This window comes from Neobacillus sp. S1227 (assembly GCF_055385255.1).
Genome location: NZ_AP038276.1, coordinates 3,158,014 through 3,215,684, shown reverse-complemented (window position 1 = coordinate 3,215,684; position 57,671 = coordinate 3,158,014). Strand labels below are relative to the sequence as shown.

Here is a 57,671-nt window from a genome sequence, read left to right as displayed (position 1 = left end):
ACAGGCAGTGGAAATTCCGTATTATTTGAAGGTGTTGGTACTCCGGTACTGGGGGAAAATGGAGAACCAGAATACTTTATTGTGGTTGGAAGAGATATAACCGAAAAAAGGATAAAAGAAGAAAAGCTCTCAAAGGCTGAAAAACTATCTGTTGTTGGTCAACTTGCAGCAGGAGTAGCACATGAGGTTAGAAACCCTCTAACGTCAATAAAAGGATTTATCAAGCTTCTTGAACAAGAGAGCAGCAACAAAGAATATTTTGAAATCATTTTTAGAGAATTTGAACAAATTGAGGGAATTCTAAAAGAATTTTTAACTCTTGCAAAACCACAGGAGATACAGTTGAAAAAGGTTAATATTCAAACTATTTTTAAAGACGTTACAATATTACTTAAGCCCGAAGCCAATTTGAGAAACGTAGTGATTTTACAAGAATTTCAACCAAATCTTCCACAAGTTTTGTGCGATATGAAACAAGTTAAACAAGTTTTCATTAATATAATAAAAAATAGCATTGAAGCAATTCCTAATGGAGGATTTGTGAAGATTGAGGGTTCTGTAGAAGATGGAAATCTCCTAATCAAAATAATTGATAATGGAATTGGTATAAATAAAGAACGTATTAAACGGTTAGGTGAGCCGTACTACAGCAATAAAGAAAAAGGTACGGGTCTGGGCTTAATGTTATGTTATAAAATTGTTCGGCAGCATAATGGGAGCATAATAGTAAAAAGTAAGGAAAACCATGGTACAACGGTTGAAGTTAGGTTACCAATAAATACATCACAATAAATGTGCCTAATCGATTTAAAAATATCAAGGCAATTTGGAACTGGGATAGTCGAAATAAAACCCATTTGCAAAAGGTAAACACTGACAAGGTGTATTAAGTATTAGAATATTACAAGCCTATCATTTGCCATGTAAAGTATCGGAACATATTTAAGGCAAGTGTTTTAGACGCCTTTTACTATCCAAAAGTTGATGGGAAAAGATGTCCAGAATCTGCTAGATACTTGAATAAAAAATATTTAAAAACCAACACTAAATTGAATAACTTCGGAAAGGCTGTGTTTTTATTGAATCAAGAAACAAAAGTTGCTAATGAACTCCAAAAAATGATGACCTGGAACCTAGTTCCTGTATCAGTTCAAGAAGATATAAATGAGATTTGCGACAGTTTAATGAATGGATCTGTAACACTATATGATTTGGAAAATCGAGATCCCTATGTGGTAGAAATCATTCATAAAGCAATGAATCAAGCAGGAAAAGAACACAAATCAAATTTCGGGAAATGAACCGGTGAGCCCTAAATCAAGAAGAAAAAATGAATAATTTTGAATGAACTAATACTTCTCTAATTAGATCAATGTTGATAGACACATAAAAATAAATATAAAATGGATTGGCTCAAATCCAACCCCAACCCCTTAACATTACCATTACTGCTTATATTGGAGCTCTTCTTGTTCCATTTGTTTAATACCGGGCTCAATACTGTCAATTATAGCTTTAGATTGTTGTGCAGCATTTTGGTATAGTTGCTTATTTTCAATCTGTAAAGAAAGCTTGCTTGTACACTTTTTAACCCTCTAAAGTTTGGTTTACTTGAGTTGCAACAGTCATCTTATCTAGAGATATTTTCTTAAACACATCCAATATTAATAATATAGTTGTTCAAAAAAGCCCTTAGATTTAAATGATCTAAGGGCTTTTCGTATGCATTTAAAGGGATACAGCAAATTTTTACGGCTACACCGACGAAAAAAGGTACCTTGCTCCATTTAACCTGTGGGAAAGAGAGCATTACAATAAATCTTCTCCAATAATAATCTAAGAAAGAATCATTAAGTCTCGTCCAAACTGTTCTGTAAGAATAATGCTAATTTGACTGTTTTAAAAAACTCACCCAACTTCTTACTTTAATTGGAGTAGAGGAAAGTGGTTCCATCTAAAGTATATTCCTAAAAATCATTGGGAAGTTTAGTAAAGAATGTGAGCACTGCGCGCAGCGTTTAAATTTTTTAAGAAAGATGGGAAATTTATTGTTAAAGCTGAAAGAATTATATTCAGACCTTCAAAACCAAACTGAAAAAGCAATAAAAGAAATAGAAAATTCTGATCACCCGATTGCGATTTTACTTCTAACTATTTTGAGAGAGCAACTGGAAATGATTAAAAAGCTAATGCAAGAGCTTTCAAATGATGGGGCCGAACTAAAGAACATGACAGAATTTCTGACCATTATTTATCATGATAATGAAATAGCCAACCCTACATTTCGAGCATGGAAAAGAGCGGTTGAATGGATGCGTCTTCCATACCTGGAATCAGTGAGAAATTTGGAGCCTTTGTTCCAGGAAATTAAGACCAACCTTGAACACGCAGCTGCCGAATTGGAAAGGATTTACGGGGCTAAGCAAACGAAGTATATCATTCCTTCTTTTTACATATCTGCCCTTCGCTAACAGCAACATCTTTTTTTCTCACAACTACTATCCAAGGAGGAAGATCAATGTCCTGGGAAACTGAAAGAACCGATATAAATGTGTACAGCCAGGGAGATATTGATAAGTGGGTGTACAGTACTTGTAATATATGCTCAATCGGCTGCGGCTGCTATATAGCTGTGAAAGATGAGAAGATAGTTGGAATCAAGGGGAACAGTGCACATCCCATTAACAGAGGCAGACTTGGCCCCAAAGGGGAAAATCAGTGGTATGCCAATAACAGTCCCGACCGTTTGTTAACTCCCATGATCCGTGATTCTTCCGGAAAGTTGGTCCCTGCAACATGGGATGAGGCGATGAATTTAATGGTAAAAAAAGCGACTGATTCTCTAAAACAGAGAGGGTCAAATAGCATAGCCATCTATTCAACCGGACAAGGTTTCTTGGAGGATTACTATACAATCGCAAAAATCGGCAGGGCTGGCTTGCAAACTCATTTACTAGATGCAAATACCCGGCTTTGTACAGCTACCACCGAATTTTGCTTACTACAATCATTTGGTGCAGATGGCAGCCCTGCTTCCTTTGATGATGTAGACGAAACTGAAACGCTAATGTTGTTTGGACACAATGTAGCTGAAACGGGTACAGTGCTGTTTGAACGGATAATGAACCGTAAGAAAAAAACAGGAAAACCGTTCATTATCACTGTTGATCCTAGAAGAACACTGACAGCAAAGGCCGCGGATATCCATCTTCAGCTTTATCCTGGAACAAATGTGGCTCTTTTAAACGGAATCCTTCATTTGATTTTAAAAAATGGCTGGGTTGATCAAAACTTTATTGATAATCATACAATTGGGTTTCAAGAAATGGAGGAATCCGTAAAAAATTGGACCCCGGAGAAAACGTCTGAAGTAACGGGGGTACCTATCGACTTAATCCTGCTTGTGGCAGCACAGCTTGGGAAAACTCCATCACTAATCACCACCACTCTGCAAGGAATCTATCAAAGCGCTGATGCGACAACAGCTTGTGTCGCCATCAATAATTTGCATTTGATTAGAGGGTTAATTGGCAAGCCAGGCTGCGGACCATTCCATATGGCAGGACAGCCAAGCTCATCCTCCAACCGGACAGCAGGCGGAGTGGGAACTTTTCCGGCACAGCGGAATTCGTCCAATCCGTCACATATACAAGAGATGGCAAGGCTATGGAATGTAGATGAAGCAAAACTTCCGGTGGGACCGGAAAAGGGTATTGAGGAACAAATTGATATGATGGAAATGGGCCAAATCGGCTTCTTTTGGAATATCGGCACCAATCCCATGGTTTCTCTTCCGAATAGACGGCGGGCCAAAGCAGCATTTGAAAAAACATTCGTTGTAGTTCAGGACCCTTTTTTAACTGAGACAGCGACCGTTGCGGATGTTGTTCTGCCAACTGCTTTATGGGGGGAAAAAGAGGGAGTAATGGAGAATACAGATCGAACGATAAATTTATTAAGAAAAGCCGTAAACCCTCCGGAAGGAGTAAGAACTGATTTTGAAATTTTGTTAGATTTTGCAAAACGGATGGGCTTAAAGGATCGTGATGGAAATCCGTTAATTGCTTACACAACAACAGAAGAATGCTTTGAAGAGTGGAAAAATGTCTCTCGTGGCCGTCCTTGTGATATGACCGGGATAACTTACGATAAGTTAGAAAAGTATAATGGCCTTCGCTGGCCTGTAAATGAAGAGCATCCTGAAGGTATAACTAGACTATATACTGATTTTAAATTTCCTACAGAAACAGAATATACCCAGAGTTTTACGAAACATCAATTTACAGGACGGCCTTTAACAAAAAAAGAATATGAAAGGAAAAATCCAAATGGCCGGGCCATCCTTTATCCAATCACCTATTTGCCGCCTGCTGAGCAGCCAACAAAAGAGTATCCAATGTGGCTGACAACAGGACGACTTGTTTGGCATTGGCATACCAGGACAAAGACGGCTCGATCACCTCTTTTGCATGTAGCTGCTCCCCAAGGATATGTGGAAATCAATGAGGCAGATGCAGAGTTACTTTCTCTTCTTCCTGGAGAACTTATACGTATCTCGTCCCCACGTGGATGGATTGAGGTTCCTGCAAGAATTGGAAATGTGGTACAAAAAGGACTAGTATTTGTTCCATTTCATTTTGGCAGTTGGGAGAGACGGGAAGCTGCAAATGAGTTAACAGCTGATTTTACAGACCCACTATCCAAACAGCCAACATTTAAGCAATCAGCATGTAAAATCGAAAAGTTGCGGACCCAGCATATTGTTACTGAAGAAGATACTTTACAATCGCTTGCTAATCAATATGGCATTTCTGCTGATAATTTACAAAAAGCCAATGCATTAATTTCACCCTATGATATTCAAATTGGGAAGATACTTGAGATACCAGCATCAACCCTAAATGTACCAATACCACCGTATTTACCAGAGTGCAAGGATGGCTCGTTTTAAAAAAGGGATTTTTATCTTTGTGAATAAAAAAGAACTTCTATGTAAGATTTTTAACAGGTTTACTTGTGAGGTGCAATAAGGTAAATCACAACCCTAACCACATAGGAAATCATATAACCTTTCACAACACAAATCACAGTATATTGTACAGTCCATAAGGCTTTGAGATAAAAATATCTCTAAGCCTTATTTTCTTTATTGGACTAAAGCAACCGTAAGTGTACAAGTTCATTAGACAGTGTTTGATAAGTAAGGGAAGAAATTTCCCTTAATTAGCAATTAAGATCAAGAATAACTTAAATAGGCGAAGAAATTTCCCCTATTGACTCAAAAAACTTCAGAATTGGGGATTTTGCTTTGTTTAAGCGAAAAACCTTCCCTTATTTACGCCGAAATGAGCCCTATTCTCCATTTAGCGGAAAAATTTCCGCTTATTTTATTACCACTAGTTACTCAATTAAGGATAAGACTTCTTATGTTTCAATGCGTTGGGGGAGTTTAAAAATTCACACACCCTCCAATACCTTGTGAATTAGAAAATGATAAGCAATTAAAATTCTCTAAAATGGTGATAAATCAATAAAAATCGCACTGTGAATCATATTGTGAATTCAAGTGTGTTTTGCTGTGTGGTTTTAAATGATTGCACCTCTAAAGTGAACCCGTTGAAATATTTTTCCCTTTTTATTTCTTCCCGGGGTTCTAATTTAATTTTCAAAAAAGCCCTCAGATTAGAATCGTCTGAGGGCTTATGGAATGTTATTTTCAAAATAAAAGTTAATTGCTATAACAGCGGAAAAAGAAGGCGGGCCCCTTGCTGCAATAACCGCTGTGAAGGCGAGCGTTGCAATAAATCATCCATTTGCAACGGGACAGAATCACAAAGGTCTTGCTCAAACTGTTCTGTAAGATCTATCGCCACATCTTTACTGTAAAAAAATTCACTCACTTCGTAATTCAAACGAAAACTTCTCATATCGTAGTTTGCTGCTCCCACTTCTGCTACTTCCCCATCGATAACCATCGTCTTCGCATGAAGCATTCCTTTGTTATATAAGTAGATTTGTACGCCTGCTTCCAATAACTCTCCATAATAAGTAAAGCTTGCACGCTCTACCATTTTTTGATTTACTTGACGAGGAACCAGCAATCTTATCCGTACTCCACGTTGCACAGCCGTCTTAAGCCCCATTATAATATCCTGATCTGGTACAAAGTAGGGTGTGGTGATATCAACAGTCTTTGTGGCTTGTGTTAACCCTATAAAGTACGCTTGCCTAATAAAAGGTGTAGGAATACTTGGATTACCTTCTACTGTCTGAACATAGGCTTGGTGCATTTTCTCATTAGTCGGAACTTTATTCGTCTTTGTTCGTTCAACAGTTCCCAACTCTGTGCTCCATTCTGTCATCATGGTAAATGGTTTTGACCTGCTGGTTTTAGGAATGATTAAGGAACCCTCCTTTGCTGTTATTGTTTTCATTCCAGATTTCCCCTTTATGTATTCAGGTGAGGCAATCTTCCAATGGTTCTCGAAAACCATTTTCAAATCAGCTGAAGCTTCACCAACTATTTTTACATGAGTGTCACGCCAGTAGCCTACATTTGGCTTTAATCCAGTATATTCTTCCCCAATATTAATCCCACCGGTAAAAGCTTCTTTGCCGTCGATTAGGGCAATCTTACAATGATCCCGGTTATTCAATGTTGAAAATATCCAAGGGGGACGTAAAGGAAAAATAGTCCGACATTCTATTCCAGCATCCATCATCCGAAAAACCTGATTTTTGGATATTTTCCTGCTTCCCCAACCGTCTCTTATAAACCGAATATGTACACCTTTCAATGACTGTTCAATCAGTAAGTCCGTAATGCACCTGCCGATTTCGTCGTCTCTATATATGTAATATTCAAGGTCAATCGTTTTTTTGGCGTTCTGTATAGATTCAATAAGTTTTTCATAAGTATTCATCCCATTTATAAGCACTTGTACTTGACCAGACTTTAATGCACTCCCGGTTAAATGTTTCAATGCTTTCGCTATTTGCTGAGCTGAGTTACCAAAGGAATCTGGAAGTATTTCTGATTCAGAAGAAATAAAAGCTGGCCTTTTACTTCGATTCATACGTATCGGATTTGATGTAATAAGATAGAGCACAAAACCAATTACAGGGAAGATAAAACTAATGAATATCCAATTTAAAGCCACTGCTGGTCGCCTTACCTCGCGAACCGCCATAATCATCATAAAAACAGTATTTAATAAGTAGAGTCCAAAAATCCATACCAATATAAAGACCCTCCTTTCTCTTTTAAAATGTACAAATGGTAACCCGTTTATAAGTATCTTTAAAATTTAGTTGCATAAGGAAAAAGTTGTAACGGGTCGCTAGAATCTTGGAAAAATAGCAAAGTCCCACTTAAGGAATACAGTATCCCCTAAAGGCTAATATAATTAAGTGATTAAGTAATAGTAATATTTTCTATAGAGGTGGTTAAAATAAGCACTCGTCATGAAAATATTGAGAAAGTCCGATTGTTGGAAGACAAGTTATTTGCGATGGATGCAACGGGGTGGTTGGAGTATGAGTTTTTAACATGGAAATGGTGGCTGTTGTTGTCCTTCTTCATTTCACCATGGATTTGTCGATAGATAATCACAAAGAAACGAAAATTAAAAGATGACATTATTAAATAAGCGAAAAAATAAAAAAAATATCCGGCAAAATGCCGGATGAATAGAGGTAGCTGACTACAACTTCAAATTAAAACTAAAAGAATTTACTAGGCATTAAGAAATCGTAAAGAGTATGTCAATTTTAGATGTGAAATGTTATGAGTTTTTCCATAACCTTATATTCCTTCTTTTATATACGAGATGGTTTTAGTTAGAAATTCATCCTGAGCAAAATAAATTTCTTTGGTTTGTTCCTGTTGCTTTTCTTCGAATACTTCTTCAATAACCTTTAATAATAATTGTTCATCCATTTAAAATCACCTCAATTATAGATTATCTTTTTCAATTTCTTAATAGGGTATCCTTAGCTGTAACAATTTCTTGAATATATCCTTTAGCTTAAAAACGATTATTATTTATAATTATCCATTTTGTTATCATTTCCTTCTAATTTAATGAACTTTCTTAATTTTTAATCAAATAAGTAGGGCCTATTTGCTTAGTGCACTAACGGGCAGGTTAGTGCACTAAGGTGGGATGATAAAGAAGTCTGAATTCTTAACATACAATCCATAAAGTAATTACCTCTTTTTAAAAATAATGTTTTGTCCAAACGATTTCTGATATTTTTCATATATTAAAATTATTGAAATGAGTTTGGAGGTTATTAATGTTAAGAAGTAATGAAAAAATGGAATGCCATTTTCATAGGGGTAAAAATCAAAATATCCAAACGAATGAATTGAGAACACATAAACATAAATTTGTTCCTAGATGCCGAGAGTTTGCATATGTAGTGAATTCTGGTACCCCTGAAGTTCCCGGTAATACTGTTTCCGTCATTGATACGGCAAAAGATAAAGTGATTGATACAATTAAAGTAGGAAATATGCCTACAGGTGTGGCAATAACCCCAAATGGAAAGAGAGTTTATATTGTAAATAATTTGGATTTTACCGTCTCTGTTATTAATACTGCTACTAACAAAGTGATTGATACAATTACAGTTGGAGAAACTCCGATAGCAGTTGATATTACTCCAGATGGTAAAAGGGCTTATGTTGGAAATGGAGCAGAAATAACACAAAATTCTACAGTTTCCGTTATCGATACGAGTAGCAATATGGTTATTAGTGTCATTCCAGTGGAATTTTTCCCCTTTGGAATAGCTATTGGCAATACTCCATTTGGAACTAGGGCTTATGTTTCAATTACTCCAGAGAGTATTGTCTCAGTCTTCGATGCGAACCCCAATTCTCCTACTTATAATACGATAATTGCTAACATTAAAGTAGGGGCAGCTCCTATTGATGTAGCCATAACTCCAGACGGAACAACAGTTTATGTAACCAATGCAGGTGATAATACCGTTTCAGCAATAGATACAGGAACCAACTTGGTTACGAATATCCCTGTAGGTACTGGACCTGCTGGAGTAGGTATTGGAAATACACCATTTGGAATGAGGGCATTTGTAACCAATTCAGACGGAGATACAATATCCGTTATAGACGCTGATCCGAATTCTCCTACTTTTAATCAAGTAGTCGATACAATTAAGCAAAGAGTTGGAGACTCACCAAGTGATGCAGCGTTTACAGCAGATGGAAGAAAAGGTTATGTCCCGAATAACTTTGATAACACCGTTTCAGTCATCGATACCTCATCTAATAAAATCATCAAAACCATAAAAGTGGGGAATGTGCCTAATACAGTGGCTGTTGGACGAGTTTGCAGATTAGTTGATGATGAAAGCAGTGATGAGAGTAGTGAACAACATCACCATCATCCACCTCATTAAGAAAGCCGTGACGAGAGTAGCAATTAATTTTTGAAAGTCAGATAGACAGTTTTCTTAGTTAAAAAGGAAAGGTCTTATTGTTTTGGATAGATAATCCTTATTGAAGTAACGGGTGCAAGAGTTAAAGATGGAGATCGCTGAGGCGATCCTTTTTTATTGTTGTGCTAACGGGGCAGGTTAGGTTTAAGAAAAGATTAAATATTATTAGTATAAAAAAACAAATAGTAGCAGAATAGTGTCGAACAAGCAAATATATCCTCGTATTTAATTAGTGAATGGATGCTATAACTTATGTTTTCTTTCTGGTCTTAGCTCTTACAATGCAATTATTTAAAGAATCAGAGAAAAAAGCGAGGGATTGTCAATTGGGGGAAAACATATTTTTCTAAATACACTTTATTATGTTTAACATTTTTAAATATATGTTCCTATTGATGAAAGCATAAGCATTTATTAATTTAGAGGAGATGTTATAGTGGGTTTCTTTGATCGGAAAGCTATTTGCGGTGTGTGTAATAAAGAAGTTGGACTTAATCGATACAAAATTAAAAAATCAGACGGTTGGTTGTGTCCCAGTTGTTTAAATGAAGTTGGTGGACCTACGGCAATTAATGTGAATAAAATTACGATTGAAGAAATCAAAGCGATTATTCAAGAGAAGGAAGACAAACTTGGTGATGACCCCATGTCACGTGCTGAAAATATGTACAACTATTGTATAGAGAATAAATTCGGTTCTGGTTTTAACGAAAAGTGGGGGGTTAAACACTTCAAAGTTTTACAAGATAATCTAATCCGCGGCGAAAAGGTATTAATGACCTTCATCGGATTACACAATTATCAATTCGTTACTAAACATGATAGTTACTATGCTTATGCAATTACCAATAAACGAATTTTGTTTGGTCAAAAGTCATTAACTGGCGAAAAATTTAAAGCTGTTAATCATGAAAAAATAAACGATATCTCTTTTGAAAAAGGAATGGTATTTGGTGTTCTCACTATCGATACTCCCCAAGAGAAGTTTAATATTGCTCTAGATTCAGCTTCCGCTACGTCTATAAACAATGCGATTCACGAAGTTTTGGACAATTTAAGGGTTTCTAATGCTCAAAAAAGTATTCCACAGCCATCTGCCAATACTTCTACTGCTGAAGAGATTTTGAAATTTAAAGAACTTTTAGATGCTGGAGTCATTACCGAAGAAGAATTCGAAGCTAAAAAAAAGCAGCTTCTTGGACTATAAGTGTTTCAACCTCCGTAATTTTCGGACTATACTCTTTAAAAAAATATGAAGGTTTCTCTAATGTATTCCGATTTAAAAACAACCATATAAGGAATAGCACCTAAACTTTAAGGAGCTTTACTTTAAGATCAGTTTGCTGCGGCAACCTTATTCTGATTAAACCATCTTCGAAATTCTCAGCGGTAAAATCGTTCATTATTATTTTGTATAGAGGCAGTCCGATGGCTTCCGCTTGTTTTTCTACTAGCAGTTCATCAATGTGGTGACTAGTGACGTTTCCATTGTTCGTACAGGTTGTCACTAACGATATAATTTTATACCTTGGATCCTTTAACAATTGGTTGACTAAGAAAACGGAGTCTTTTCCAGATGAAAAGGCAACGACGATATTTTCAAGGATTGTTTCTTCCATGGTCTCATCGTTTCTCAGATGATTATTAAATCACCTTCTCTTACTATAGTTATAGTTATTCTACTGTCCAATATATTGTAGCGTCCATCTAATTAAGAGAGTGTGGTTCAAATTTGATTAAAAATATGATAATCAAAATGTGTCCAGTCATTTTATCAAACGAACATACAACCGTAGTTGCTTATTACACACAAGAAGTTGAAATTGATGCTCTTTTTTGTTGAATAAAGGCTCAGTAAAAGAAAGACTTGGGCAAAAATAGACTGACAATTACATTACATCATTCTTATGTTTCCAACAGTATGGTGGAGTAAACGTTTGCTAGGCTGGGTATATACCCAACCATTACCTGTAGAAATGTTCAAAAAATTACAATAAAATAGAAGGAAACTTAATAAAATATTCACCGGGCTTACTAGTAGAAGTGGCTCCTTTTTCTATCTTCATAGTCAAAAATAGTTCATGCAAAAGGAGGCTGGAAAAATGTTTTGTCAAAACTGTCAAACATCGGTAGCGAGTTATCAGTTAAACTTCTCATTTAATCAGGGTCAAAGCCAAATTAGTTTGTGTGCGGAATGCTATGATATCGCAAAACAAAAATTGGAAAACGGCTCCATTAAACTTGACAACCAAATGTTCAATCTGTTGGACACAGATGGCAGCCAGCCTGAGCAAAACAAAAATGTCCATGTAACCAAGCCAAAGAAACGAAAAAAAATTAGCTTTCTTGATCAACATGGACGGAACTTGACGAATGAAGCAAAAGAAGGGCGAATTGATGATGTGATCGGCAGGGATCAAGAAATTGAACGCATCCTTCAAATATTAAACCGTCGCACAAAAAATAATCCGGTCTTAATCGGTGAGGCTGGTGTCGGGAAAACAGCGATCGTTGAAGGCCTTGCCCTTCAAATCGTCAAAGGAAAAGTACCACCGAAACTAAAAACGAAAGAAGTATATTTGCTAGACATCAGTTCACTTGTAGCAGGTACAGCCTACAGAGGACAATTTGAAGAAAAAATGAAAAAACTTGTTGCTGAATTACAACAACGAGAAAACGTCATTTTGTTCATTGATGAACTGCACATGATGGTTGGTGCTGGAGGTACGTCTGACGGTTCAATGGATGCAGGGAATATATTAAAACCAGCGTTAGCGCGCGGTGATATTCAAATTGTTGGCGCAACAACGATGAAAGAGTATCGCATGATTGAAAAAGATCCTGCACTTGAGCGTCGCTTCCAATCGGTGATCGTGAAAGAACCGTCTGTGAATGAAGCGTTTGAAATTTTAAAAGGAATTCGGCCAGCATATGAAAAGTATCACGATGTAACGTATTCGGATGATGTCCTAAAAGCATGTGTGACACTATCAAAACGCTATATTCAAGATCGCTTCTTGCCAGATAAGGCCATCGATTTAATGGATGAGGCCGGCGCAAAACTTAACCTTGCACACGGAGACCTAGATGTAAACTATTTAAAAGGTCGCTTACAAGAAATTGCTGAAGAAAAACAACAAGCATTGAAATTGGAGCACTATGAAAAAGCGGTGATTCTTCGTGATGAAGAGAGAGAAATCAAACAAATATTATCAGAATATTCAGATGATGTAACAAAAGATGTTACCGTCGAAATGATCCAAGAAATTATTGAAAAAGGTACGGGAATCCCTGTACAAAAGCTCCAAAAAGCAGAGCAGAAAAAAAGGATAGATTTGAAAGAGAGACTAGCAAGTAAAATTATTGGTCAGGATAAAGCTATTGAAAAAGTATCCAATGCAATCTTAAGGGCAAGTGTTGGATTAAAACCGAAAACACGTCCCACCGCTTCATTTTTATTCTTAGGTCCAACAGGTACAGGTAAAACCGAGTTGACGAAAACTCTTGCCGCCGAATTATTCGGCTGTAAAGATGCGATGATTCGCCTAGATATGAGTGAATATATGGAAAAACATTCTGTCTCTAAGTTGATTGGTTCACCTCCTGGCTATGTCGGACATGAAGACGCAGGTCAGTTAACGGAACAAGTTCGCCGAAACCCTTATTCCATCATTCTATTGGATGAAATCGAAAAAGCACACCCAGATGTGATGAATGTGTTTCTTCAAATCATGGAAGATGGCAGGTTAACGGATAGCCAAGGAAGAGTCGTAAGCTTTACGGAAACGATTATTATCATGACTTCAAACGCAGGTGTTGGAAACAAAACTTTAGGGCCAATTGGTTTTGGATGCGATGAACAGCAAGGAGCAGAGTCAAATATTGTCGATAAAATCGGAAATCACTTTAAGCTTGAATTCTTAAACCGTATTGATTCGATTATTGAGTTTAACCACCTACAAAAAGAGAACCTTGTGGAAATTATCGAGATTATGATGGCGGAGCTTAAAGAAACATTAGAGGAACAAGGGATTTCCATTGAAATCGATAAGGAAGCAAAAGAAAAGATTGCCGAATTAGGATATAGCAATGTGTTTGGTGCTCGTCCACTTCGACGCGTTATTCAAGAGCAAATTGAAGATAAAATCACTTCTTTAATTATTAAAAGCGAAAACGTAACTGCGATCACTGTATCAGTAGAAAATAATAAAATTAACGTAGCATAAGAATAGATGATCTTCATCTATTCTTTCAGCTTGTCGAGGAACCCCACTTATCAAATGAGTGGGGTTCCTCTTATAAATAGATCATTCAATGTTTGAACAAAAAAAAGTTTTCTATAGGTCTCAATATGGTAATGTAGATTAAATTAACGAAGTGTTTTGAGGTAGTTTGTGAAGGATTACACTTAAAGTAACGGGGTGCAAGAGTTAAAGAAAGAATCGCTGCGGCGATCCCTTTTTTGCACTAACGGGCAGGATTGTTTAAGAGTGAACAAGAAGGAATATTACACTAAAATGCATAATTATGAATATGTGCAAATTTTTATTCGTTATTTTAATATGGGGAGACATATGAATGAAAATAGATAAATTGGTACAAAAAATAGAGGAATTATCAATGAATGCCTTACCTGCAATACAAACGAATGTTTATGATGGATGGATATTGCGATTTGCCGATGGATACACAAAAAGAGCCAATTCAATCAATCCTGTATATTTTTCAAATGAAGATTTGAATACCAAAATAGAAATTGCTGAACAAATGTATCGAAACAGAAATTTAAAGGTTGTTTATAAAATGACACAGCAGGTATCACCCGAACATTTAGATAGCACGCTTGAAGAAAATGGATATTTTCTTGACGGTTTGACTAGTGTTCAAGTTTTATCCTTGAAAGACCTAGAGATTGAAATAAAGTATAATGCTATTATTTATAACGATTTACAAGACGATTGGTTTATAAACTTTTGTACTCTAAATAACGTAGATGAAAAGGACCAAAAAACATTAAAACAAATGCTAAGAAACATAATCGCTAATACTTGTTATTTTTTGTTATCTGATGATAAAAGTGACATCCTTGCTTGTGGAATGTGTGTATTAGAAAATGAATACATAGGGTTATTTGATATAGTGACTACCAAAAAGTATAGAAATAGAGGTTATGGGAGTAAACTTATTCAAAATATTTTACAATGGGGAAAGGATAATGGAGCAAAATATGCATACCTTCAAGTTATGTTAAATAATGCCCCAGCATTAAAACTTTACTCTAAATTAGGGTTTAAGGAAGTATACAGATATTGGTATAGAATAAAAGAATAACTCTTTGATGATTCTTGAACGGGCGCGTTTCTTTAAAAAAGGAAAGCCCTTTTCGTATCCAATTAAAAGGAAGTAAATGTTATTATTATATTAAAGATGCCTGCTCTTCTATTATAGGTGGAGAAGCTTTAATACGATATATACTACAATATTAACTTTGGAGGCACACCACTGCAATAAGACTTATAACGAAATTAAGTTTGATATATTCCGTCAAGGACAAAGTATGAAACAGTGCTTTAATAATGGAGTTGAATAAAAAATGAATGAAAATAAAGGTACAGAAATAAAACGCTTTTCAAAAGCAGAAAACATTCTAGCTCAGATCAATAGTAAAACTAAGCTAGGCGACTTACGGAAAATAGCGAAGGACATTAAAAAAGATCACGAACTTGCTATGGAACTTTGGTCAACCGAAGAGTATTTGCCTAGACTATTAGCAATCTTAATTATGGACAAAAAACTTCTTTCACAAGATGTGCTACATAAGCTTGATAAGGATATGCAGACTCACACTTTTGATGATCGTAATAACTTAATGGATTGGTTAATGGCTAATCAGCTCACCAAAGACAAAAAGACAATTGCATTGATGGAGTCATGGGAAAATAGTCCTTCTGCTCTTCAAAGGCGAGCTTTCTGGTATTATCAAGGACGATTGAGATGGACTGGACAAACACCGCCTGATAACACCGAATACTTGCTATCTGCAATAGAAGCTAATATTACGCGGGAAGAACCGGAAGTTCAATGGGCTATGAATTTTACCGCAGGCTGGATAGGTGTTTATGATGAAAAGTATCGTGCACTTTGTATTAAACTTGGTGAGAAAACAGGTTTATACAAAGATGAAATAGTAGCAAAAGGATGTACTCCCAAATATTTGCCGGAGTTCATTAGCATTGAAGTTAACAAACGACATAATATTTAGTTACTACTGGAAAATTTATTAAGGTTTAATGCAAAAAATAAAGGAATTCAAAGCCTCGATATGAAAATTGGAATATGCTTGGAACGAAAAAAGGGGGAACTGCTGCGGCAGTCCCTTTTCTTGTTGAGCTAACTGGCAGGTTAATTTAGAAAGGAATTTGAATTTTAATAGAAAATTTCACAAATAAATCAAGTTTGATATGGAAACGAGGGTATATGCCGTTCCTATTTAATAAAAACAAAATATAATAATTTCAATAATAGATAGCTTTCTATTGCTAATTTAAGAAGTAAGAGGGGACAAGCATGTCAAAAAAATCAAAAGTATTTTCTACGGGGCCACTTGAAAATGCAAACAATGTGTCAACCCATTCAACAGAGGTTGTGATTAAAGTTTTGAATAACGATAAAGATGACGAAACAAAAGTTCATATAAAAGTTTTTTCATTAAATGGAAAAAAAGTTTTAATTGGCGAAGCCAAATTCAAAGTTCCGCCAGAATCCTCTGATTTCCGAATTTTTGATTCTGTTAACGACACGACTCAATTTGAAGTACAAATTGAATTAAAAGATGAAACTGACGATGTGTTACTTAGTGTATGGGGTAAAACTGGGACCTTCGATCTTATAGCTGCTCACCGCGTGCTTCATTCAGAATTAACTAAAATTGATGAACTTACAGATTAGTTCATCGCATTATTCATTTGCTTGCAACAGGCTATCTGGGATTTTGTAGCCTGTTTTTTATTGTCAGTTATCAAGTGGTTTTACAGACCTTTTAGTCTGCTTTATTGAACTAGACTGTGAAATATTGCACTTAAGTATAGGGGCTATTGTTCAATAAAGAGTAGTCACTTTTCTTGTTCCGCTATTGGAGCAGGTTAATGGAACAAGATAAATTGAAATACATTTCTCATAAATGGGGTGCTATCTTATTAACGAAGGATTGCTTGTTTTCACCCAAGCTGAGTCTAAATTTTTTATATGTATAATCTTCAAAACCCTGTTGTGTATAAATTAATAAGTACTCATTTAAAGGCAGGTGAATTTTATGCATTCAGGTCAATCCTGGGGGCAATGGCACCAACAGCATCCTCACGGTACTTGGCAACAGTGGCAGCACCATCACCTTCCGCAGCACCATCCGCATCTCCCATTCGTCCCTAGGCACTTATGGCACCAACAGCATCCACACGGTACCTGGCAGCAGTGGCATCAAATATATCAAAGGAGTTAATGGAATAATTGAATTAGTAGTGAAATATTCACTATCTAATAATTTAAGGTTATCATTATACATTTTCGATGGCGATGCTTCAATTAGGAAGGATCGCTTTTTCTTACTGAAGTATCGGGGCAGGTTAGTGCAATAAGGTGGGATGATAAAGAAGTCTGAATTCTTAACATACAATCCATAAAGTAATTACCTCTTTTTAAATATAATGTTTTGTCCAAACAGATTTTTATATTTTCCATATATTGAAATTATTCAAACGAATAGGGAGGTAATAGTTTGTTGAGAGATATTAAAAACTTAGAAAGTCATTTTCAAAGGAAAAAAAAACATAATATCCCATTGAATGAATTGAAAAAAGACCAATCTGTCCCTCGATGTCGAGAATTCGCTTATGTGTCAAATTTAGGTACTCGTGACAATCCTGGTAATACTGTCACAGTTATCGATACGGAAAAAGATATCGTGACCGATACCATTACAGTAGGGAATAACCCTGAGGGTTTAGCAATTACTCCAAATGGAACAAGACTATATGTGGCAAATAGAACCAGTAATACCGTCTCAGTCATCGAGACAGCGTCCAACAAAGTTATTGATACAATTACAATTACTGTGGGAGAACAACCTATTAGTGTGGCAATTACTCCAGACGGAAAAAGGGCTTATGTGCCGAATGTGTTCGGGAATAACGTTTCAGTTATCGATACGCATAGCAATATGGTAACTGATACTATTCCTGTAGGGAATTTTCCTTTTGGAATAGCGATTGGCAACACTCCATTTGGAACAAGGGCTTATGTGGCGAATTCTGGTGATAATACCGTCACGGTTATTGATGCGAACCCGAACTCTCCTACGTTCGACACAGTCATAGCTATTATTCAAGTAGGGGCTGGTCCTATTGATGTTGCCATAACTCCAGACGGAGCAACGGTTTATGTGACGAATTCAGGTGATAATACCGTTTCGGCAATTGATACAGGAACCAATTTTGTTACTAGCATACCAGTCGGTGCAGGACCTGCCGGAGTTGGGATAGGAAACACACCATTTGGAATAAGAGCATTTATAACCAATTCAGACGGTGATACAATTTCAGTAATAGACGCTGACCCCAATTCACCTACTTTCAATAAAGTAGTCGATACGATTATTAAAAAGGTAGGAGACTCACCAAGTGATGCGGCATTTACATCCGATGGATTAAAAGGTTATGTGCCGAATAACTTGGATAATACCGTTTCAGTCATCGATACATCAACTAATAAAATAATCGATACAATTAAAATAAAAGGGGGAAATGTGCCTGCTGCAGTAACTGTTGGAAGAGTTTGCAGATTTGTCGATGATGATGAAAGCAATGACGAAAGTAGTGATGAGAGCAGCGAACATCATCACCATCATCCACCCCATCCACCTCAAAAAGAAAGACGTGACGAGAGTAGCGACTAATTTTTGAAAGTCAGATTGACCGTTTCTTGGTTAAAAAGGAACGGTCTTATGTTTTGGATAGATAATCCTTATTGAAGTAACTGGGGGCAATAGTAAAAGGCAGCAGAATATCCGTTGCCCTTTTGCCATTCTTCCCTAAAAGTATTTTCTATAAAATTCTCTTCTAAGACTTCCAATTAACTGAGCATAAATTCTAGTGGTCTCGCTTTTTTCGTGACCTATTAAACTTTGAATAACATCAATAGGAGCTCCGTTGTTCAATAGGTGTGTGGCATAGCTGTGGCGTAATTGGTGTGGATGAATTTGTTTGTTGATCCCTGCCCGACTTGATATTGCTTTTATGATAAAAAGTTTAATAAACTTGCTGTATTAGAAAAGAAACTACAGTAATATTCTTGTTCAGCTAACGGGTGAGAATAGCTCAACAATTATAATTAGAAACAACAACTAGAGCTTAAAAACCTATATATAAGATGCCTGCGAAAAAATCTATAATTTCCACTATTATACTAGTCCCTTCAAATTAGTATCCAAATATAATATATGGATTACATTAGAAGGAGGCTATGTTAATGCATTCGGAATTAAAAGGTTCTAAAATCCTGGCTTATATTGCAAACAATGCGACAGCTTCAGTTACAGTGGTGGATGTTGTGAAAGGTCAAATTATCGATACCATTACTGTAGGATTATTTCCGTTCGATATAGCGATAACACAGAATCAAAAGTTTGTGTACGTTACAGCATTTGGGAGTGATGCAGTATTTGTGATTGATACAAAAACAAATACTGTCGTCGATACAATCCCAACAGCCTTCGCTCCAGTAGGGAACATTCCTAGTGATATTTCAATTACAGAAGATGGAAAGCTTGCCTATGTGACGGATTTTGGACAAAATGTAGTGTACGTCATTGACCTCAAAACAAATACAGTCATTGATTTTATCGAATCTGCAACCTTTAATGCTCCACAAGGCGTTGCAATTTCACAAGACGGCAAGCGAGTGTATATTGTTAACACGGGAAATGATACGGTTTCCGTCGTTGACACAAAAACAAATACCGTTGTTGCGGTTATTCCTGTTGGAAATATCCCTCTTGATGCGAAAGTAAGTCCTGATGGAAATCGACTTTATGTAACCAACGCTGTAAGCGGATCCGTATCGGTTATTGATACAAAAAAGAATGTGGTAATTGATACTATCCGTGTCGGCAATAGTCCAGACGGTCTTGCTTTTACTCCGAACGGCAAAACTTTATATGTAACAAATGAAGAGGATGACACTGTATCCGTAATAGATACAAAAAAGAATAATGAGGTTAAAACGATTCCTGTTGGCGATCAATCTTTCGAAATCGCCATTACACCAGACGGAAAGATTGCAGTTGTTACAAATGCCAGTGATGGCACTATCTCAGTCATTGATACAAGAAAAAATGTCGTTATCAAAACACTTCCAGCTGGAGCTACTCCATTCAGCGTTGCTCTTCTTACCAGGGGTCATAAAAAAAGATGAACACGATGAAAAAGAACATAAGGGGGATGAAAGCAGTGACTAAAGAAAAAATACTTTCCATTATTCAAAATGAGTTGCTAACAAATCCAAATGAAACTAGTTCCAACATTGCCAAAAAGCATAAACTCCCGCTAAAATTGGTAACAATATTGGTGCAAGAGAATCATAAAGCGTAAAAAAATTATAATCTTCTTTGGAGTGGGAACTTAGAGTCAAACCCTTTTATTTTTATGGATTAAGCGGTTATTTACGGTGGGATAGATGCTTTTGGTGGGGAACCATATTTAATGGATGATTTATTTTATAAACCCAATCATTGGAGATTTTTTATTCATTTCCCATATAAAGCTTTATCTACATTATGGCAGATTAGATTAGTAAGCGTACAAGTTTTGCTAAAACTGTAAGAGATTAAACTGTTAGAGTAATATATTAGCTTATTACGAACGGGGGCGTTTCTACAATAGATAGAGACGCATTTTTGTTATTGAAGTAACGGGGCAGGTTACTTCAAGAAGGAATTTATCCACAATTGTAGAATATTTCAATAATCATTTGGGATTGGAGGATGAAATTATGGAAATCTTAAGGAGTTATTGTGGTGAATCAAAAAAAGTCATAATAACTAAGTATAATCCTATGTATGCTGATCAGACAGTAGAAATGTGGCGAGATAGTAAGGAACGAGCTATTGGTCAGAAAGAAATACATAGCTTTGAAAATCATCGAAATTTTTTAAATGATATATTACCCAAAAAATATAAAATAGATTTAGCGTTAATTGATGACAAAGTAGTTGGTATGATTGCCTATAATGAAAGGGAGATAAGCCAACTTTATATTCATATTGATTATCAAGGAATCGGTATTGGTCAAACATTACTAGACAAGGTAAAAGAACAATCAAGTGGGAGATTAACATTATATACATTTGAAGTAAATGAAAATGCACAACGATTTTATGAAAAGAATGGATTTATAATCATTGGTAGAGGACACGAAAATGAAGAAAATTTACCTGATATTCAATATGAATGGATATCTAAATAAATAATACAAACAGAGGCTATAAATATATAAGTTTAAGGAAAAGCGATTGTTTAACCAATATAAGTCGATTCTTTTTTTTGGTGAATGAAACCCAAAAATGTGAAATAATTCACTTATACTATCGGGGGCGATAGTGAAGAACGGGTATCGCTGCTGCGAGCCTTCTTTTAGAACGGAGCAGGTTAGTCCAACAAGGATATTATTACCAGTTTATGTTAAAATAAATTATCTACTTTATCTTTGGAGGCGGAACTATGAAACGCTTGCCATTCGAACCACCGACAAAACACTATGATCAACGAATTGAGGCAATAGATGAACAAATTTGTAATTTAATAAATCAACGGAAGGATATTACAAATAATGACCCTGGCTTTCCAACTAAAAAACTGATAACTGCCTGGTCAGAAAAATATAATTTATATGAAGAATTCTTAAATAGTGTATTTACAAATTTTTTAAACGAAGATATGTATAAACCTGTTGTAGAGCCAAAAGGATTTCTTAAAAATATCCCAATATTAAAGTCCTTTGAAAAAGATGATGTATTCTATTCGGTAACATTTGTACGACAGTACGAAAATGCCAGTGTCGTTCATTTTAATATTGATAGAGAAGATTCTGATGATGAAGTGCCTAGAAGGATACGAGAACCTATCCTTTTTGATCTTTCTATTGAAAGTAAGGAGGCTGATTATAATTGCCGAAACGAAGGAGGGGGAGGCTCGGGAGGACACGAATCTTATACATTCATCGTGTCACCAGCATTACCCGATGATCTTTCTGAAATCAAATTGGTTTTTAAGAAGTTTAAGCCGCCATTCTTTAATAAACCGACGGGTGTTGAATTTATCATATAGATAGACAAGCATGTGATAAAACAAAGTTTTGGTGGTGGAAGTGTTTATGAATCATAAAATACAAGAAAACTCATCCTCTGAAAGAGAAAATACTAATTTTTGGTTCCCTGGGCGCTGGATTGGGGGCCTCTCCTTAATCATTGGACCTCTTCTTTTACTAGCGGCAGCTCTTCTCAGGATACAATTTCATTTTTCTATGACGCGCAGCTCGCTGCTTACGCCGATCATCCTGTACTCATCACTGCCGCCTACAGTTGCTTTGTGCTAGGCTGTCTCTTCCTCTGGCCTGGGGTCATTACCTTAGTAAGATTCATCGGCATGAAACATCCTGCTTTAGCAATTTGGGCTGGCATGTTTACGATTTTAGGGCTAATGGGCCGTGTTTTTCATGGCGGCATTGATCATTTGGCCTTCCAACTTGTAAATGTGCAAAGCCTTGATCTCGCCAAAAAAGCAGTTAGCGACTCTTACCAAATGTTCCATATTATCCGTTATTTTAATGGAATGATGATGGTCGGTTGGATATTATTAGCAATTGGTGCCTACCGTTCAAGTACTTTAGGACTCATTCGCTCGATAGCTTTGGCCTCCATTTTCTTCCTACCCTTGGGTACCCTTAAAGGCACAAGATTCGAGTCTACATTCCTGATACTTGGACTCTGTATAGCGTTAGTCCCACTAGGTGTCAAAGTATTGCGTGACGGTCCGCCGCCATCACGCAAGGCAATATTCTGGGCCATTACATAAGTAGTGGGAGAGATTGTATTCATTGTGCTTTCCATTCTCTTCCCTGAAATTATGCGGCGCTAATCATAGTTTCTTTGTAGATTCGCCTTAACCCCATATAAATTTATCTGGGACATCACCCCCGCAATTTTCTTCCACAATTGGGTGCTTTTCTTTAAAAAGAAGGCGTCTTTTTGTAATGAGTCGGATTCCAGAAAGAAGGGGGAGAACTGTTTACTTGACAGGATCTAAGCCCTACGGGCACTTCCGTTCTACCCCGGCTGCCGTTATCATAAAACCATATAAAAAATGGTCAACCCAACCAGAAATATCTGGCTGACCTTATAATAAGACCGGTGCTTTACTTTAAGATCAGGTTGCTGCGCAGCCTTTTTCTTATTGTACTCGGGAGTTAAGTTTAACAAGGAGTACCGTCGGTTTTATGCGGACTTTTAACTTTAAGTAAGAAAATGTTCCCAAACGACGCTTTGGGAACGATTAACCATTATATTCCAAATCGTTACATATTTTTTGTAAAATTCATTATTATAAATTTGGTTTATAGTATATTAAGAATCTTGTTAGCAAAATAAACTAAGGAGTTTAGCAATGGAAAAGTGGGATTTATATGATATGCATCGTAATAAAATCGAGAAACAAATAACTCGTGGAGATGAAATGACATCAGACGAGTTTCATTTAGTAGTACACGTATGTATATTTAGTTCGAAAGGAGAGATGCTCATTCAACAGCGTCAGCCCTTTAAGCAAGGATGGTCAAACCTATGGGATATCACTTGTGGTGGTAGTGCGGTTGCAGGCGATACAAGTCAGCAGGCTGCTTCCAGAGAGTTATTCGAGGAATTGGGGATTCATTATAACTTTGAAAAGATACGTCCACAATTTACTATTAACTTTGAACGTGGCTTTGATGATTATTATTTAATTGAATATGATTTTGATTTGAATGGGTTGAAGTTACAGACTGAAGAAGTACAAGCAGCCAAATGGGCTACTAAAGAGGAAATCTTAAAGCTAATCGAACTAAAAAAATTTATACCATATTATGAGAGTATCATTGCGTTTCTTTTTGAGGGTCGACATCATTATGGCTCTATTCGTCTTTAAGATGGTGTAATTTTGCATTGATAACTCATTTAAGGAATTAAGTTTATAAAGGCGAAAAAAAGATTATGAAGTATTGTACTTAAAGTTAATAGGGTCTTTAGTTGAAGAAAAAGATATAGATTTTGGTGTCTATAAAGCTCCATAAATCCGAAAAACGGCTTGCAAATCTGATGTCAGTTTGCAAGCCATTTTCATATTCAAAAAATAAGGCTCTTTTCGTAAAGTTTGTTGTTTTTGGGAATAACACTGTCCGTTCCTTTCCGCTACAGGCGCTCAGCAAACCCGCGGGGAGGAAGTCGAGCCTCCTCGACGTTCCGTCTGCGGGGTCTCGACCTTTCCTCTATTTCCCGCAGGAGTCAAGCGCCTTTCGCTCCAATCCACTCGGTGTTTTCAATATAGTTAAAAGAAACAATCTCTGAGAAAAGAGCCAAAAATAAAAAGCATTTCTCAATACAAAGAAATGCTCTTTTGACCATTTATATCGGCTGGGCTTGTATTCTAAATCCTCAAATCTTTTTTGCATCCCCCAAAAAGAGAACCCGTTAAACATGTAAGATAGGTTCTTTTCCTCCAAGTGCTTCAGTAATACTCCTTGCTGCCTTTTTAAGTTTTTCACCACAATTAGAAACATAATCTTCGTCTACGTCTATAGCAAAACCGATACATGCAATAACCATGCTAATTTGGCCGCTATAATCAAAAATGGGTGCTGAAATACCAAATACTCCTGTTGTATGTTCTTCATAACTTACTGCATATCCCATTCTTCGAACTTCCTTTAAACTCTCCTTAAACGTTTCTAGGTCAGTGATCGTCTTTTGAGTGAACTGTTTAAAATTAACTTTATTTATAATCTCTTCCATTCTATGTTCCTCAATATAGGCTAGGTAACACTTACCAAAGGAGGCACTCGTGATGGGGAAATGCTGCCCTAATTTAACAGAAACGTGAACATGGTGATCAGGAACATCAAGCTCTTCCTTTGCTACGTACATTAAGCGATTATCGGTGATGGGTTCAAGTAATACACTTGTCAACCGTGTTTCCTCACACACCCATTTTAGGTAGGGCTTAGCTAGTTTGAGGTAATCAATAAATTCCGATGCACGAGAACCTAAAATGATAAGATAGGATCCAAGACTATACTCTTTTGAGTCCGCATCATACGAAACGAATCGATATTGATTTAATAATTTTAGAATTCTATGACAAGTACTTTTATTGATTGATAGCTTTTTTGAGATTTGCGACAAGGAGCGTTCTTTACTTTTATATCTGCTTAAATATTCTAAAATCCTAATCGCGGCCTCAAGGGCAGGGACTTCTGACTTTTCTCTTTCATTGGGTTTATCCATAACCTAAACTCCTTTTTAATAATCTCCGGTAACCTAATTATACAGGTTAATAGGAAAATAGGCCGTATAATGCTTTTAAAGGCTTATTTTCAGAAAAAAAAAGATATAATGTGTCAAATTATAAATTGTAATCGCTTAATTGTCTAATATTTTTATTTTTTTATTTTATTATAAAAATTAAGAATATTATTGACGAAACTATTAACTGAATAGTATTATTGTTCCAAAAGAGGTATACCATTCCCTATGTGCAAACATTAGATGCAACTCTTAGTAGCTCAACCTTAAGGGGAATAGCATTTTTTTTGGAATGGTTGTTCCGTATGCGGAACAAGTGGATTATATGTGGAATTACTTTATGCGAAATTTGAAAGATTTATGAGAAAAATGGAAGGAAAGTGAAAAAGATGGATTTTCGATTATCAGAAGACATTCAATTTTTAAAGCAGAGTATTCGCGATTTTATTGATAGCGAAGTGGAGCCATTGGCAATGGACATCGAAGAGAATAATGAAATTCCTGAAAAAATCATGGACATGTCCAAGGAAATAGGATTGTTTGGTTTGAGTATCCCTGAGGAATATGGCGGAATAGGGATTGGCATGGTGGGGAAATGTGCGATTTATGAGGAATTAGGAAGAACGCATAATGGCTATACCACTGTCATTGGTGCTCATACCGGAATTGGGTCCGTTGGGATTGTAGAAATGGGGAATGAAGAACAAAAGCGGAAGTATTTGCCGCCGATGGCAAGGGGAGAAATGATTGGTGCATTTGCATTAACAGAACCAAGTGCTGGCTCAAATGCCACCAATCTGAAAACAACTGCAGTAAGAAAAGGCGATAAATACATACTGAATGGGAGCAAACATTATATTACCAATGCTCCGATCGCCGATGTCTTTACCGTCATGGCTGTGACAGATCCTTCTAAAGGGGCAAAAGGGATTACTTCCTTTATTGTTGAAAAGAACTTTCCAGGCTTTATCATTGGAAAAAATGAAAAGAAAATGGGTCTCCGCGGATCCCATTCAGCAGAAATTTTCTTTGAAGATTGTGAAGTCCCTGTAGAAAACGTCCTTGGTCAAGAAGGTCAAGGATATGTTAACGCTTTAAAAATTCTTGCCAATGGACGGGCAGGGCTTGCTGCACGCAACCTGGGTTCTTGCGAAAAGCTTCTGGAAATGTCTATACAACATGCTCATAATAGAATTCAATTTGGCAAACCGATCCTTGAACAACAAGTTATTCAACATTACTTGGCTGATATGGCTCTTGATATTGAAGCATTACGCAGCATGACTTATCGTGTGGCATGGATGGTAGATCAAGGGATGAAGGTCATTAAGGAAGCTGCAATGGTAAAGCTCCTAGGTTCCGAAGTTTATAATCGTATTGCAGATAAAGCGGTACAAATTCATGGTGGACTTGGTTATATTGCGGAATTCCCAATCGAACGTTTTTATCGGGATGCTAGAATCACGAAAATTTATGAAGGAACGTCCGAAATCCAAAAAAATATTATCGCTGCACAGTTGAAACACGAATATCTATAAGCCCTGATCATTTGGAGACTGGAACAGGTAAATTTGTTTAGGTCAGATAATACGAATAAAGGAACGCATGTCTTTCTTGTAAAAAGACACGCCAAATTTACAGGGATGTAAATGTAAAAAAGTGATGTCAACGAAAGGGATCTGACCGATGTGCAGCCGATACATATCTAAAGAATTTCGCTTTTTTGTACTAGATTTGTATATTTCGCGTTCTGATCCCTTTGTTTTGACACAGCCTTCATTGTGAAAACAAACAAGAAAAGAGGAGATTTTAATGCGTTGGTTTATTCTTCTGCTTTTATTCTTAGGGGCGGTCGTTAATTTTGCTGATAAATCCATCATTGGACTTGCAGCTGCACCTATTATGAAAGAATTTAATCTTAGCCCTGTAGAGTGGGGACTTGTAGGTAGTAGTTATTATTGGCTTTATCCCGTAACAGGAATTTTTGGAGCCGCACTAGCTGATAAATATGGAACTAAAAAAATACTTGCTGTGGTCATGCTGTCGTGGACAGCTTTACAATTTGGTGTCTTGGCCATTGCTGCATTACCAATTTTAATCGTTTATCGTATATTGTTAGGGGCATTCGAAGGTCCATACAGTCCGATTGCCTATAACCATGCAGATAAGTGGTTCCCGCCGAAATTAAAAGGTTTTGCTAATTCCGTGATTGTCGGCGGCGGTACTGTTGGGGCCATGATTGCTGCGCCAATCCTCGTTTCTCTAATTACTATTTTTGGATGGAAGATTGCATTTGCTATTCTGGGTGGAGTAAGTTTTGTCTGGTTTGTGTTATTCCAATTCTTCACCAAAGAAAATCCCGTTGAGGTCTATAAGGAAGTACAAAAGAAAAAGAAAGCAAAGATTGAGAAATTCAAACTAAAAGATTTCCTTGTACTTTTGGCATCGCCAACTGCCTTATTTACGACACTTGCTTATTTTTCAACTTATATTCTTGTGGTTTGGTTTTCGGTTTGGCTGCCTATTTATTTAGTAGAATCCATAAAAATGTCTCCAGCGCAAATGGGCTATGGTGTAATGGTCATTGGAATCGTTTCCGTGGTTATTTATACAGGTATTTCCATGCTATCAGATTATTTATTTAAGAAAAATCAAAATTGGCGTTCATCAAGGGTATTCGTTGTTGGCGGCTCCATGATCGTCGGTGCATTATTGTTTTCGTCTATCATTGTGTTCCAAAATCCTATCTGGGTTATTGCTGCGATGTGTATAGCAAAAGGTCTCGCCTATACCATTTTACCAATTGGGCCGACCATTATGATTAATGAAATGCGTGAACGGGGCGGATTAATGACAAGTATTTTGACTTCGTCAGGTAATCTCGCTGGTATCGTTGCCCCGCTTTTAACGGGGTATATTATCAGCTTAGCTGGGGGAGATAAAATAGCAGGCTATAATTTATCTATCCTATTTATGGCTGGCGCCGTTTTCATTTTTGGTTTACTATTCACCATTTTTGTTAAACCTTCTATGTTAAAAGGCAAGGATCAAGAAGAACAATTGGATTATTTAGAAGCAAAATCCTCTTAATGTGTGGGTAACGTAATATACGCTGGAACAATTGAGGTTTGACGCTTCATCATTCCAAGAAAAGTATTGGATGACAAGGATAAAATGATTTGCGCCATTGTGGAGAGAGAAAGTGTTTCATCTTCATGGTGGCGCTTTTGCTAAAACTGTTTTCAATTTAAACAACGAAAAATATTTCAAAATTATAGAGGAGTGGGAAACATGAGTGAAAATATTGTGATTGTGAGTGCTGTTCGAACACCAATTGGACGTTATGGTGGTGCATTTAAAGACATCAGTTCAGGACACTTGGCGAGTATTGCCATTACAGAAGCCATTAAGCGAGCAAATATAACGCCTGAACAAGTAGATGAGGTTATTTTGGGTGAAGTTAGACAAACCACCGAATCCTCGAATGTAGCAAGGGTTGCAGCCCTCCGTTCAGGTATACCTGAAACTGCCCCTGCCTTTACCGTTAATAGATTATGTGCCTCTGGGATGCAGGCAATTGCTTCTGCTGCCCAGCAAATCAGTTCAAACCAGGCTAAAATCGTCGTTGCCGGCGGTACGGAAAGTTTGAGCAATGGCCCCATTTATTTAAGAAATGCACGTTTTGGCGGGGATCGTACGATATTAGTAGATTCCAATGCAGAAGCCGGGCAGCAGCCTCAAGAAATATATGGAAGAAACTTGGGGATGGGGATTACCGCAGAAAATGTAGCTGAGAAGTATCAAATTTCAAGAGAGGATCAAGATGCTTTCGCCGTGGAAAGTCAAAAAAGGGCTGCAAAAGCTATAGCGGATGAAAAGTTTAAGGCAGAAATTGTGCCAGTCGAAGTGAAGGAAAGAAAAGGCACACGAATCATAGATACGGATGAGCACCCGCGTCCTGACACAACATTGGAAAAACTATCAACCTTAAAGCCAGCTTTTAAGGCAAACGGAACCGTTACGGCAGGCAATGCTTGCGGTAGAAATGACGGGGCTTCTGCATTAGTATTAATGAAAGAAAGCGAGGCAGAACGCCTAGGGGTAAAACCGCTTGCTAAGATCGTGGATTGGACAGCTGCAGGCGTTTCACCTGAAATAATGGGGATTGGTCCGGTTCCGGCTGTTACAAAACTATTAGAACGTACAGGGAAAAAAGTAGAGGATATCGGTCTTTTTGAATTAAATGAAGCTTTTGCTTCTCAGGCTCTGGCTTGTATTCGTGAACTAAAGCTAGATGTAAACAAGGTCAATGTGAATGGGGGGGCAATTGCGCTTGGACATCCGGTTGGTTCGACTGGTGCTCGTATTGTGACTACACTCATTCATGAAATGATTGACCGTCAAGAAAGATACGGAATCGCAACACTATGTGTTGGAGGCGGCCAAGGCATGGCGATTATGATTGAAAGGTTGTAAGAAAGGGTACTTGAGTTTTGAAGTTTCGTTGACATAAGAATAAAGCCGACTGTCCCCAAAACGGGTAGTCGGCTTTATTCATGACTACCATAGTCCCTTCAACAAAATTCGATACTCTTCCTGGGCTTCACTTGGTATTCCGCCATAATAGGCAGCCTGATAGTCTTGATTTAGCGTCTCCAGCAAATTTTTCACTCCATATTGCTTGCCTTCATATTCCAGCACCGTTTTATCCGCTGGAATTTCCTTTATGATTCTATTAATATATTCTTGGGAAGTTTCCGTTTTATGAATGGGAAAGCCGTTCTTTTTCCCCCACCTCTGCAATTGATAGTAGTACCAATAGACCGAATCATAATAAAAATGAGGAAATCTTTTGCGCCAGTTTACTCTAACGTTGTTCAGGAGGGCCCATAGTTTTCTTCTGAAATTTCCCCACCAGGATTCTTTTGAGATCACAACCCGCTTTGGTTTCATACCCATTATGGTTCGTTTCTTTTTCAAAACCTTCACCAATACGAACATCAAAACAGCCGACAGAATGACGGCAATTCCAACGATCAGCCAAATGGTTGAAAAGGAAGATACCGTTTGTTCCACGGCATCCTGAGCCACAACATCCTTTCGAGGTTCTAAGATTTCCATTTTTCCATTAGGAACGCCTGGAAATAATCCGATGATCCATAAAATAAACTGTCCAGCTATGGACACGGCCCACCTTGAGCCCTTCCAAACACCTGCACCAACAGACATCACAGTCTTATTCACTCCTGGCAGTAACAGAACCAAGGAGAAAAGAGGGATGGAGACGAGCGCCGCGCTTAGTAAACTGGTGAGCGGCCCTGCATTCCCAACTTTACGAATGTCTGCTGCATATCCTTCATCATCCTGAGCATGACTTTTTAGTGATAGGATCATCCCAATTAAACTAATAATTATCGCTAAAATAAATGAAACATGAAGCGTTTCCACTTCCCAATCTTTTTTCATATAGATGAAAGCGAACACTAGATACAAAATAATATTCACTTCAAAGCAGCGAAGCATGACCCGCCGTTTTGGCTTTTTGTCATTAAGACCAGCACTGCGAACCCAGATAAACCCTGCTGCTATACTAGTGGCTAGCCCAAAGAACCAGGCACCATCCGGAACAGTGATGGCCTTCCAATTTTGGTAAAGCACAATTCCCATCAAGAGAAGGTTTGCCATAACACCAACGAAAAGCGGCCTTCTAGAAAGGAAAGCATTGAGAAAATAGCCGGCAAACCCTGCAATCCACCACCATGCTGCACTAAAAGAAACAAACTTATTCCACTCCAGGCTGGTAAACAGGACAATCGTATAGTAAATCCATAACACTTCACTAAATACAACAATAAAAGAAGTAGTAATTCCTTTCATCCGTTCCATCTTTATGACCCCTCTGCTTTAGAGCCGCGTGTCTTAAGAAAAATATCAAGTTTCTTAGCATCTATTTTCTCAGCAAAGCCCGATTCCTGTTGATAAAAAAAACGAACATCTGGGAGCTTCTGCTTATATTTCTGGTACCAAAGAATATGGTCTTTCGTCACACTTTTACAAAAAATGAATAATGGCCCCGATAGAAGCCGCTTGTAAAGTAATTCAGTCAGAACCGTTTCGTTTTGGGGAACTCTTTGGGTACTTTTCGCCAATACATCTAGCATTTGCCTCAAATCAGGGTTCGGTGTGACCGCGCACATTTTTTCACCCTTGTAGGAAAGGGAATTAGTGGCATAGCCAACCCGTATACCTTGTTCATGGTATCTTACCGCAGCCGAGGCAATCACGGAGAGAAACTCTTCAAACCTCTCAATCTGGTTTGTCATGTATTTCATTTGTTCCACCTGGTCTTCATACAATGTTGGATTTATAACAAAGCCTGAGACATCGGCATAGACCATCAACTGCTCCGACACAACAGGCTGATAGACATTTGTCTGAAGTCTCCCGGTCCGTGCACTTGCCCGCCAATTGAATCTTCTAAGCTCATCGCCTGGCTGATAGTCGCGGATGCCGCTAATGAGCAAAGGATCCTCCAAAAACCCGCCATTCTTTCCTCTTGCGGCCCATTGCATCGAAGGGCGAAAGGAGGGGACCATGACAGGGACTAATTTGGGATACACATATAACGGTTTATTTAGTGAATGCTCCTCCTCAGACTCTGCAAAGCGGAAACCGTCACCCGAGCGAAGCTTTACACTTCCCAAATCATACACACCGCGCTTGTGCGCTTTCCCGTCCATTGTCCATTTCACCCGTTGATGCGAAAGTAACCACAAAAATCGAATGAAATAAGTATCTCGCTCTTCTTCACCGATGGTAATGGCTTTAATCCTTGGGAACTCCCATTCCAGCCAAATTAATGGAAGCCATTTATCATTAAAGACAGCAGCATGGAATTGAAACTCCTCGCCCGCAAATAACCTGGATTTAGATAGTTCCAGCGTTGGCTGAACTTTTTTCAAGGATTGATTTTTCCAGGCGATAATGAAGAAGCCTAAGAAAATTAAAAAAGAACTCACCAAAATGAGCGGTACGAATCGAAACCAGACACCTACTAGAAAGAAGGCAAGCAGCACCCATATAGCATGCTTTTGGAAAAAATAACTTGTGTCGATGACTTTTCCCGGCTTATCCGATTCTTCCGTTTTCTGTGGAGTGGTTTGTTGGTCCGCACTCATAAACGGACTACCTCTTCATTGGGGATTTCCTGTGCAGCAAGGATATCGGCCAGGACATCCTCTGCATTCGTCCCGTTCAGCTGTGCTTCTGTTGTTAATAAAAGACGATGACTCCAAACAGGCATGACCATTTCCTTCACATCATCTGGCACAACAAACGCCCGACCATGCATCAGTGCCCATGTCTTTACCGTTTTATAAAGGGCTTTCGTTGCTCGCGGACTCACTCCAATGGAAACAAGCGAATGATTTCTAGACGCCTGAGCTAGCTCCGTAATATATTTTCGAATGCCCGCATGGACGAAAACCTCTTGAGCTAGCTGCTGCAGATGTTGAATTTGCAGGGGATGTAAGAGGCTCTTGATGTCCCCAAAAGGGGTTTCATCACCAACCTGCTCAAGCATGAATTCTTCTTCCTCCTGAGAAGGATAACCTAAGGTCAGCTTCATTAAGAATCGGTCAAGCTGTGCTTCTGGCAGTGGGAAGGTTCCTTCCATCTCAACCGGATTTTGTGTCGCAAGAACGATAAAAGGACTCTCCAGCTGATAGGTTTGTCCGTCAATCGATACCTGTCTCTCTTCCATACATTCCAACAAACTAGACTGAGTGCGGGGGAGGGTTCGGTTTATTTCATCAACTAGAAGGACATTTGTAAAAACGGGGCCTTTCCTGAAATAAAATTCACTTGTCTTCTGATTAAAAATCGACCCACCCAGGACATCTGATGGAAGCAGATCCGGTGTACACTGTATCCGTGAAAACTGACAGTCAAGGCCCTTCGCAAATGCTTTGACCATCGTGGTTTTCCCCGTACCTGGCAAATCCTCCAGCAGCACATGACCCTCTGTTAACAGGGCTGTTAAAAGCAGCTTCAATTCTTGTTTTCTACCAATAATGACCTTCGACATTTCTTGCAATATATCTTCCAATATCTCTCGAGACAGATGTTTTGTCATTTGAATCCTCCTGAAAGCGGTTTACTTTACTATTTTATCTTACTATTTTGATAATTGATAACAAAATATCTTCCGTAGAAATGGCTTAAGCAGGAGGACAGGGGTGGGAGTCTGACCCTAATTCAAATTTTTAGATGAATAGGGGAGTGGCTGTTACTTGAGAGTGCAGGCGATTGGTTTCCTAAAAAATGTCATTTAGCTAATTTATTAGTAGAATGAAAGTATGATGCTCGTAAATAACAGAATCTTTCAAAAAAAAGAGATGATTGCAGTATTTTACTCAAAATGCGAAATCAAAGAAAAAAGAAGCTACATGATTGAAATAAAATACTTATGTAGCTTCTTTTTGTAAGCTTGTCTGCTTAAAATACCTTATTGCACAACCTATTGGGTCGACAAGGAGGCAAACTCGACATGAGTTTGCCTCATGTCGCATTTAGCGAAAGTCCCAATATTTACGGATAAATCTGCTAACCTTCGATAAATTCGTATTGTTTGCGATAGTTCTGAGTACAGGGATTGCTTGAACATCATCAAGCTGAATGGGAGGAATCTGAGGATCGAGGCGGAAAAACCCTTTCCCGAGCAATTGAGAGCTCATCAATACATCCGCTTCTTCCGTCCCTTCAACGGTGATCGTTAAAAGAGGAGCTGACGGTTCATGCGGTTCTTGAAGATTCGGAGGGATAAATCCCCAGCTTGGTGCGGTACCAATCTCTTGATTATTGCTACTGAAAAGTCCCCATTCACTGGTGTCCTTTTGAATACTGTATGGGATGAATCCGGTGCCGATCGATAAAAGCGCAATTTTGTCGAGTTTTTGTTTTCCTTTTTGTACGGCAAAGGAAATTCCTACAGTGCTTGGATCATTGGCGACCACAGCTCCATCAATAAAATGTTGGAACGCAGGAAAATAAGCCGGAAAAGCGCTGCTGGCCAACGCGACATCGATTACCTTATATTCCAAATAAGGAGATCCAGGAAAATTGTTAAAGAACACAGGGGTCCAATGCCCTAATTTACTGTTGAATAAAGCAAACGCTGGAACGACAACTCGTTTATGCAGATCTTTTAAACGGAGATTCGGGGGAAAGAAAGAACTTAATACTTTGATTAATCCTTCATTACTATATTTTGTAGTGGTTAAAGGACCACCAGGTTGTGGATTGCTAAAAATTTCCCCGACCGTATCTACATTAAATGAAGCATTAATTTCTTGCGGTGATTTTCCGCTTGCCAACCCTAGGGCAATGAACGATCCAACAGAAGTTCCGACAAGCAGATCTGTTTTTTTAGTCAATTCGGGAAATCTTTTGTCATTGGTCAGTCTTGTTAGAAGTTGGCTGCTTAAAGCTCCTCGAACCCCGCCACCATCAAAAGTTATCACACGATATTTTTTAGACAAATGAAACACCTCCTATCTATTTAAATCACTATACTCTATTCCTTCTTGTCCCATTTTGAAACCGTAATATCCCTATATATTCACATATTTCACAAAAAATCCAAGATGGTATTGTTGAGGATTCTATTACCTAAAAGGTCGTTATTGTAGTTTTAAAATAGGGTTTTCTTGGTTGTGGGGTGTGATTGAAAGAGTGAAGTCCATGATTTATGTATCGTTGGAAAAGGTACGTACCATTCTAGTTTGAGATAAAAGAAATGAGAAAATTTGCATTAAAAAAAGATGAGGTTGTGGGTCTGAAAAAAGCAGCATGCTCCCCTAAATTCATCGTCACCTGCATGAATTTGGGGGAGCATGCTAACTGCTATCTTCATAGTGAATTGGGACGAATCTTTGTTCATTTTAAATACAAATTGGTTGGATAAGCCCCGCTAAAACAGGCTATACAGCGACTGCTAGTATCTGCAAGATCTACATCAACGGCCTCTAATAACCCTTCGGTGCTTAAAAAGGCCAATGAATCTGCTCCAATCACTTGTCCCATGGCTTGTTCATGTTCATGCTTGTTTGCAAAAAGCTCTTCTTTTGTTGGCATATCAACTCCATAAAAACAAGGGTTTTTAACCATTGGTGAAGTGATTCTTACATGGACTTCCTTTGCCCCTGCCTGACGAATCAACTGGACAATCCGCTTGCTTGTGGTTCCTCGAACGATCGAATCATCGACAAGTACGACTCTTTTGCCCTCGAGCAGTTCATGAACGGGGCTTAATTTAAGACGGACTGCTAAATCACGCAATTCTTGAGTGGGTTCAATAAAGGAGCGTCCTGCATATGGGTTTTTGATGATTCCCATTTCATAGGGAATGCCTGCTTGCTGGGCATAGCCAATAGCGGCAGGAACACTCGATTCAGGAACAGCTACCACTACATCCGCTTGCGCAGGGTGTTCTTTCGCTAGAATTTGCCCTAACTCTTTCCTGATGCCTAATACATTTCTTCCATGAATCACGCTATCAGGGCGGGCAAAATAAACAAATTCAAAAGAACATAGGGAAACCTCACCTTTTTCCGCAAATCTCCCCGTTTTTATTCCATTCTCGTCTACAAGAAGCCATTCACCCGGTTCAACGTCTCTCCAGAACTTGGCATCTACTGCATTTAAAGCACATGTTTCAGAAGCCGCTATGATAGACTCCCCGATTTTTCCGAGACTGAGGGGACGTAATCCATGACGATCCAGGGCAATAAGCATTTGTTTTTCCGTCATAATGAGCAAGGCAAATGAACCGTCCAGCCGTTTAAGAACATCTGGTCCAGCTTCTGAGAAATACTTTTTACTGGACCGCGCTATAAAGTGAGCAATAATTTCCGTATCCGTTGTTGTCTGAAAGATGGCACCTTGCTGCTGCAGGACATGCCGCTCTATTCTTGCATTTACTAGGTTGCCATTATGAGCAACAGCCAAATCCCCCTCACTATACTTAAATACAAGGGGCTGCGCATTTTGGAGCAAACTTTCTCCGGAAGTGGAATATCGTACATGACCAATGGCCATATTTCCGCTAAGCCCATCAAGGATTTTTCTGGAAAATACTTGGGTTACTAGACCCATTCCCCGATGATGCCTAAATGTTTTTCCATCGCTTGCTACAATCCCGGCACTCTCCTGTCCACGATGCTGAAGGGCATGAAGCCCGTAATAAGTTAACTCAGCAGCTTTTGGGTGATTAAACACTCCAAATACTCCGCATTTCTCCCGCATTTCCTCAACCATATGCGTAATCCTCCCCGTACATATTCATTCTAATATTTTTGTCGAGTGATGATTTTCTATCCTAAATAATTTATTGCAGTCTTTGATTATTCAATGGTACCAATAGAAAAAACTTTTTTGGTGTTTAATAGAGCGGAAAAGGAGAACATAAAAAAATGAAAAGTTTGAAAAAATTAGAAGCATTTATTGGCTGCTGAGGGAGGCGAACGCTAATGAAAATAATGAAACCCGGCTCTACGATCGGTATTTTAGGGGGAGGACAGTTGGGAAGAATGATGTCACTTGCCGGGAGAAATATGGGATATCGCTTCATTACCTTGGATCCGACACCGGATTCTCCATGTGGACAGGTGGCTGACCGGCAAATCATCGCTCCGTTTTCCGAGGTAAAAGCTGCAAAAGAGTTAGCAGATTCCTCAGACGTTATTACTTATGAATTTGAGAATGTTGATTCGGATGTCGCCTCCATCTTGGAAAACACATCTTTCGTACCACAGGGAAGCAAGCTCCTTAAAATAACCCAAAATCGAATTCGGGAAAAGACCACATTAGCGTCTTACGAAGTGCCTGTAGCACCTTTCATGGTTGTTGAGTCTGAAAGTGATATTCGCTCGGCAATTGATAATTTTGGACTGCCTTGTGTCATGAAAACAGCAACAGGCGGTTATGATGGCAAAGGCCAATGGGTGATTCGAAATAAAGATCAACTGTCAACGGCTGTTGAGATATTAGAAAATTCAGGTGTGGAAATGATAATGGAACAATGGATACACTTCAGCAAAGAATTATCGGTGATTGTGGCCCGCAATTTATCAGGTCAGGCTAAAACCTTTCCGGTTGCTGAAAATATTCATGTCAATAACATTTTGCATCAGTCCATCGTGCCTGCAAGAATCACGGATGAACAGCGAAATAACGCAGAAGCCATCGCATTGAAAATTGCCGATTCCCTCCAAGTCGTTGGATTAATTGCCATCGAAATGTTCCTTACGAATGAGGGGGATATTATCGTAAATGAGCTGGCCCCAAGACCACATAATTCAGGCCATTTTTCAATGGATGCTTGTATTACATCACAATTTGAACAGCATATTCGGGCTATATGTGGACTGCCCTTAGGAGATACTACCCTTTTAAGTCCGATTATCATGGTAAATATTTTAGGTCAGCATCTAAATAAAGTGTTAGATAAAATTGATCAACTTCCTAGGACGGCTAAACTACATTTATATGGAAAGAAGGAAAGCGTAGAAAATAGGAAGATGGGGCATATCAATTTTCTAGGTTCAACGTTGGAGGAAGTGGTCGAGCAAATAAACAAACTTCAAATTTGGTCCTAAAAAATGAAGTGTAATGGATAGGTATGGAAGTGATCGAAACGGGCTTTTAGAACAGGAGGGATAATCATGGAAAAATTAGAACAGCTTTATGAAGGAAAAGCCAAAAAGGTATTCAAAACATCAGAGCCTGGAAAGTATTGGATTGAGTATAAAGATGATGCCACTGCTTTTAATGGAGAGAAAAAAGCACAAATTGCGGGAAAAGGAAAGCTAAATAACGAGATTAGTACCATTTTTCTTCGTTTATTGAAGGAAAAAGGAGTGGACAACCATTTTATTAAAAGAATCTCAGCAACCGAACAAATCGTCCTGCAAGTGGACATTATCCCGATTGAGGTGGTGGTTCGAAACATTGCAGCTGGATCACTTGCCAAAAGGTTGGGATGGGAGGAAGGAAAGGAACTCCCACAGCCGATTGTGGAGTATTACTTTAAAAATGATGAGTTAGGGGATCCGATCATTAACAATGATCATATTGCCATTCTTGGAATTGCAACAGAAGCGGAATTAACTGAACTTCGAAAACAATCCCTGATAATCAATGAGATTTTAAAAGAGTATCTGTTAAACAAAGATATTATCCTCGTTGATTTCAAATTGGAATTTGGGAAAACTCCTGAAGGCAAATTAATCTTGGCGGATGAAATCTCTCCGGATACGTGTCGATTCTGGGATGCCCACACCATGAAAAAGCTAGATAAGGACAGGTTTAGACGGGATTTAGGGAATGTTGAGGAAGCCTATCAAGAAATCCTGCGGAGAATTGGGGGTAGTGTAAATGTTTAAAGCGACGGTCTTTGTAACATTGAGGGAAAGTGTGTTAGATCCACAAGGGAATGCCGTTCATGAGTCGCTCCATTCTCTTGGCTATGACGAGGTTGGGGATGTTCGAATCGGGAAATACATGGAGATTGAAATGAACAGTGAGGACAAAAAGGCGGCGGAAGAACGGGTGAGGGATATGTGTGAAAAACTGTTAGCCAACACTGTCATCGAAGACTATAGGTTTGATCTTAACAGGCTGGAAGGTTAGGAGGGGAACAAGTTGAACTTTGCTGTACTGGTTTTTCCTGGTTCAAATTGCGATATAGATATGTATAAAGCTGTTTTAGATACGATTGAACAACCTGTCGACTATGTATGGCATCTTGAGACGGACCTGGCAAAGTATGATGCGATTCTTGTCCCTGGAGGTTTTTCTTATGGAGATTATTTGCGTCCAGGGGCGGTAGCGAGCCTATCTCCTGTTATGGAGCAAGTAAAAATAGCAGCGGAAGAAGGTAAATTGGTGCTTGGTGTCTGCAATGGATTTCAAATCTTAACGGAAGCAGGATTATTGCCAGGAGCCTTACGGAGAAACCAACGCTTAAAGTTTCACTGCGACACGATTGATTTAAAAGTAGAAAACAACAAAACTCCATTCACCTTAGAATACCTGGAAGGCGAAACGATCCGTATTCCCATTGCCCATGGGGACGGAAATTATTATTGTGACGAAGAAACGCTGACTCAATTAGAGCAGAAAAATCAAATCGTATTCAGGTATAAGGGGACAAATCCTAATGGTTCCGTTTCTGAGATAGCCGGTGTAATCAACGAGAGGGGAAATGTTTTAGGCTTAATGCCCCATCCGGAACGTGCCGTACATAAATGGCTTGGGTCAGATGACGGAAGGCGGATGTTTTCTTCTATATTAAATTACTGGAGGCGACAGCATGGCACAGTATAATGAACCGACTCCTGAGCAAATTGTTGAGCAAAAGATTTATCGAGAAATGGGATTGACGGACGAAGAGTTCGATAAAGTGATCGAGATTCTCGGACGGAAACCCAATTATACGGAAACGGGCATTTTTAGTGTCATGTGGTCCGAGCATTGCAGCTATAAAAATTCAAAGGTAGTGCTCAAACGGTTCCCCACTTCCGGTCCTCACGTGCTGCAGGGCCCTGGAGAAGGAGCGGGCATTGTCGATATTGGCGATCATCAAGCAGTCGTGTTTAAAATTGAAAGCCACAATCATCCATCGGCCATTGAGCCCTATCAAGGTGCAGCTACAGGGGTTGGCGGTATTATTCGTGATGTTTTTTCGATGGGTGCAAGACCGATTGCTTTATTGAACTCACTAAGGTTTGGGGAACTGGATAACCCAAAAACCAAATATATTTTTGAAAATGTGGTGGCGGGTATTGCCGGATACGGCAACTGTATGGGAATCCCTACGGTTGCAGGAGAGATCTACTTTGATTCATCCTATGAAGGAAATCCGCTGGTAAATGCCATGTGTGTTGGCTTAATCGACCATGATCAAATTCAAAAAGGGGTAGCTAAAGGAATTGGCAATCCCGTCATTTATGTTGGTGCAGCGACGGGAAGAGATGGGATTCATGGAGCGACATTTGCTTCAGAAGAGTTAAGTGAAAATTCCGAAGCGAAACGCCCTGCGGTTCAAGTTGGCGATCCATTTATGGAAAAATTGCTGCTGGAAGCGACTCTTGAATTGATCACTTCTGGTCACGTTGTCGGTATTCAGGATATGGGGGCGGCCGGATTAACAAGCTCCAGCTCGGAAATGGCCAGTAAAGCGGGAAATGGCATTGAACTCGACCTTGACCTTGTTCCCCAGCGTGAAAAAGGAATGACGGCCTATGAAATGATGCTTTCAGAATCCCAAGAAAGAATGCTGGTTGTGGCAAAAAAAGGAAAAGAAGAGGATGTAAAAAAGATTTTTGATAAATGGAGATTACACTCTGCTGTAATTGGCAGGGTCACAGATGATAACCTGCTCCGGCTGCTTCATAAAGGGGAGGTGGTGGCCGAAATCCCGGCAGATAAGCTAGCGGAGGATGCGCCGGTATATTGTAAGCCATCTAAAGTTGCTCCTTACTATGAACAATATTCCTCAGTTGATTCGGCTGTAGCCATTGAAGAGCCCAGCGATTATCATTCCGTTTTAAAGCAGCTGTTGGCATCACCTACGATTGCAAGTAAGGAGTGGGTCTACCAGCAGTACGACTATATGGTACGAACCAATACAGCCGTCATCCCTGGATCGGATGCCGCTGTTGTTGCCCTTCGTGGAACACGAAAAGCATTGGCGATGACAACAGATTGCAACGGAAGGTATGTTTACCTTGATCCATACGTTGGAGGTGCCATTGCTGTGGCGGAAGCGGCTCGTAATGTCGTCTGTTCCGGTGCGGAGCCATTAGCTATTACGGATAACTTAAACTTTGGGAGCCCTGAAAAACCGGAAATCTTCTGGCAGTTTGAAAAGGCGGCAGATGGAATCAGTGAAGCGTGCCGTCAGTTGAATACACCGGTCATTGGCGGTAACGTCAGCCTTTATAACGAGACAAAGGGAGAAGCCATTTATCCAACACCTACAATTGGAATGGTCGGGTTAATCAAAGATATCGACCATATCACTACCCAGGAATTTAAAAAAGAGGGGGACCTCATCTTTTTATTGGGAGAAACCAAAGCAGAAATTGGCGGCTCCGAATACCAAAAGATCATGACAGGGAAAATGGAAGGTCGGCCGCCGCTAATTAACCTTGATTTGGAAAAGAATGTTCAGGCTTTTACCCTTAAGGCAATTCAAGAAGGCTTGGTGCAATCAGCCCATGATACAGCTGAAGGCGGATTGGCTGTTGCTCTAGCGGAAAGCTGTATTGGCGGAAAGCTCGGCGCGGAAATTCAATTAACTGACGAACTTCGCCCAGACTTTAGCCTTTTTAGTGAATCGCAATCTCGAATCATTCTTTCCGTACCAGGAGAACACGCCGAGAAGATAAAGGAAATGGCGAAACAGCAAGGTGTGCCGATCAAAGAAATTGGGAAAGTGAGAGGCAAGGAACTGTCGATCACACATAATGGAAGAATGATCATCTCTGAGCCGATTGCTGACCTTGGAGCTGCCTGGCAGAATGCTATTCCAAACATTATGCGTTCGGGATTAAAAAAGTTAACCATGCAGGACATCTCTGCAAGTTTACCGTAAAGGAGTGAACCGGATGAGTGAGGCGTACCGTCAAGCGGGTGTCAATATAGATGCAGGCAATGAAGCAGTTGAAAGAATGAAAAAGCATGTGAAAAAAACCTTCCGTCCAGAGGTGTTAACCGGATTAGGAGGGTTCGGTGCTCTTTTTAAGCCGAACTTAACAGGAATGGAAGAGCCGGTGTTTGTTTCCGGTACGGATGGGGTAGGGACCAAATTGAAAATTGCCTTTGCCATGGACAAGCACGATACGATTGGAATCGATGCTGTGGCCATGTGTGTAAATGATGTCATCGTCCAAGGGGCCGAGCCCCTTTTTTTTCTAGATTATCTGGCCTGCGGCAAGATCATCCCCGAAAAAATTGAAGCTATCGTGAAAGGAATTGCTGATGGATGTGAACAGGCTGGATGTGCCCTGATCGGCGGAGAGACGGCTGAAATGCCGGGTATGTACCAAGATGGGGAATATGACATTGCCGGATTCACGGTAGGCATTGTGGATCAAAAACATTTGATTGATGGAACGAAAGTAAAGGAAGGCCAGGTCCTTATTGGGCTGGCTTCTAGTGGTGTACATAGCAATGGATTTTCCCTTGTCCGTAAGGTGCTATTGGAGGATGCCAAGCTATCCTTACATGACTATGTGGATGAACTAGAATCTGAACTGGGACCAGTATTACTGGAACCAACAAAAATTTATGTGAAATCCGTCCTTTCAACGATCCGGAAATACAATGTCTTTGGTCTGGTACATGTAACAGGCGGGGGCTTTTACGATAATATTCCACGGATTCTTCCTAAGGGATTACAAGCAGAAATTAGGGATGGATCATGGACGGTTCCGAAAATTTTCACCTTTATCCAAGAGGCGGGCAAAATTTCCGATTATGATATGTTCCGGACATTTAATATGGGAATTGGAATGATTCTGGTCGTAGATTCCGCAGATTCCGAGGGCATTATGGAGCATCTGCAATCGTTGGGTGAAGATGCGTTTGTGATTGGTACTGTGCAAAAAGGTACCGAAGACGTCGTATTTAAGAAGGAGTAGATATGAAGATTGCCGTTTTTGCTTCTGGTACGGGTTCTAATTTTTCAGCGATTCTGGAATCGATCCAATCGAAAAAAATCACCAACGTTGAAGTGGTTTTACTCGTCAGCGACCGCCCCGAAGCCCTTGCGGTTCAGAAAGCAAGGGAGGCAGGGATCCCAGTGTTTACGTTTAAAGCGAAAGATTTTTTAGACAAACGAGCCTATGAAGAAAAGATACTTGAAGAGTTATCACAAAGGCAGGTTGAGTTTATCGTATTGGCTGGGTATATGAGACTGTTAGGACAGGTTTTACTCATGGCCTTTGATAGAAAAATCATCAATGTCCACCCGTCCTTATTGCCTGCATTCGCAGGGAAGGATGCCATTGGCCAAGCGCTTGATTATGGGGTCAAGGTGACCGGTGTGACGGTACATTATGTAGATGAAGGGATGGATACAGGTCCTATTATCGCCCAACAAGCTGTCACCGTTGCCCCGGATGAGACCAGAGAAACATTAGTAAAAAGGATTCAAGCCATGGAGCACCAATTATTACCGGAAGTGATCCATCGTCTAGCGAATAGCGAGGAAGTAAATGACAAAGGCTTTGATTAGTGTTTCCGATCTGGGCAAATCGTCGAACTTGCAAAGGAATTAGAGAAGCTTGAAGTTGAAATCATTTTTCAAACAATTGGGGTTGGAGCTGGCCAAATGAACCGGGTGGGAATCGGCAAAAAAAGCGATAGAGCTAGCCGGAGGAAAAGCGGCAGGTTCCTTCTTAGACTCCGATGCTTTTTTCCGATGCCGGACACGGTCGAGGAAGCCGCAAAGGCAGGTAATACTGCCATCATTCAACCAGGTGGTTCCATCCGGGATGAAGAATCCATTGAAGCGGCATATAAGCATGGAATCGCCATGGTGTTTACGGGCATAAGACATTATAAACACTAGGAGGGATCGGCAGAATGAAGGTGTTAGTTGTTGGGGGAGGCGGCCGTGAGCATGCCATTGTGTGGAAATTGTCTCAAAGTCCCAAGATTGAACAAATTTTTTGTGCTCCTGGCAATCCGGGAATCGCAGCATTAACGAAATGTATACCGGTTTCTGTTTCAGAAATCGAAAAATTAGCAGATTTTGCAAAAAATGAACAAATAGATGTTACGTTTGTAGGACCAGAGGAGCCTCTTGCAAAGGGGATTGTCAATTATTTTAAAAAACAGGGATTAGCGATTTATGGCCCTACAAAGGAAGCAGCGATGATTGAGGGCAGTAAGGCGTTCGCAAAAGAACTAATGATAAAATATCAAATTCCTACTGCCAAATATGCTGCTTTTACAGATTATGAGGAGGCCCTAACCTACGTTCGCAGTGAGGGGGCGCCAATCGTCATAAAAGCAGATGGTTTAGCAGCGGGAAAAGGTGTCGTTGTAGCAAATAAACTGGATGAAGCTGAGGAAGCGCTAAAAAGTATGATGAAAGAAGTCACGTTTGGTTCGGCTGGAGCAAGAGTGGTTGTCGAGGAGTATCTGGAAGGAGAAGAAATGACCTTGCTCGCTTTTGTCAATGGGACGACTGTGAAGCCAATGGTTCCGGCACAAGATCATAAGCCTGTGTTTGATGGCGATGAGGGGCCTAACACAGGTGGAATGGGAACATACGCGCCATTACCTCAAATTGATTCATCCCTGGTTGAAAGGATTGTCCGAGAAATCGTCCTCCCAACAGTAAGAGGAATGGAAGCAGAAGGCTGCCCCTTTGAGGGGATTCTTTATACGGGATTGATGCTGACCAAGGAAGGGCCTAAGGTGATTGAATATAATGCACGCTTTGGTGATCCGGAAACACAGGTCGTTCTTCCTCTTTTAGAAACAGATTTACTTGATATCGTAATCGCAAGCATCTCCGGTGAATTAGAAAAAGTAGACGTGAAATGGAAAGACAAGTCGGCTGTTTGCGTAATTATGTCTTCTGCCGGCTACCCGGGCCCATACGAGAAAGGCTGTGTCATTCATGGATTGGATCAGGTTGCTGATCCGGCGATCGTTTTTCATGCTGGCACCTCTGAACAGGAGGGCAAAATCCTGACCAGCGGTGGACGTGTTCTTGGGATTACTGCAATAGGGGATACCTTGAAAGAAGCGAGGAATTTGGCATACCAGTCCGTAGAAAAGATCTCTTTTGAAGGAGCGCATTACCGGACCGATATTAGTTCCAAGGCTTTTTTATAAAATGCTTGAAGCATATATAAATAAGATGAAAGGCAGGAGTGAAAGTATGGATAAAAACAAAGGGAAAACACCAAATATTTCGGGTAGTTTTCAAGTAGTTGCAGATGACCGAAAAGATACTATTGAGGAATTGAAAAGAGACAATAAACTAGATGAAGAAACGGAATACTATGCACGAATTTTTATGGAAGATTAGGGGTTTTTAACTATAAACGGATATGTATAATAGAAAAGTAGAAAAGTTAGGGAGCTGGGTACCAAAGCTCCCTGAAATATTTGATTGTACATCGATCCACTGAATCCTTGAAAAATGACAGTCAAGGGCCTTCGCAAATGCTTTTACTTTCGTTGTTTTCCCCGTACCGGGCAAATCCTTAAGCAGCACATTCCTCTCTGTTAACAGGATGCAATGAGAAGAAGGAAAAATCACTTAAAATTTGTTGCCGGAAATGCAATTATTTTAAAGGATATTTACAAAAAATTCAGAATATAATATATAAAAGGATGTAAGAAGGGGTATACTTGAGACGAATAGCTGATTTATTGTGGGAAGGTTTTACTTTAAGACAGATTTTCCATAAAAAAATAGTTATACCGTATCTTCTGTTTTTAAGTTTTCTTATTTTATTTGAACTATATTTGATTATTTTTCTGTTTACATCGCTTCAAATAATTGCCCCAATTGGCTATAAGGCTACTTTATATTTTTATGGTATTGTATTATTTTTAATTTTCCTTTTTGGTTATTCACTCATGGTCTTTATTGAAACAGTTAAGGGAATTAGGAGAAAAAAAGGTTTGCTTATCTAACCAGCCAATAAAGAGGTTGGTTTTTTTGTTTTATCGCAGCTGTTATTGGTTGAAAGGTTCCACTTCCGTGTTTATAAGTTGTTTATTTCGGGTCTAGAAATATTTTATTGACAATTTTATGAATTTAAACTATTATCGCTATATAGTAAATTAAAAATTTTAAGTGTACATTTTCTTCTTATCAAGAGAGGTGGAGGGACTGGCCCTTTGAAGCCTCGGCAGCAGGTTCTTTTGAATACTGTGCCAATTCCATCAAGCGCATTGCTTGAAAGATGAGAAGAGGGTTTTGAAACTCTCTTCTTAGGAGGAGAGTTTTTTATATATACATAAATCATACTTAAACAATAGGAAAACTAGAGAATTAGAACAGTAGAGGAGAGAATTCAAATGAAATATGGTTTTTGGTTACCGATTTTTGGAGGCTGGTTGCGTAATGTGGAGAATGAACATATGCCGCCAACCTTTGATTATGCAAAGAAAGTCATACAATCAGCGGAAAAATGGGGATATTCGACTACCTTAATAGCTGAATTATATTTAAATGATATTAAAGGACCAGAGCATGATTCTCTTGAAGCCTGGTCCACCGCAGCGGCACTTGCTGCAGTGACGGAAAAAATTGAAATTATGACGGCGATTCGTCCTGGTTTTCATAATCCTGCCGTAGCGGCAAAAATGGCAGCGAATATTGATCAAATCAGTAATGGGCGTTTTACGCTTAACGTTGTTTCTGCTTGGTGGGCAGAAGAAGCACGTCAGTATGGCGGTATTTTTACGGAACATGATGAGCGTTATGCTCGTACCGAAGAGTTTATTGATGTCCTAAAAGGTTTATGGACAGAAGAGACCTTCGATTTTTCCGGCCAATTTTACGACTTAAAAGACACGAAGCTTGCTCCGAAACCTGTTCAACGACCAAACCCGATTCTTTATGCAGGCGGTGAAAGTGAAAAAGGCAAGCAGACCATTGCCGAAAAATGTGATGCTTATGTGATGCACGGTGGCACAGTGGAAGAGATTGATCGAAAAATAGCCGATATGAAGGCACGCCGCGAACAAACGGGCAAAGCGCCATTTAGTTCATTTGGCATGGCTGCATATGTTATTTGCCGTGATACAGAAGAGGAGGCTTTAGCTGAGCTTGAAAAAATCACGACTGTAAAGGATTCTAGCGGTTATGCGGGCTTTAAAGACTTCACTACAAAATCACACTTAGAGCAGCAAATCCAATTACAGGATTACTCTGTATCCAATCGAGGCCTAAGGCCGAACTTAGTAGGAACACCTGAGCAAATTGCCGATCGGATTTTACAATATGAAGAAGCTGGCTTAGACTTATTGTTGTTACAATTTTCACCTCAATTAGAGGAAATGGAACGCTTTGCCAAGCAGGTTATGCCATTAGTTGAACAAAAACGCAGTTTAATAACCAACTAGAGAGGGGTCTTAAAGATGAGCAAGGTATATGTGATACATGAAAATAGTGAGTGGACCATCCATTTAACAAAAAGGTTAGAGGAACTTGGTGTTCCTTATGAAGAATGGCATTTGGACGAAGGAACGTTAGATTTATCGACAGAACCGCCAGAAGGAATCTTCTATAGCCGAATGAGTGCTTCTTCTCATACTCGTGATCATCGTTTTGCAGCGGAATTTACCGGACAAGTATTGGCTTGGCTTGAAGAACATGGACGGACGGTGTTAAATGGAACGAGCGCTCTTAAGCTAGAGGTTAGCAAGGTTTTACAATATTTAGAGTTAAATAAGTATGGTGTGAAGACGCCAAAAACGATTGCAGCGGTTGGAAAACAAAGCATTCTTAAGGCTGCAGAGGCGTTTGCAGGTAAGTCTTTTATTACGAAGCATAACCGTGCCGGTAAAGGCTTAGGTGTTCAATTATTCCATAGTGTAGAAGCGTTAAAAGCTTATGTGGAAGGACCGACTTTCGAAGAACCGGTCGATGGCATCACCCTTATTCAAGAGTATATTCAATCACCTGAAAGCTACATCACTCGTTGTGAGTTTGTAGGAGGAAACTTTGTCTATGCCGTTAAGGTGGATACGTCGGAAGGTTTTGAACTTTGCCCAGCGGATGCCTGCCAAATTGGCGATTTATTCTGCCCGGTCGGAGAAGAAGTGGAAGAGAAGCCTAAGTTCCAAATCATTGAAGGTTTTGAGGACGAAATCCTAGAAAAATATAAGAAGGTTCTAGCTGGCAATAATATTCAGGTGGCTGGAATCGAGTTCATCAGAAATGCGGATGGTGAAATTTATACTTACGATATTAATACAAACACAAACTATAATTCTGATGCCGAAGCAAAAGCTGGAAAATATGGTATGCTCGAAGTTGCTTTATTCTTGAAGAAGACATTAGAAGAGAATGTCCGGGAAAACGTATTAAATTAATGTTGTAAAAAAGATTGCCAGTATAACTTATGCAATTGGTTATACTGGCAATTTTTGTTTATTAGGTTCAGTTATAACTGAAACGGAAATATTCCGTTTAAATTAGGAAATACTCTTATTTCCTTAAAAATAAAGGAAGTTTTTCCGTTTATTTGATTCAAATCTTTGGATTTTGTCTTATTTAGAGCGCATAATCGGAATTTCTTCGCTTATATTTGCTTGGTAAGCTTCCTCATTATACATTAGCCGGAAATTCTCCGCCTATGAATTCTCGTACCTATACGAAAATCTACAATGAATATTATGCGAGCCTATTATGAAAAATCGTTAGGGTCTTATAGTATGTGCTGTTTTTTTATGTGCCTTCTTAGAAAAAGGGAGTATAGTCCATATCAAAAATTATGATAAATGACTCTTGTTACAAATGCATGCGTATTATATTGTTAAAACAACTTCAACATGACCATTTACTATTTGCTTTGTTTATGTAGTTTTTTCCAATAGTAGAGTTAATTACGAAGAGTAATTAGAGTTGAAAATGTTTTTTAGAAAGGGAAAAATTATATGCTTCATATTTGGAATATTGAGAAGATCATTATAAAGACATTAAAAGACCTTAAACTAAAAATAAATGTTGAATTCAGCAATACACTCACTGCACCAATGAGTTATAACGTATCGACAAATACAATAAAGTTTAACTACCTGCAAATTAACGGATATAACGCTAAAATTAACTTTAAAGTTAAAGAATCAGATGAAAACTTTACGAAAATTATTCTTTATCATCAGCTAGGTTATTATTTAGAATTCAGGAAAAATCCACGAGTTTTAAAGACTCTCTATTATGGCAAAGAAGAAGAAAAGAAACAGCTTTTAGTAGAAGTAGAAGAGAATGCTTGGGAACATGGAAGAACATTCGTACCGGAACATCTATTAAAAGCATATGATCAAGTACGTGAATTGGATAAACTTCTTTTAAAGGTTTGAATAATTGATAGTAAAAATACTTATGAAAGATGTTTTTGACTAACTATTTGTCTTACATAGTTTTAATTTTTTTATAGGCCGAAAATACAGGTTTTTGTTCACTACCTGTATATTTTCGGCCTATTTTCATTTAAAACATATACTACAATAGGGAGCATTTATTTGTTCCTCAATTAAGCTGATTGTTTATTGTTTCTTTTTATTCGTTCTTCTTTTTTAGAAGATTTCGGCACTCTAAATAATAATATCAATCCGGCACTAAACATAAGAGCCCATATAAGGACAATTTGGTACCACAAAAATAGATTCCAGGACAGGGAATACCAGTAACAAGATGCTTTTTACATAATAATGTCTCTGGCATTTAAATGATGTATGTTCTGGCAGTATCTTTATAAATCTGAAAGAATTATTACTCAATGGGAAACCTGTATAACCCCTGAATATTTATACATATTTAGATGTAGTGCTTAATGCACTGGCAGGATAGTGCAATAAATTAAAAACATATTATAATGTACATTTTTTATAAAATGTGCTATGCAATCATTTCATTTCGGACAGGCCTTCATATTTTATTAGCATGAAAGGAGATGATTTATTTGGGTCAAAGACCTGATAAAAAAAATATTTTTGATTATATTATTATCGGTGCTGGAACAGCAGGAGGAATTATTGCAAAAAAATTAACGGACAACCATCATACTAGTGTCCTAGTTCTTGAAGCTGGAACCAATATGACTCAAGAACTAAGCAGTCCCAATATTGCAGTGGCTCTCGCTAATGCGACCGATAATCGACATTCGTTTAATGTCGCAACTATACTAGAGCAATCAATTGGCCGTCAAATTATCACAGAAAGTGGACGAGCCATTGGTGGAAGTTCTGAACACAATGCCATGTACGCAGTACGGGGAAGTAGTGATCTTTATGATACTTGGGCAAATCTGAGTGGAAATCCCCTTTGGAATTATAATAGTCTCCTCCCTTTATTTAGGGAAAATGAAACCTACACTGGAGCGTCACAAGAACCTCAAAATCGTGGATTTAAAGGTCCAATTTTTATAAGACAGCAAAATATTCCTAATCAAGGATTAATCCAAACCTTAACAGAAGCTGCACACCAAGTGTTTGGTATCCCAATTGAGGAAGACTACAATACAGGAATAAGAGATGTCTTGTCCCCAAAAGGACAATTTACGCAAAAGATGGAAAATGGCAACCTTGTTCGTTCGTCCGTAGCAACAGGATATTTAAACAGCCAAGTTGTCACTCAAGGGAATGAGTTCCAACCAGATGAATTTGGAGTTAATGGTAGAAGATTAGTCATTCTAGCCAAAACAACTGTAAACAAAATACTGTTTAAAAACAAACATGGTAACAAAATCGCTGTTGGTGTTGAGTTTGTTCGAAATGGGGTCTCCGAAGTAAGGTATGCTCGAAAGGGGGTTATTGTCTCCGCTGGTCAATTTTCTTCCGTTGTCCTCCAACGATCCGGGATTGGAAAACCCGAAGATTTAGCTAAAGCTGGCATAACGACTTTGGTTGACAGCCCGAATGTGGGACACAACTTCCAATGTCAATTTGCAGTAGGTATGGGAGTAAGAGTAAGAAATAACCGAATTCTTCAGGTATTGGCCGCTGATCCAAATCAACCAATTGCCCTTACCGGATTCAAAAAAGAGGATAACCCGATCGGGGGACGTCGTCTTCAATTATTAGGTTTTCCTCTTCCTATTTTTGTACCTGTTCAAGATGTACTCATCAACGGGTGGCAGTTTAACCCAGACCCAAATGCAGAAACCAATGTTATGAGTATTGGGATTGCCGATGTAAACCCAAGAAGCAGAGGCACCGTGATGATTGCTCATAGTGATCCTGAGGCTTATCCGACCATTGATTTAAATCCGCTTCACGAACAAAACGATGTAGATTTCATGGTGCAAAAATATATTGAAACTTATGATATGATTCTAAAGGCTCGTCAGCTTGACCCGCGAGGTTTGTATGAGGTCGTGTATCCAAATGAAAGGATATTCCAATTGCCAGATGCAGAGAAGAGGGCCATGTTAGCTAATTTTGTCCATGCTTCCTATTTAGCCTTCGACCATTACGGGGGTCAATGTAAAATGGGAAGAACGATTGCTGATGGAGTTGTAGATGGATTCCTAAATGTTTTTGGAACAAAAAATCTTAAAGTGGCTGACCTTTCTATCGCTCCAATCTTACCTGATGGTAATACGGTTTTAGGGGCAGAAGTGATTGGTTTAAATGCTGTAAGATTCATTCAAAGTAATCAGAATCCTATTGTGATTGATGATGATGAATTTGAGGATATTGTAGATTCTGATGAAAGCAGTGACGAAAGTTCTAACGAAAGTAGCGACCATCATCACCACCATCACCATGAAAGTAGTGACGAGAGCAGTAGTTAGCATTTAATAATACAAAGAAAGACCGTTTCTAACTATGATAGGGCCGGTCTTTTTAGAACCCAAAACCAACAGTTTATGGCAAGTAAAAAATGGTTCTTACGCTAAACTGGTGAAGGACCTTTTTTTCTCCTTTTGTAGTATAATAAAAATCAAAAGGAGTGCTAAACATGAACTCTATTTGTTGGTCATCTCCTGATCCTTTCCTTGAAGTTCTTCACATTTGTGAAGAAGAATCTTCATTTCAAATTACTATTCAAAGCACACATCAGTCTAGTCCATGTCCTCATTGCGGTGTAAGATCTTTTCGTCCTCATAGCCGTTATTCTCGTCTCATTAAAGATCTACCTATCGGTGAAAAATCAGTCTCTCTCCTACTAATCTCAAAAAAATGGTTTTGTGATAACTATTCTTGTGATAAGAACATTTTTACAGAGCGTTACGATTGGGTGCCTGCGAAAGGTCGTAGAACATTTCGAGCTGAGGAAGTTTTGCGTAAAATCGCTTTTGCATCCAGTTGTTTAAATGGAGAAAAAGTAGCGAAAGCAATCCATCTTCCAGTAAGTCATGATGTATTACTCTCGATTATTCGAAAAACGGAGATCAAACCAGATATTTCTCCCTTTTGTCGGAATTGATGACTTTGCCTTTCTCAAAGGACATAGTTATGGCACCATTATATGCGACTTGATAACCCATCAACCTGTTGCATTACTTCCTAATAGAAAGCCTGAAACGGTTACCGCCTGGCTGAATGGACAAAGATTTATAGAGGTTGTCAGTCGGGATGGGTTTCGAGCTTTTCGTCAAGCTATCTCTCAAGCATCTTCTACCATTTCTCAAGTATATGATCGTTGGCATTTTATTCGTGCAGCGAAAAGACAAGTTGATACTTGTCTAGTTTCCATTCTTCCAGCGTTGATTACATTGAACAAAAGGGAAGACCAGACCAACCTTGTACAGGCTGAAACCAAACAAGAACGTATTCAACTGGAACGTAACGAAAAGAAATTCGATTTGATTCAAACTGTCCAACAAGAATACCAGAAGGGGAAGAAGAAATCAGTATTAGCAAAAGAGTTTGATTTAGATCCCAGGACGATTACAAAATATCTAAAAACAACGAACTCGCCACTTATTAAACCTAGAGGGAAAAGAAAACGCCAGACAGCAGAGTTTCATGAGCAAATTGAGGAACTTGAACGAAAAGGACATACGATTAAGCAAATTGATTCAATTATTCGTGATTATGGGTATACTGGCACGCTTTCTGGAGTGCGTGTGGCAGTTGAAAGTATTCGCAAAGAAAGAAAATACCAACATTCCCAATCTCAAACACAAAGAATTTCACGCCAACAAGTAAGTGCCTACATATGGAAACTTCATTCAACCCTTACAGAACAAGAGTGTTACTTACTTAAACAATGCTTTACAGACTATCCCTCGCTTAAACCTTTTTATGAAACGGTTCAAACATTTAAAAAAGCATGGGAAGATTATGATTACAATGCCTTTTTAGATTGGTTAAAACAACAATTGTCCACTCGAACCAACCATTTGTATAGATTCGCTTTACAAATACGGAGTGATCTTCAAGCAATCAAACAAACCTTTCTTTCCCCGTTTAGTAATGGATTGATAGAAGGGCATGTCCATCGATTAAAACTCATAAAACGAATGATGTATGGACGTGCCAAACTAGATTTACTTGAAAAGCGAGTTCTCTATCACCTATAAAAGATTATTTTCAAAAAACTTTTCTGTACAAGAAACCTTCTAAATATCACTTTTTCACCAAAAACTCGTAAGAACCTAAAAAATGATGTAAATGGCAATTAATCATGTGTTCTTGCCAATTCCTCTTTGTTCAATAACTCATTATGCAATAAGAAGAGAGTCAGTTTTTTGCAGAAGTAAAAGAGAATGCTTGGGAACATGGAAGAACATTCGTACCAGAACACCTATTAAAAGCATATGATCAAGTACGTGAATTGGATAAACTTCTGTTAAAGGTATGAATAAATGATTCTATTTATTTTACATACTTTACATTTTTTATAGGCCGAAAATATACAGGTGTGTTTTTTCACTACCTGTATATTTTCGGCCTATTTTTATTCAAAACATCTTAATTAAGCTGATTGCTTTTTGTTTCTTTTTATTCGTTCTTCTTCTTTTTTAGAAGCTTTAGATACTCTAAATAATAATATCAAACCGGCACTTAACATAAGAGTCCATACAAGGACAAATTTGGTACCACTAAAATAGATTCCAGAGACAGGGATCACTAGTAACAAGATGCTTTTTAGATAATAATTTATTTTAGGATTTAGGACCATTAATAGCGATATAATCACAAGCACCGATGCTATCGTGTTAACACCCAAAAAGGAAAGGGGCGTATAATTTACATAGAAGTAATACCCAAATGACCCTACTATTGCAAATAGGGAGAGATAAAACCTTATCCATGCATGTTTGTAAAACAGAATCCATACAGCAATAAAATTAATTCCTGCACACACTCCAACTACAAATAATGTATGCGGAAAAGTACTAATAGGCTCTTTCATAAAGTTCAGAATGAATTTGAAGTCGAAAAAAACAGCCCCTGTAACAAGAATCTTAAAGACTAGTTTTATCCAAAACAACTCTACTTTCTTTTTTTTATTTGACGAAAAGAAATTAAATATCGAGGGTAGTCCCGTGAAGCCATTATCACCGGCTTCCTTGTTCTTCCCCATTAACATTTTATTAGATTCCTTTTTTTCTCGTTCCCTTTTGATAGCTTGCCTCGTCGGGTAATCTTTTTCTATATATTCTTCATTCTCATTTTCTACTTGTTGGTCAGTCTTAGAATAATAATCCAATGTTAAATCACCTCAAATAGTTTTTATTATTATATCTTATATCACTATAATTTGTATTTTCAAAGCTTTTTATATGGAGAGGCGCTTGGAGTTACTGCAATTGGTTAAAGTATGGAAACAAAAAATTGAAATGAAATGAGACTGGTAAATGGGGCTTATTAATAGCATTCCGAAATAGTGATAATGCTTCATAAAAGGTGTCTGAAAATAGAGAAAAGGTACCAAAATGTGGTATTTGGCGGTAAAATACTTCAAGTTATTCTCCACACATGGTAGAATGTTTAGAGTCTCAGTTTTGGAGAGTGGTTATTTTGAATAATTTTCTAGACAATTCACGGGCAACGCACAGAGCAAAAAAGAAAAAAATTAATATCATTTTAAACGGTTCCATTGTAATCGTACTGATACTTATTGGATTTGTATCATATTCGATTTTTTCGGGAGGAGATGACAAGGCAGCATCTCATAAAAGTGTTGAAACCTCAGCCGAAAAACAATCTGATCAAAATATAAAGAAGGATGAGCCAGCTGAGAAAAAGAGTTCATCAAATGATCAAACAAATGACGATTCATCGTCCAAGGATGAAACTCAAAGTGATCAAACTCAAAGTGATAAAACCAATAGTGATGATGCAGCAGACAATGCATCCACAGCTTCTTCGGATAGCTCACAGGAAAATGCACCAACATCACCTGCACCGGAAACACCGGCACAAACAGGTCAGCCGCATGTTACAAACTATGATTCAAGTTCTCAAGATTGGCAGCAGATGCTGCAGGCAATCTCTTCTGCGACTGGAATCGATCAAAGTAATATGACTGTATGGTTTTTAGGGAGCGACAAGAGCAACCCAGGCGGCTCAGTCGGGACGATATCAGCAAAAACGCAAGGCTCGCCAAAATATCGTGTGTATTTGCAATGGACTGGATCAGGCTATCAAGCCACCAATGTTGAACCAGCTTCATAATATGGAAAAATAGGATGTACTAAAGGAACATTCTAAGGCTGTCTAGAAACACTAGGCAGCCTTTTTATTTCGCTTGGGAGTTACATTAAGGGATGTCGTAAAGATGTCTCTATCGCGATAAGAATATTTTTTGGACTCAATCCGTCAAAGGATTGGGTCTTTTTTGTTAATGAAGAGTGCGAATGTATATTCTGTAATAAGATGTGAGAGTAGGATTAGGGGTAATCTGAGAGTACTTCAATCTTGAGGTCCATCTACGCATCGAAGGAACAGGAATGTTATTTTTAACTCATACTTAGTTTAGTTAAACAAAGGAAAAAAGTTTTTAACTTTAAATTTTGATTATTATAAAAAATCTAAGTTTATGTCGTTTGATGTCTGCGTTATAATGAAAGTGTGTTGTCGGAATTTTTATAAGATTACTAAAATAGTTCTTTATCTATATTTTTAAAAGGTGAACCTTACCAAAGGCTTATACATTTTAACGAAAATATACCACTTCGAGGAGATGGCTGTATTGTCAATAGAATTGCTATCGAAAAACACAGCGGAAGTTTTTAGTGCAATTATGAGAGAGCCCAATTGGGATAAAATGGAGTTGGAACAAGGGATTAGGAAGATTTTTTTACAAGCAAGAGAAAGTGTGGGTTCTCCTGAAGCATATTTAGAGTCACTCTTAGGGAATGTTACATTTCAATATGCATATACCAATACTGCTTTATCTTTTTTAACGGAGTGCATTGAAGAAGAGGAGTTTTTCTCGCATGAAAGCTTCCAATCCATCATGGAAAATGTTCCTAAACAAGTGAAAGATGCTAATTTCATAGCTGAAAACATGCCAAGGTTTAAGGAACTGGTATACAAAGGTGTAACCATTGAAGAACAAGTAGGCCTTGCAGAAAACATTTATTTCCATACCAAGCTAGTGAACGATTTATTGATTGGATTTATCGGGATCTTCCTGGAACCGAATAATAGGAATTATATGGAGAGTTACATGGAATATTCCTCTAAAGTAGTCGGTGATACCGTTATGCACTATTGCCAAACTTATTCCAATCATATTCTAGAAGCGATAAATTTGATGTATTCGACTAAATAGAAAGCTATTGTTCCTGAAAGTCTATTTAATTCTATACATTTGAATACAAATATCTAGGTTTGCGTCATGCGTTTGAAATTCCTCAAGTCTAGTTTTAGGCATCACTTGAATGTTTACCATTGATACTGGTCCGTTTCTTTATCCCCAAGCCAAATATTTGCTTATCATGAAGTATTTGCTATAATACTAGTTGAGTAATTTGCTTGACCAATTGAATCTTACATAGCTAGTAGGTGCCTTGTCATTGGATGAGGTTAAAAGGGAAGCCGGTGTGAATCCGGCGCGGTCCCGCCACTGTTATTCGGGGATAACCTCGCAGTTCCACTGTTCCAGCTAAGGAATGGGAAGGAGAGGAAATCACGTTACCCGTAAGCCAGGAAACCTGCCTATTAAGCTTGCCAACGAAATCCTTCGCGGAAAAGGATCGGCATAATCAGTATTAAATATGTTTATTTTTTCTGATTTTCGCGCGCCCTGTTTCCAAATTGAAACAGGGCTTTTTCGTTGTTTTGGGAAAGACTTCAAGATATCAAGCTCATCTCAATCTATAAACGAAGGGAAGAGTGGAGTAATGAAAAAGTGTTTGGCATTAATTTTGACTGTATTGATGATGGTAACAATCAGCGCATGCGGGGCAGCAAATGAATCTGCTGATGCAGATAAAAACCTAAAATCGGAAACTGCTGCAAGTGCGGAGGTAAAGAATAAAGCAACCGTTTACCCGCTTACGGTGAAGGATGCAACGGGTGCTGAAGTAACTTTTGATAAGGCGCCGGAACGAATTGTATCCACGTCTCCATCAGAAACGGAAATTCTTTTCGCTCTAGGCCTGGGCGATAAAATTTATGGAGTATCAGATTTTGATGATTACCCTAAAGAAGCAGCGACAAAGCCAAAAGTAGGCGGGGTGACAAAGCCAAATGAGGAAGCGATTATTGCTGCTAATCCGGATTTAGTAATCGGCGGCATTTCAATGAAGAATGATATTGCCGAGAAATTTCGCGGTTTAGACCTTACGTTATATAAAACTGAGCCGAAAAAGATAGAGGATATTTTAAATAATATTATCCAAATTGGCATCATTACAGATACTCAGGAAAAAGC

At 38.6% G+C, this 57,671-nt stretch carries 50 protein-coding genes, 1 pseudogene and 2 riboswitches (2 of these 53 only partly in view); of the genes and pseudogenes, 39 read left to right on the top strand and 12 right to left on the bottom strand.

Going from position 1 to position 57,671, the window contains the following annotated elements:
- The 4 genes from ACZ5AE_RS16115 to ACZ5AE_RS16100 form a co-directional block, all read left to right on the top strand.
- Positions 1-792 carry the final stretch of an EAL domain-containing protein gene (locus tag ACZ5AE_RS16115; protein WP_464565493.1) on the top strand. Its footprint begins 2,301 nt before the window's first position, so the window shows 792 of its 3,093 coding nt (coding positions 2,302-3,093); its start codon lies off the left edge, out of view; its stop codon occupies positions 790-792.
- 224 nt (positions 793-1,016) lie between these two features.
- Entirely contained in the window at positions 1,017-1,301 is a 285-nt protein-coding gene (locus tag ACZ5AE_RS16110; protein WP_464565491.1) for a hypothetical protein, read from the top strand.
- Positions 1,302-2,036: 735 nt separating this feature from the next.
- Positions 2,037-2,471 carry a hypothetical protein gene (locus ACZ5AE_RS16105; RefSeq protein ID WP_464565490.1) on the top strand — a complete coding sequence of 145 codons (435 nt, stop codon included), beginning with the start codon at positions 2,037-2,039 and terminating at the stop codon, positions 2,469-2,471.
- A gap of 47 nt (positions 2,472-2,518) precedes the next feature.
- Positions 2,519-4,951, top strand: a complete 2,433-nt coding sequence (locus ACZ5AE_RS16100; protein WP_464565488.1) for a molybdopterin-dependent oxidoreductase — start codon at positions 2,519-2,521, stop codon at positions 4,949-4,951.
- 784 nt (positions 4,952-5,735) lie between these two features.
- On the opposite strand, the gene ACZ5AE_RS16095 is transcribed toward ACZ5AE_RS16100, so the two are convergent.
- Both ACZ5AE_RS16095 and ACZ5AE_RS16090 read right to left on the bottom strand, forming a co-directional pair.
- Positions 5,736-7,241, bottom strand: a complete 1,506-nt coding sequence (locus ACZ5AE_RS16095) for a phospholipase D-like domain-containing protein (RefSeq protein WP_464565486.1) — start codon at positions 7,239-7,241, stop codon at positions 5,736-5,738.
- Positions 7,242-7,804: 563 nt separating this feature from the next.
- Entirely contained in the window at positions 7,805-7,939 is a 135-nt protein-coding gene (locus tag ACZ5AE_RS16090; RefSeq protein WP_464565484.1) for a hypothetical protein, read from the bottom strand.
- Between the two features lie 359 nt (positions 7,940-8,298).
- Between ACZ5AE_RS16090 and ACZ5AE_RS16085 the strand changes: the two genes are divergently transcribed.
- A complete protein-coding gene (locus ACZ5AE_RS16085; RefSeq protein ID WP_464565482.1) occupies positions 8,299-9,429 on the top strand; it encodes a beta-propeller fold lactonase family protein in 1,131 nt (376 codons plus the stop codon).
- A gap of 475 nt (positions 9,430-9,904) precedes the next feature.
- The gene (locus ACZ5AE_RS16080; RefSeq protein ID WP_464565480.1) at positions 9,905-10,675 is read left to right on the top strand and encodes a PH domain-containing protein; all 771 of its coding nucleotides are present in this window, start codon (positions 9,905-9,907) and stop codon (positions 10,673-10,675) included.
- A gap of 100 nt (positions 10,676-10,775) precedes the next feature.
- On the opposite strand, the gene ACZ5AE_RS16075 is transcribed toward ACZ5AE_RS16080, so the two are convergent.
- A complete protein-coding gene (locus tag ACZ5AE_RS16075; protein WP_464565478.1) occupies positions 10,776-11,087 on the bottom strand; it encodes a Dph6-related ATP pyrophosphatase in 312 nt (103 codons plus the stop codon).
- Between the two features lie 483 nt (positions 11,088-11,570).
- On the opposite strand from ACZ5AE_RS16075, the gene ACZ5AE_RS16070 reads away from it, so the two are divergent.
- The 5 genes from ACZ5AE_RS16070 to ACZ5AE_RS16050 all read left to right on the top strand — a co-directional run bounded on the left by ACZ5AE_RS16070 (position 11,571) and on the right by ACZ5AE_RS16050 (position 18,418).
- On the top strand, positions 11,571-13,694 hold the full coding sequence (locus ACZ5AE_RS16070) for an ATP-dependent Clp protease ATP-binding subunit (protein WP_464565476.1): 2,124 nt from the start codon (positions 11,571-11,573) through the stop codon (positions 13,692-13,694).
- 352 nt (positions 13,695-14,046) lie between these two features.
- On the top strand, positions 14,047-14,799 hold the full coding sequence (locus ACZ5AE_RS16065; protein ID WP_464565474.1) for a GNAT family N-acetyltransferase: 753 nt from the start codon (positions 14,047-14,049) through the stop codon (positions 14,797-14,799).
- 262 nt (positions 14,800-15,061) lie between these two features.
- Entirely contained in the window at positions 15,062-15,730 is a 669-nt protein-coding gene (locus ACZ5AE_RS16060; RefSeq protein ID WP_464565473.1) for a DNA alkylation repair protein, read from the top strand.
- A gap of 305 nt (positions 15,731-16,035) precedes the next feature.
- On the top strand, positions 16,036-16,416 hold the full coding sequence (locus ACZ5AE_RS16055; protein WP_464565472.1) for a hypothetical protein: 381 nt from the start codon (positions 16,036-16,038) through the stop codon (positions 16,414-16,416).
- An 829-nt stretch (positions 16,417-17,245) separates the two neighbouring features.
- Positions 17,246-18,418, top strand: coding sequence for a beta-propeller fold lactonase family protein (locus ACZ5AE_RS16050; protein WP_464565470.1), 1,173 nt, complete (start codon positions 17,246-17,248; stop codon positions 18,416-18,418).
- 135 nt (positions 18,419-18,553) lie between these two features.
- Here the strand turns inward: ACZ5AE_RS16050 and ACZ5AE_RS16045 are convergent, their stop codons facing one another.
- Positions 18,554-18,751, bottom strand: a complete 198-nt coding sequence (locus tag ACZ5AE_RS16045; RefSeq protein ID WP_464573647.1) for a tyrosine-type recombinase/integrase — start codon at positions 18,749-18,751, stop codon at positions 18,554-18,556.
- Between the two features lie 239 nt (positions 18,752-18,990).
- Here ACZ5AE_RS16045 and ACZ5AE_RS16040 point away from each other — a divergent pair, with 239 nt between their 5' ends.
- From ACZ5AE_RS16040 to ACZ5AE_RS16015, 6 genes are all read left to right on the top strand, one after another.
- Positions 18,991-19,935 (top strand): YVTN family beta-propeller repeat protein, encoded by a 945-nt coding sequence (locus tag ACZ5AE_RS16040; protein ID WP_464565468.1) that lies wholly within the window; start codon positions 18,991-18,993, stop codon positions 19,933-19,935.
- A gap of 26 nt (positions 19,936-19,961) precedes the next feature.
- Positions 19,962-20,111, top strand: coding sequence for a hypothetical protein (locus tag ACZ5AE_RS16035; RefSeq protein WP_464565466.1), 150 nt, complete (start codon positions 19,962-19,964; stop codon positions 20,109-20,111).
- 400 nt (positions 20,112-20,511) lie between these two features.
- A complete protein-coding gene (locus ACZ5AE_RS16030) occupies positions 20,512-20,985 on the top strand; it encodes a GNAT family N-acetyltransferase (RefSeq protein ID WP_464565465.1) in 474 nt (157 codons plus the stop codon).
- A 254-nt stretch (positions 20,986-21,239) separates the two neighbouring features.
- Positions 21,240-21,845 carry a hypothetical protein gene (locus ACZ5AE_RS16025; protein ID WP_464565463.1) on the top strand — a complete coding sequence of 202 codons (606 nt, stop codon included), beginning with the start codon at positions 21,240-21,242 and terminating at the stop codon, positions 21,843-21,845.
- 318 nt (positions 21,846-22,163) lie between these two features.
- Complete coding sequence (locus ACZ5AE_RS16020) at positions 22,164-22,592, top strand: hypothetical protein (protein WP_464565461.1); 429 nt, start codon at positions 22,164-22,166, stop codon at positions 22,590-22,592.
- Between the two features lie 588 nt (positions 22,593-23,180).
- Positions 23,181-23,699: an NUDIX hydrolase gene (locus tag ACZ5AE_RS16015; RefSeq protein ID WP_464565459.1), complete on the top strand. Its 519-nt coding sequence runs from the start codon at positions 23,181-23,183 to the stop codon at positions 23,697-23,699.
- Positions 23,700-24,241: 542 nt separating this feature from the next.
- Here ACZ5AE_RS16015 and ACZ5AE_RS16010 read toward each other — a convergent pair.
- Complete coding sequence (locus ACZ5AE_RS16010; RefSeq protein ID WP_464565457.1) at positions 24,242-25,054, bottom strand: IclR family transcriptional regulator; 813 nt, start codon at positions 25,052-25,054, stop codon at positions 24,242-24,244.
- Between the two features lie 407 nt (positions 25,055-25,461).
- On the opposite strand from ACZ5AE_RS16010, the gene ACZ5AE_RS16005 reads away from it, so the two are divergent.
- The 3 genes from ACZ5AE_RS16005 to ACZ5AE_RS15995 all read left to right on the top strand — a co-directional run bounded on the left by ACZ5AE_RS16005 (position 25,462) and on the right by ACZ5AE_RS15995 (position 29,548).
- Positions 25,462-26,610: an acyl-CoA dehydrogenase family protein gene (locus ACZ5AE_RS16005; RefSeq protein ID WP_464565455.1), complete on the top strand. Its 1,149-nt coding sequence runs from the start codon at positions 25,462-25,464 to the stop codon at positions 26,608-26,610.
- A gap of 274 nt (positions 26,611-26,884) precedes the next feature.
- Complete coding sequence (locus ACZ5AE_RS16000; RefSeq protein WP_464565453.1) at positions 26,885-28,162, top strand: MFS transporter; 1,278 nt, start codon at positions 26,885-26,887, stop codon at positions 28,160-28,162.
- A gap of 201 nt (positions 28,163-28,363) precedes the next feature.
- Entirely contained in the window at positions 28,364-29,548 is a 1,185-nt protein-coding gene (locus ACZ5AE_RS15995) for a thiolase family protein (protein WP_464565451.1), read from the top strand.
- 84 nt (positions 29,549-29,632) lie between these two features.
- On the opposite strand, the gene ACZ5AE_RS15990 is transcribed toward ACZ5AE_RS15995, so the two are convergent.
- From ACZ5AE_RS15990 to purF, 5 genes are all read right to left on the bottom strand, one after another.
- Complete coding sequence (locus ACZ5AE_RS15990) at positions 29,633-30,958, bottom strand: hypothetical protein (RefSeq protein ID WP_464565449.1); 1,326 nt, start codon at positions 30,956-30,958, stop codon at positions 29,633-29,635.
- Between the two features lie 2 nt (positions 30,959-30,960).
- A complete protein-coding gene (locus tag ACZ5AE_RS15985) occupies positions 30,961-32,250 on the bottom strand; it encodes a DUF58 domain-containing protein (RefSeq protein WP_464565447.1) in 1,290 nt (429 codons plus the stop codon).
- Positions 32,247-33,206: an AAA family ATPase gene (locus ACZ5AE_RS15980; RefSeq protein ID WP_464565445.1), complete on the bottom strand. Its 960-nt coding sequence runs from the start codon at positions 33,204-33,206 to the stop codon at positions 32,247-32,249. Before ACZ5AE_RS15980 ends, ACZ5AE_RS15985 begins: the two co-directional genes overlap by 4 nt.
- 436 nt (positions 33,207-33,642) lie before the next feature.
- Positions 33,643-34,611 (bottom strand): patatin-like phospholipase family protein, encoded by a 969-nt coding sequence (locus tag ACZ5AE_RS15975; protein ID WP_464565443.1) that lies wholly within the window; start codon positions 34,609-34,611, stop codon positions 33,643-33,645.
- Between the two features lie 397 nt (positions 34,612-35,008).
- Positions 35,009-36,388, bottom strand: a complete 1,380-nt coding sequence (gene purF, locus ACZ5AE_RS15970; RefSeq protein WP_464565441.1) for an amidophosphoribosyltransferase — start codon at positions 36,386-36,388, stop codon at positions 35,009-35,011.
- Between the two features lie 212 nt (positions 36,389-36,600).
- Between purF and purK the strand changes: the two genes are divergently transcribed.
- The 10 genes and pseudogenes from purK (at position 36,601) to ACZ5AE_RS15920 (ending at position 45,182) form a co-directional block, all read left to right on the top strand.
- On the top strand, positions 36,601-37,728 hold the full coding sequence (gene purK / locus ACZ5AE_RS15965; RefSeq protein ID WP_464565439.1) for a 5-(carboxyamino)imidazole ribonucleotide synthase: 1,128 nt from the start codon (positions 36,601-36,603) through the stop codon (positions 37,726-37,728).
- 66 nt (positions 37,729-37,794) lie between these two features.
- On the top strand, positions 37,795-38,514 hold the full coding sequence (gene purC, locus ACZ5AE_RS15960) for a phosphoribosylaminoimidazolesuccinocarboxamide synthase (RefSeq protein ID WP_464565437.1): 720 nt from the start codon (positions 37,795-37,797) through the stop codon (positions 38,512-38,514).
- Positions 38,507-38,761, top strand: a complete 255-nt coding sequence (gene purS, locus ACZ5AE_RS15955; protein ID WP_464565435.1) for a phosphoribosylformylglycinamidine synthase subunit PurS — start codon at positions 38,507-38,509, stop codon at positions 38,759-38,761. Before purC ends, purS begins: the two co-directional genes overlap by 8 nt.
- Positions 38,762-38,773: 12 nt before the next feature.
- The gene (gene purQ, locus ACZ5AE_RS15950; protein ID WP_464565433.1) at positions 38,774-39,457 is read left to right on the top strand and encodes a phosphoribosylformylglycinamidine synthase subunit PurQ; all 684 of its coding nucleotides are present in this window, start codon (positions 38,774-38,776) and stop codon (positions 39,455-39,457) included.
- Complete coding sequence (gene purL / locus ACZ5AE_RS15945) at positions 39,444-41,729, top strand: phosphoribosylformylglycinamidine synthase subunit PurL (protein WP_464565431.1); 2,286 nt, start codon at positions 39,444-39,446, stop codon at positions 41,727-41,729. Before purQ ends, purL begins: the two co-directional genes overlap by 14 nt.
- A 13-nt stretch (positions 41,730-41,742) precedes the next feature.
- Positions 41,743-42,777 (top strand): phosphoribosylformylglycinamidine cyclo-ligase, encoded by a 1,035-nt coding sequence (purM, locus tag ACZ5AE_RS15940; protein WP_464565429.1) that lies wholly within the window; start codon positions 41,743-41,745, stop codon positions 42,775-42,777.
- Between the two features lie 2 nt (positions 42,778-42,779).
- On the top strand, positions 42,780-43,373 hold the full coding sequence (gene purN, locus ACZ5AE_RS15935; protein ID WP_464565427.1) for a phosphoribosylglycinamide formyltransferase: 594 nt from the start codon (positions 42,780-42,782) through the stop codon (positions 43,371-43,373).
- A 72-nt stretch (positions 43,374-43,445) separates the two neighbouring features.
- Positions 43,446-43,709 (top strand): annotated as a pseudogene (gene purH, locus ACZ5AE_RS15930) (bifunctional phosphoribosylaminoimidazolecarboxamide formyltransferase/IMP cyclohydrolase); the annotation flags it as partial.
- A gap of 14 nt (positions 43,710-43,723) precedes the next feature.
- Positions 43,724-44,986 (top strand): phosphoribosylamine--glycine ligase, encoded by a 1,263-nt coding sequence (gene purD / locus ACZ5AE_RS15925; protein WP_464565425.1) that lies wholly within the window; start codon positions 43,724-43,726, stop codon positions 44,984-44,986.
- Positions 44,987-45,032: 46 nt separating this feature from the next.
- Positions 45,033-45,182, top strand: coding sequence for a hypothetical protein (locus tag ACZ5AE_RS15920; RefSeq protein ID WP_464565423.1), 150 nt, complete (start codon positions 45,033-45,035; stop codon positions 45,180-45,182).
- 6 nt (positions 45,183-45,188) lie between these two features.
- Here the strand turns inward: ACZ5AE_RS15920 and ACZ5AE_RS15915 are convergent, their stop codons facing one another.
- On the bottom strand, positions 45,189-45,371 hold the full coding sequence (locus tag ACZ5AE_RS15915; protein WP_464573646.1) for an AAA family ATPase: 183 nt from the start codon (positions 45,369-45,371) through the stop codon (positions 45,189-45,191).
- 600 nt (positions 45,372-45,971) lie between these two features.
- Positions 45,972-46,075: riboswitch (SAM riboswitch) on the top strand.
- 108 nt (positions 46,076-46,183) lie between these two features.
- Here ACZ5AE_RS15915 and ACZ5AE_RS15910 point away from each other — a divergent pair.
- The 6 genes from ACZ5AE_RS15910 (at position 46,184) to ACZ5AE_RS15885 (ending at position 53,364) form a co-directional block, all read left to right on the top strand.
- Positions 46,184-47,233 (top strand): LLM class flavin-dependent oxidoreductase, encoded by a 1,050-nt coding sequence (locus tag ACZ5AE_RS15910; RefSeq protein WP_464565421.1) that lies wholly within the window; start codon positions 46,184-46,186, stop codon positions 47,231-47,233.
- A 15-nt stretch (positions 47,234-47,248) separates the two neighbouring features.
- Complete coding sequence (locus ACZ5AE_RS15905) at positions 47,249-48,205, top strand: ATP-grasp domain-containing protein (RefSeq protein ID WP_464565419.1); 957 nt, start codon at positions 47,249-47,251, stop codon at positions 48,203-48,205.
- A gap of 564 nt (positions 48,206-48,769) precedes the next feature.
- Positions 48,770-49,195: a hypothetical protein gene (locus ACZ5AE_RS15900; RefSeq protein WP_464565417.1), complete on the top strand. Its 426-nt coding sequence runs from the start codon at positions 48,770-48,772 to the stop codon at positions 49,193-49,195.
- 602 nt (positions 49,196-49,797) lie between these two features.
- Positions 49,798-51,630: a GMC family oxidoreductase gene (locus ACZ5AE_RS15895; RefSeq protein ID WP_464565415.1), complete on the top strand. Its 1,833-nt coding sequence runs from the start codon at positions 49,798-49,800 to the stop codon at positions 51,628-51,630.
- Positions 51,631-51,797: 167 nt separating this feature from the next.
- Positions 51,798-52,265, top strand: coding sequence for a transposase family protein (locus ACZ5AE_RS15890; protein ID WP_464565413.1), 468 nt, complete (start codon positions 51,798-51,800; stop codon positions 52,263-52,265).
- Positions 52,195-53,364: an ISL3 family transposase gene (locus tag ACZ5AE_RS15885; protein WP_464565411.1), complete on the top strand. Its 1,170-nt coding sequence runs from the start codon at positions 52,195-52,197 to the stop codon at positions 53,362-53,364. Before ACZ5AE_RS15890 ends, ACZ5AE_RS15885 begins: the two co-directional genes overlap by 71 nt.
- Positions 53,365-53,759: 395 nt before the next feature.
- Here the strand turns inward: ACZ5AE_RS15885 and ACZ5AE_RS15880 are convergent, their stop codons facing one another.
- Entirely contained in the window at positions 53,760-54,497 is a 738-nt protein-coding gene (locus ACZ5AE_RS15880; RefSeq protein ID WP_464565409.1) for a hypothetical protein, read from the bottom strand.
- A 311-nt stretch (positions 54,498-54,808) separates the two neighbouring features.
- On the opposite strand from ACZ5AE_RS15880, the gene ACZ5AE_RS15875 reads away from it, so the two are divergent.
- The 3 genes from ACZ5AE_RS15875 to ACZ5AE_RS15865 form a co-directional block, all read left to right on the top strand.
- The gene (locus ACZ5AE_RS15875; protein WP_464565407.1) at positions 54,809-55,465 is read left to right on the top strand and encodes a DUF1510 family protein; all 657 of its coding nucleotides are present in this window, start codon (positions 54,809-54,811) and stop codon (positions 55,463-55,465) included.
- Between the two features lie 517 nt (positions 55,466-55,982).
- Positions 55,983-56,567: a hypothetical protein gene (locus tag ACZ5AE_RS15870; protein WP_464565405.1), complete on the top strand. Its 585-nt coding sequence runs from the start codon at positions 55,983-55,985 to the stop codon at positions 56,565-56,567.
- 214 nt (positions 56,568-56,781) lie between these two features.
- Positions 56,782-56,971, top strand: a riboswitch (cobalamin riboswitch).
- Positions 56,972-57,138: 167 nt separating this feature from the next.
- Positions 57,139-57,671 carry the 5' portion of an ABC transporter substrate-binding protein gene (locus ACZ5AE_RS15865; RefSeq protein ID WP_464565403.1) on the top strand. The gene runs 451 nt beyond the window's last position, so only the first 533 of its 984 coding nucleotides appear in the window; its start codon is at positions 57,139-57,141; the stop codon falls past the right edge of the window.

Coding starts and splice junctions, on each gene's coding strand:
- ACZ5AE_RS16105 (WP_464565490.1), top strand. CDS start 2,037: ATGGGAAATTTATTGTTAAAGCTGAAAGAATTATATTCAGACCTTCAA.
- ACZ5AE_RS16100 (WP_464565488.1), top strand. CDS start 2,519: ATGTCCTGGGAAACTGAAAGAACCGATATAAATGTGTACAGCCAGGGA.
- ACZ5AE_RS16090 (WP_464565484.1), bottom strand. CDS start 7,939: ATGGATGAACAATTATTATTAAAGGTTATTGAAGAAGTATTCGAAGAA.
- ACZ5AE_RS16085 (WP_464565482.1), top strand. CDS start 8,299: ATGTTAAGAAGTAATGAAAAAATGGAATGCCATTTTCATAGGGGTAAA.
- ACZ5AE_RS16075 (WP_464565478.1), bottom strand. CDS start 11,087: ATGGAAGAAACAATCCTTGAAAATATCGTCGTTGCCTTTTCATCTGGA.
- ACZ5AE_RS16070 (WP_464565476.1), top strand. CDS start 11,571: ATGTTTTGTCAAAACTGTCAAACATCGGTAGCGAGTTATCAGTTAAAC.
- ACZ5AE_RS16065 (WP_464565474.1), top strand. CDS start 14,047: ATGAAAATAGATAAATTGGTACAAAAAATAGAGGAATTATCAATGAAT.
- ACZ5AE_RS16060 (WP_464565473.1), top strand. CDS start 15,062: ATGAATGAAAATAAAGGTACAGAAATAAAACGCTTTTCAAAAGCAGAA.
- ACZ5AE_RS16055 (WP_464565472.1), top strand. CDS start 16,036: ATGTCAAAAAAATCAAAAGTATTTTCTACGGGGCCACTTGAAAATGCA.
- ACZ5AE_RS16040 (WP_464565468.1), top strand. CDS start 18,991: ATGCATTCGGAATTAAAAGGTTCTAAAATCCTGGCTTATATTGCAAAC.
- ACZ5AE_RS16035 (WP_464565466.1), top strand. CDS start 19,962: ATGAAAGCAGTGACTAAAGAAAAAATACTTTCCATTATTCAAAATGAG.
- ACZ5AE_RS16030 (WP_464565465.1), top strand. CDS start 20,512: ATGGAAATCTTAAGGAGTTATTGTGGTGAATCAAAAAAAGTCATAATA.
- ACZ5AE_RS16025 (WP_464565463.1), top strand. CDS start 21,240: ATGAAACGCTTGCCATTCGAACCACCGACAAAACACTATGATCAACGA.
- ACZ5AE_RS16020 (WP_464565461.1), top strand. CDS start 22,164: ATGAAACATCCTGCTTTAGCAATTTGGGCTGGCATGTTTACGATTTTA.
- ACZ5AE_RS16015 (WP_464565459.1), top strand. CDS start 23,181: ATGGAAAAGTGGGATTTATATGATATGCATCGTAATAAAATCGAGAAA.
- ACZ5AE_RS16010 (WP_464565457.1), bottom strand. CDS start 25,054: ATGGATAAACCCAATGAAAGAGAAAAGTCAGAAGTCCCTGCCCTTGAG.
- ACZ5AE_RS16005 (WP_464565455.1), top strand. CDS start 25,462: ATGGATTTTCGATTATCAGAAGACATTCAATTTTTAAAGCAGAGTATT.
- ACZ5AE_RS16000 (WP_464565453.1), top strand. CDS start 26,885: ATGCGTTGGTTTATTCTTCTGCTTTTATTCTTAGGGGCGGTCGTTAAT.
- ACZ5AE_RS15995 (WP_464565451.1), top strand. CDS start 28,364: ATGAGTGAAAATATTGTGATTGTGAGTGCTGTTCGAACACCAATTGGA.
- ACZ5AE_RS15990 (WP_464565449.1), bottom strand. CDS start 30,958: ATGGAACGGATGAAAGGAATTACTACTTCTTTTATTGTTGTATTTAGT.
- ACZ5AE_RS15985 (WP_464565447.1), bottom strand. CDS start 32,250: ATGAGTGCGGACCAACAAACCACTCCACAGAAAACGGAAGAATCGGAT.
- ACZ5AE_RS15980 (WP_464565445.1), bottom strand. CDS start 33,206: ATGACAAAACATCTGTCTCGAGAGATATTGGAAGATATATTGCAAGAA.
- purF (WP_464565441.1), bottom strand. CDS start 36,388: ATGGTTGAGGAAATGCGGGAGAAATGCGGAGTATTTGGAGTGTTTAAT.
- purK (WP_464565439.1), top strand. CDS start 36,601: ATGAAAATAATGAAACCCGGCTCTACGATCGGTATTTTAGGGGGAGGA.
- purC (WP_464565437.1), top strand. CDS start 37,795: ATGGAAAAATTAGAACAGCTTTATGAAGGAAAAGCCAAAAAGGTATTC.
- purS (WP_464565435.1), top strand. CDS start 38,507: ATGTTTAAAGCGACGGTCTTTGTAACATTGAGGGAAAGTGTGTTAGAT.
- purL (WP_464565431.1), top strand. CDS start 39,444: ATGGCACAGTATAATGAACCGACTCCTGAGCAAATTGTTGAGCAAAAG.
- purM (WP_464565429.1), top strand. CDS start 41,743: ATGAGTGAGGCGTACCGTCAAGCGGGTGTCAATATAGATGCAGGCAAT.
- purN (WP_464565427.1), top strand. CDS start 42,780: ATGAAGATTGCCGTTTTTGCTTCTGGTACGGGTTCTAATTTTTCAGCG.
- purD (WP_464565425.1), top strand. CDS start 43,724: ATGAAGGTGTTAGTTGTTGGGGGAGGCGGCCGTGAGCATGCCATTGTG.
- ACZ5AE_RS15920 (WP_464565423.1), top strand. CDS start 45,033: ATGGATAAAAACAAAGGGAAAACACCAAATATTTCGGGTAGTTTTCAA.
- ACZ5AE_RS15910 (WP_464565421.1), top strand. CDS start 46,184: ATGAAATATGGTTTTTGGTTACCGATTTTTGGAGGCTGGTTGCGTAAT.
- ACZ5AE_RS15905 (WP_464565419.1), top strand. CDS start 47,249: ATGAGCAAGGTATATGTGATACATGAAAATAGTGAGTGGACCATCCAT.
- ACZ5AE_RS15900 (WP_464565417.1), top strand. CDS start 48,770: ATGCTTCATATTTGGAATATTGAGAAGATCATTATAAAGACATTAAAA.
- ACZ5AE_RS15890 (WP_464565413.1), top strand. CDS start 51,798: ATGAACTCTATTTGTTGGTCATCTCCTGATCCTTTCCTTGAAGTTCTT.
- ACZ5AE_RS15885 (WP_464565411.1), top strand. CDS start 52,195: ATGATGTATTACTCTCGATTATTCGAAAAACGGAGATCAAACCAGATA.